Here is a 57,096-nt window from a genome sequence, read left to right on the forward strand (position 1 = left end):
CAAGGATTACGAGGACGGCTCGTGTGACGTAACGCACCAAACCTACAACGTCACCGTGTCGTGGTGTCACTTCATCAAAACCCAGAAGTCGTGCCTCGTAGGCCATTCGAACGGCCAGACGGCCGACACGAAGATCACTGTAACGTTCCACCACAATTTCTTCGACCTGTCGAGTTCGCGCCACCCGCGCGTACGCTTCGGCCGCGCCCACGTCTTTAACAACTACTTCAACCAGGTTACCACCTACGGCGTAGGCAGCGCTTACGGAGCGATGGTACTCGTCGAGGACAACTGTTTCGAAGGCGTAAAACTGCCTACCGATATTTGCACCTACCCCGCCAAACCGAGCGGCAGCAGTTGGGTTTCGAATCTGCAAGGCTCTGTGGCCGGCTATCTCTACGAACGCGGCAACGTCTTCAACAATAAACCCGCCGACGCCACGTCACCCTATCCCTTCACCAACGTGGAGTACAAGGCCTACAACGGCGAAAAACTCGCCGCGCCGCTGACCTACGACGACTTCAAGCCCTCGTATAACTACATCGTGGACCCCGCCGACCGGCTGGCCGAGATCGTTCCTTCGGCCGCAGGTACGGGCAAACTCTCCGGTTACGCCTCGGCGCCCAAAGAGGCGGACAACGGCGGTATTTCGGGCGGCGGAACCGACCCCGGAACCGATCCGGACCCGGGAACCGATCCCGATCAACCCGGCGGCAGCGACCTCGGCAACGGCTGGACACTGCTCTCCAACGGCACGACCCAAGCCACGGCAGTCTGCAAGGGCAGTCAACTGACCCTGACGGCCTGCGGCAAATTCGAAAGCGGTACACAGACTTTCGGATTCGTCTACAAGGAGGTTACAGGCAATTTCGTCGCGACCGCACAGGTCGACTCCTACACAGCCCTGAAAGAGACCAACCAGGCGTTGGCGGGCCTGCTGGTCACACCCGATGTGGCAACTGCCTCAAGCGGTGATTTCATTCACGCCATGGCAGCCAAGGGACTTGCGAAATTCTACTATTCCAACCGGGCAGAAGCCGCCGGAAAAGCCGGAAAGGGCGAGTTAAGCGCTCCGGAAGCAACGACCGGAAGCAGCCCCATCATCCGGCTCGAACGTTCGGGCGACACCTTCACAGCATCCTATTCGCTCGACGGAGGTGCAACGTTCGGCAAGGAAAAGTCCGTCACCATCAGCGGGCTGCCCGACAAGTTGCTGCTCGGCCTTGTAGCCAGCAGCGGCGACAGCAAGAAGACCTCGGAGGCCGTTTTCAGCAACCTGAAACTCAACGGACAGGCCGTCGCCTTCGAATAAGACGACCTCACAGACAGAAAAATCCCGGAGCCTGCAACGGCCCCGGGATTTTCGCTATTCGTAATAGGTGATTTTCCGAAACTCCAACTGATAGGCGTCCGGATCGTGAACGACCTCCGACCGCTCGTGTTCGGCCCCCTCAACCGGCTGCACGGAAGTACTTTTCACGGTTACCTTGCGCTCGGTCCAGTTGCCGTGTTCATCGAAACTCACGTATTCATAGACATGGATTCGCTCCGTATCTTCATCGTAATTATGGGCAGTTTCCCGACGGGTCGCAAGCCGTCCCTGCGCATCATACGTATAGACGGTTTCCACGCCGGTTTCCCATAGCGCCGCATAGGTCTGCGCCAACCGTCCGGCGTCATCGTATGAAAATTCGGTCGACTGCTCGCCGTCGCCCACCGCATCCCCCTGGTATTCGAGTTTCTGCGCAACGATCCTCCCTACGGCATCATAGGTCAGCGACGCCGACATCCCGGCCTGCGCATCCTCGCCATACAGAAAGACCGTATCCGCCCGATAGGTGTATTCGGCGCATCCGTCGAGTACCAGATATCCCCTGCGGTTGAATCCGTAATCCCGGCTCCACATCATGTCGGCCTCCTCGTATTCCCCTTCGGCGGTTCCGGTCTGCCAGTTCTCCACCCGGCAGTTTTCCACCGGCCCCGTGAGTTCGAATAGCGCCAGGCACGCTTCGTTATGCCGCACCGGGATTTCGCAACTGTCCGCAGGCGCCCCGCTGCCGAATGTCTCCGCCTGCGCCTGCGCCGCTGCATTCTGTTTCGGACGGCCGACGCATCCGGCCAATAAAAAAAGCACGGCCAGCACAGCCGCCGGCAAGACAAACCGATTCGATTTCTGCATAATTCTGAGATAGTGACGGCACAAAGGTATGAAAAAAATCCCGGCAGGCACAAAAAAGCCTCTCCCGAAAAGGAGAGGCTTTTTTCGATATACGGAGGACGGTCCGGCCGATGTCCGGCCCAACCGGCCCTTCAACTACTGTGCCTGCTGGAGGCTCTCCAGATCGGCTTTCGAACCGACTACGAGGTCGTCGTAATCGCGCAAGCCCGTACCGCCGGGGATCAGGTGACCGCAGATCACATTCTCCTTGAGGTTCTCCAGCGGATCGACCTTGGCCTGGATGGCCGCCTCGTTCAAGACCTTGGTCGTCTCCTGGAACGAAGCCGCCGAAATGAAGCTCGAAGTCTGCAATGCGGCGCGGGTGATACCCTGCAACACCTGGGTCGAGGTCGCGGGCACGATGTCACGCACCTGAACAGGCTGCTGGTCGCGGCGCTTGAGGCTCGAATTCTCGTCGCGCAGCTTACGCAGCGAAACGATCTGTCCGGGCTGCAGCGAAGTCGACTCGCCGGCGTCGGTAACAACCACCTTGTCGTAGAGTTCATCGTTCACATCCATGAACTCCCACTTGTCGACGATCTGATCCTCGAAGAAACGGGTGTCTCCCGGGTCCTCGATCTTCACCTTGTTCATCATCTGACGAACAATGACCTCGAAGTGCTTGTCGTTGATCTTCACACCCTGCATACGGTATACCTCCTGCACCTCGTTGACGATGTACTCCTGTACCTTCGTAGGACCGAGGATATTGAGGATGTCGCTCGGAGTGATCGCACCGTCCGACAGCGGGCTGCCGGCCTTCACGTAGTCGTTCTCCTGCACGATGATCTGGCGCGACAGGGGAACCAGGTAACGTTTCACGTCGCCCTGCTTCGAGGTGATGATGATCTCACGGTTACCGCGCTTGATCTTGCCGAACGTTACCTCGCCGTCGATCTCCGATACGATGGCGGGGTTCGACGGGTTACGGGCCTCGAAAAGCTCCGTAACACGCGGCAGACCACCGGTGATGTCGCCGCCCGACTTGCCGACGGCACGCGGAATCTTGATCAGGATATCGCCGGCCTTGATCCGGGCGTTGTCCTTGACCACCACGTGGGCGCCTACGGGCAGGTTGTACTGCTTAACCTCGAGACCCTCCTTGTCGACGATCTTGATAACGGGGTTCTTGGTCTTGTCTTTCGACTCGATCACGACCTTCTCCGAAAGGCCCGTCTGCTCGTCGCGTTCGTCGCGGTAGGTGATACCCTCGATAACGCTTTCATAGGCGGCACGTCCCTCGTACTCCGAAATGATAACGGCATTGTAGGGGTCCCACTCGCAGATCAGATCGCCTTTCTTGACCTCGGCCTCGTCGCCCATGAAGAGCGTCGAACCGTAGGGCAGGTTGTGCGTATAAAGTACGATTTCGGTCTTGGGATCGACGATGCGGAACTCCGACTGACGCGAAATCACGATGTCGATGGCCTCGCCGGCTGCGTTCTTGCCCTTGACGGTGCGCAGCTCGTCAATCTCCAGACGACCTTCGTATTTCGAAACGACATTGGTCTCGACGGCCGTACCACCGGCCACACCGCCGACGTGGAACGTACGCAGAGTAAGCTGCGTACCCGGCTCGCCGATGGACTGCGCGGCGATAACGCCGACTACTTCGCCCTTCTGGACCATGCGGGCCGTAGCCAGGTTGCGGCCGTAGCACTTCGCGCAAACACCGCGGCGCGACTCGCAGGTCAGCACCGAACGGATCTCCACCGACTCCAGCGGTGACTTTTCGATGGCCTCGGCAATCGACTCGGTGATCTCCTCGCCGGCCTCGCAAAGCACCTCGCCGGTCAGCGGGTGAATCACATCGTTCAGGGCCACACGGCCCAGGATGCGGTCGTAGAGGGTCTGTACCACGTCGTCGTTGCGCTTGATGGCCGTAGCCGTCAGTCCGCGCAGCGTGCCGCAGTCCTTCTCGTTGATGATCACGTCCTGTGCAACGTCCACCAGACGGCGCGTCAGGTAACCTGCGTCGGCCGTCTTCAGGGCGGTATCGGCAAGACCCTTACGGGCTCCGTGGGTCGAGATAAAGTACTCGAGCACCGAAAGTCCCTCCTTGAAGTTCGAAAGGATCGGGTTCTCGATGACCTGCTGGCCACCCTCGACACCCGACTTCTGCGGCTTGGCCATCAGACCACGCATACCGCTCAACTGGCGAATCTGCTCCTTCGAACCACGGGCTCCGGAGTCGAGCATCATGTATACCGGGTTGAAACCGTCGTTGTCCTTGATCAGCGTTTCGATCACGACCTTCGTCAGCTTCGTATTGATGTTCGTCCAAACGTCGATGATCTGGTTATATCGCTCGTTGTTGGTGATAAGACCCATGTTGTAGTCCTCCATGATGGCATCCGAACGTTCGTAACCCTCCTGCACGAGTTTCTCCTTCTCTTCGGGGATAATCACGGCATCGAGGTTGAACGACAGACCGCCGCGGAAGGCCATCCGGTAACCCATGTTCTTGATATCGTCGAGGAACGCGGCCACCTTGTCGGCGCCGGCCTTCTTCATCACCACGGCGATAATATCGCGCAGCGAACGTTTCGTCAGAATCTCGTTGATGTAACCTACCTCCTTGGGAACCATCTGGTTGAAGAGAATACGGCCGATGGTCGTCTCCTTCAGCACACGCACCTGGTTACCGTTTTCGTCCAGGTCGTCGACCATACACTTCACGATGGCGTGCAGGTCGGCCTGCCCCTCGTTGTAAGCGATGATCGCCTCCTCAGCGCCGTAGAATACGCGGCCTTCGCCCTTCACGCCCTTGCGGGGTTTGGTGATGTAGTAGAGACCGAGGACCATGTCCTGCGAAGGCACGGTAATAGGCGCGCCGTTCGCGGGATTGAGGACGTTGTGCGAACCCAGCATCAGCAACTGTGCCTCCAGGATGGCGGCATTGCCCAGCGGCAGGTGCACGGCCATCTGGTCGCCGTCGAAGTCGGCGTTGAACGCCGTACAGGCCAGCGGGTGCAACTGCATGGCCTTACCCTCGATCAGCTTGGGCTGGAACGCCTGGATACCCAGTCGGTGCAGCGTCGGGGCGCGGTTCATCAGCACGGGGTGACCCTTGATAACGTTCTCCAGGATGCCCCAGATCACGGGGTCTTTGCGGTCGATGATCTTCTTGGCCGACTTCACCGTCTTCACGATACCGCGCTCGATGAGCTTGCGGATCACGAACGGCTTGTAAAGCTCGGCGGCCATATCCTTGGGAATACCCATCTCGTGCATCTTCAGCTCGGGGCCGACGACGATGACCGAACGGGCCGAATAGTCGACACGCTTACCCAGCAGGTTCTGACGGAAACGGCCCTGCTTACCCTTGAGCGAATCCGACAGCGACTTGAGCGGACGGTTCGACTCGTTTTTCACGGCGTTCGACTTGCGCGAGTTGTCGAACAGCGAGTCGACAGCCTCCTGCAACATACGCTTCTCGTTACGCAGAATCACTTCCGGAGCCTTGATCTCGATCAGGCGCTTCAGACGGTTGTTGCGGATGATAACGCGGCGGTAAAGGTCGTTCAGGTCCGACGTGGCGAAACGGCCGCCGTCGAGCGGAACCAGCGGACGCAGCTCGGGCGGAATCACGGGAATCACGTTGAGCACCATCCACTCGGGCTTGTTCTTGCCCTCCGAAGCACGGAACGACTCGATGACGTTCAGGCACTTCAGGGCCTCGGACTTACGCTGCTGCGAAGTCTCGGTCGAAGCCTTGTGGCGCAGCGAGTAGGACATCGTATCGAGGTCCACCTGCTTCAGGAGCGTATACACTGCCTCGGCGCCCATCATGGCGACAAACTTGTTCGGGTCCGAATCGTCGAGCGACTGATTGCCCTTCGGCAGTGCAGCCACAACGTCGAGATACTCCTTCTCCGAAAGCGTGGCCAGGCGCTCGATGCCCTGCTCGGAAGCGGCGCCGGCGTTGATCACGACATAACGTTCGTAGTAGATGATCGCCTCCAGCTTCTTCGACGGAATACCCAGCAGGTAGCCGATTTTCGAAGGCAGCGAGCGGAAATACCAGATGTGCACGACCGGAACCACCAGCGAGATGTGTCCCATGCGTTCGCGGCGCACCTTCTTCTCGGTCACCTCCACGCCGCAACGGTCGCAGACGATGCCTTTGTAGCGGATGCGCTTGTACTTACCGCAGTGGCACTCGTAATCCTTCACCGGGCCGAAGATACGTTCGCAGAACAGACCGTCGCGCTCGGGCTTATAGGTACGATAGTTAATGGTTTCGGGCTTGAGCACCTCGCCGGCCGACTGGGCCAGGATCTCCTCGGGGGAGGCCAGGCCTATCGAAATCTGGCTGTAACCATTATTCGGTTTATTGTCTTTGGTAATTGACATATTTGTTCTCGTTTTTCTTTTCCTCTTAAATACACCTTACTCGAGTTTCACCGACAGGGCCAGACCGCGAAGCTCGTGCAGCAGCACGTTCATCGCCTCGGGAATACCCGGCTTGGGCAGGTTCTCGCCCTTGACAATGGCCTCGTACGCCTTGGCACGGCCCATCACGTCGTCGGACTTGATCGTCAGAATCTCCTGCAGGATGTTGGCGGCGCCGAAACCTTCGAGCGCCCAAACCTCCATCTCACCGAAACGCTGACCGCCGAACTGGGCTTTACCGCCGAGCGGCTGCTGCGTGATGAGCGAGTACGGACCGATCGAACGCGCGTGCATCTTGTCGTCGATCATGTGGCCCAGCTTGAGCATGTAAATCACGCCCACCGTAGCCGGCTGGTCGAACATCTCGCCCGTACCGCCGTCATAGAGGTACGTACGTCCGCTGTGCGGAATGCCGGCCTGTGCCGTGTATTCATTGATCTGGTCGAGCGAAGCGCCGTCGAAAATCGGCGTCGCGAACTTCATGCCCAGCTCACGGCCGGCCCATCCGAGCACGGTCTCGTAAATCTGGCCGAGGTTCATTCGCGAAGGCACGCCCAGCGGGTTCAGGCAGATGTCGACGATCGTTCCGTCCTCGAGGAACGGCATATCCTCGTCGCGCACGATACGGGCAACGATACCCTTGTTACCGTGACGGCCGGCCATCTTGTCACCCACCTTCAGCTTACGCTTCTTGGCGATGTAAACCTTGGCCATCTGGATAACGCCCGTCTGGGGAAGTTCGTCACCGTTGGTGATGTTGTACTTCTCGCGCTTGATGGCGGCATCGGCCTTCTTCCACTCGATGGTGTAATTATTAATGGTAGCTTCGATAAGTGCATCGGTATGGGCGTCGCCCGTCCAGTTGCACGAACCGAGGTTCAGGTAACCCATCACCACGCCGGTCTTCTCGTCCGACGATTTGCGGGCGATCTCTTCCAGCATCTTCTGCGAGAACTTCGTTCCTGCGGGATAGAGTTCCACCCCGAAGTAGTCGGTAACACCCGTAGAGGTCTTGCCCTGGAGCAGCGTCCACAGTTTCGAAACCAGGCGCTTTGTGAGCTCCGCGATTTCGGCTGCAAACTTCTCGTCGAGCTTGTCCAACTGGGCTTTCTCGGCGCTCTTGCTCTTCTTGCCTTCCTTGTTGGCACGGCTGTAAAGGCAGGTGTCGATCACCACGCCGTGCAGCGACGGCTGGGCTTTCAGCGAAGCGTCCTTCACGTCGCCGGCCTTGTCGCCGAAGATCGCGCGGAGCAGCTTCTCCTCGGGCGAAGGATCGCTCTCGCCCTTCGGGGTGATCTTACCGATCAGAATGTCGCCCGGGTGGATGTTGGCGCCGATACGTACGATACCGTTGGCGTCGAGGTCCTTCGTGGCCTCCTCCGAAACGTTGGGAATATCCGAGGTGAGCTCCTCGACACCGCGCTTGGTATCGCGAACCTCCATGATATACTCGTCGACGTGCACCGAGGTGAAAATATCCTCACGCTGGATACGCTCCGAGATCACGATAGCATCCTCGAAGTTGTAACCCTTCCAGGGCATGAACGCCACCTTGAGGTTGCGGCCCAGGGCCAGCTCGCCGTGCTGCGTCGAGTAGCCTTCGGTCAGAATCTGTCCCTTGGTCACCTTCTCGCCCGTCAGCACGATGGGCCTCAGCGTCACCGAGGTGTTCTGGTTGGTACGACGGTAGCGCGGCAGCGTATAGGTCGTCACCTCCGGAGCGAACGATGCGAGGATTTCATCCTCCGTGCGGTCGTATTTGATCTGAATCTTCGTCGCGTCGGAGAACGTTACTTCGCCGTCGCCCTCGGCCACGATCTGAATGCGGCTGTCGGAGATCATGTCCTTCTCGATACCCGTGCCGACGATCGGGGCTTCCGAAGTCACCAGGGGCACGGCCTGGCGCATCATGTTCGAACCCATCAGCGCACGGTTGGCGTCGTCGTGCTCGAGGAACGGGATAAGGCTCGCGGCGATCGAAGCGATCTGGTTCGGAGCCACGTCCATCAGGTCGACTTCGCTGGCCGTAACCACGGGGAAGTCAGCGCCTTCACGCGCCTTGATACGGTCGGGTTCCAGGAAGTTGCCCTCCCCGTCGATCGGGGTGTTCGCCTGTGCGGCGACCAGGTCTTCCTCCTCCTCGGCCGAATAATAGTGGATATGCGAATTATCCATGTCGACCTTGCCGTTCTCTACCCGGCGGTAGGGCGTCTCGATGAATCCCATCGGGGAGATCTTCGCATAAACGCACAGCGACGAGATAAGACCGATGTTCGGGCCTTCCGGCGACTCGATCGGGCAAAGGCGGCCGTAGTGCGTATAGTGTACGTCTCGCACCTCGAAACCGGCGCGGTCACGCGACAGACCGCCGGGGCCGAGAGCCGAAAGACGGCGTTTGTGCGTAATCTCGGCCAGCGGGTTGATCTGGTCCATGAACTGCGAGAGCTGCGAGGTTCCGAAGAACGAGTTGATCACCGAAGAGAGGGTCTTGGCGTTGATCAGGTCCACCGGGGTAAACACCTCGTTGTCACGCACGTTCATGCGCTCGCGGATCGTACGCGCCATGCGCACGAAACCGACCGAGAACTGATTCGACAACTGCTCGCCCACGGTGCGGACACGACGGTTCGACAGGTGGTCGATATCGTCGACATCGGCTTTCGAGTTGATCAGCTGGATCAGGTATTTGATAATGGCGATGATGTCCTCGCGCGTCAACGTGCGAATGGCCGGATCGGTATCCAAACCCAGCTTCTTGTTGATGCGGAAACGACCCACGTCACCCAGGTCATAGCGTTTGTCCGAGAAGAACAGCTTCTCGATAACGTCGCGCGCCGTCGCCTCATCGGGCGGCTCCGAAGCGCGCAGCTGCCTGTAGATGTAAACCACGGCCTCCTTCTCGGAGTTGCACGGGTCCTTCTGCAAGGTATTGTAGATGATCGAGAAATCGATGCCCGAGAGATTCTCCTTGTGCAGCAGAATCGTCTTGGCGCCGCTCTCGAGGATTTGATCGACATGCTCCTCCTCGAGAACCGTCTCGCGATCCACGATCACGTTGTTTCGTTCGATGGAGACAACCTCGCCCGTATCCTCGTCCACGAAGTCCTCGACCCACGTCGAGAGCACCCTCGCAGCCAACTTGCGGCCTACGGCTTTTTTGAGGTTGGCCTTGTTGACCTTCACCTCGTCCGCCAGGTCGAAGATTTCCAGAATCTGCTGGTCGGCCTCGTAACCGATGGCACGCAGCAGCGTCGTAACGGGCAGTTTCTTCTTACGGTCGATGTAAGCGTACATCACGTTGTTGATGTCCGTAGCGAACTCTATCCACGAACCCTTGAAAGGAATGATTCGCGCCGAATAGAGTTTCGTTCCGTTCGTGTGCATGCTCTGTCCGAAGAACACGCCGGGCGAACGGTGCAACTGGGATACGATGACACGCTCCGCACCGTTGATGACGAACGTACCGCGTTCGGTCATGTAGGGAATCGTCCCGAAGTACACGTCCTGAACGACAACACCGAAATCTTCGTGCTCGTCGTCCGTACAGTAAAGCTTCAGTTTGGCCTTCAGCGGAACGCTGTATGTCAAACCGCGCTCCAGGCACTCCTCGATCGAGTAACGGGGCGGGTCGATATAGTAGTCGATAAACTCCAGAACGAAATTGTTCCGGGTATCCGTGATGGGGAAATTCTCCTGAAACACCTTATACAGCCCCTCGTTCTTGCGATTCTCGGCCGTGGTATCCATCTGGAAAAAGTCCCGGAATGATTTAAGCTGTACCTCCAGCAAATCCGGATAAGGAACCCGGTTTTTTACTGTCGAAAAGCTAATTCTTTGTTGTGTTTTTGCTGCGGACATCGTAAAATCCAAATTAGTTGAAGTGTAATGGGTTACGCTCCCCAAAATGTGCGGGTCATTATCCCGGCAATGCCCCCGTATGAAGGCGTCTTACGCCCCGGGAGCATCCTATATTCCAAAAACCGGACACAGCTCCTGATCGGCACTTCCGGTCTTTAGACCAAGAAAAGGCATAGAGCTTACACGCGGTAAGCCCTATACCTGTTCGTCTTCTATTGACGCTTAAGCAGCAATGCTACTTGAGCTCAACTTCAGCACCTGCTTCCTCGAGCTGGCCCTTGATCTGCTCAGCCTCTTCCTTGGAAACACCCTCCTTAACGGCCTTGGGAGCACCGTCAACGAGCGCTTTAGCATCGCCCAGCGAAAGACCTGCAAGGTCCTTCACTACCTTGATAACCTGGAGCTTGGCCTGACCGGCGTTCTTCAGGATTACGTCGAACGTCGACTTCTCTGCAGCAGCAGCCTCGCCTGCGCCTGCAGCGGGAGCTGCAACGGCAACAGCGGCAGCAGCCGGCTCAATGCCATACTCCTCCTTGAGGATCTGTGCGAGTTCGTTTACCTCGGTAACCTTCAGGTTTACCAGTTCTTCAGCAAGTTTCTTTACGTCTGCCATAGTTGTAAGCTTATTAATTTGTTTTTAATTCTTTTGTGATTAGTTGTTTCTCGATTCGAGCGTCTTCACGATGCCCGCAATCTTTTGGCCTGCATTAGCCTGCAATGCAGAAATAACATTCTTGGCCGGGGACTGCAGCAGCGCGATGATGTCGCCGATGAGTTCCTCCTTGCTCTTGATGTTACACAGAGCGTCCAGCTGGTTGTCGCCCACGTAAACGCATCCTTCGGCGAAAGCCGCCTTCAGGACGGGCTTGTCCGATTTCTTGCGGAACTCCTTGATCAAAACAGCGGGAGCTTTCGCAACGTTCGTGAACATAACCGAGGTAGGACCCTCCAATACTTTTACCAGATCAGCATCGGCCTTTTCCACCTTTTCGAGGGCTTTGCCCAGGAGGGTGTTCTTAACGACCACCAATTTTACATCGCTCTCGAAGCACTTGCGGCGCAGGGCAGCGGTCTGCTCTGCATCCAGCGACTCGATGTCGGTGATGTAGAAGTGAGGATAAGCCTGGAGCTGCTCGGCGAGGTTGTTAATAACAACCAGTTTTTCTTCCTTAGTCATCTCTTCTCTCCTCCTTCTTATTTGGTTTCTACTGATTTGGAATCAATCTGCACGCCGGGGCTCATGGTGGTCGAGAGATAAATACTCTTCACATAAGAACCTTTGGCAGCAGCCGGTTTCAGCTTGATAATCATATTCAGCACCTCTTTCGCGTTTTCCACGATCTGATCTGCCGAGAACGAAACCTTGCCTACCGTCGTGTGGATGATACCGAATTTGTCGACCTTAAAGTCGATCTTACCGGCTTTCACCTCGCTTACGGCCTTGCCGACTTCCATAGTAACCGTACCGGTCTTGGGGTTCGGCATCAGTCCGCGGGGACCCAGAATACGGCCCAGCGCACCGACTTTACCCATTACGTTGGGAGTACAGATGATCACGTCAACGTCGGTCCAGCCGGCCTTGATCTTGTCAACATACTCGTCCAGACCTACATAGTCAGCGCCTGCAGCCGTCGCCTCGGCCTCCTTCTCGGGAGTACAAAGCACCAGCACACGCACCGTTTTACCGGTTCCGTGGGGAAGCGTCACCACGCCGCGGACCATCTGGTTCGCCTTGCGGGGGTCAACGCCCAGACGCACGTCGATATCCACCGAAGCGTCGAATTTCGTGAACGTAATTTCCTTCAGAAGAGCGGCAGCCTCCGGGAGCTTGTAAGCCTTAGCGGCTTCCACCTTAGCGTAGGCGATCTTTTGATTTTTTGTCAACTTACTCATCTTCTTCGCAATTACATATTAGGAAATTCTCCGACGACACTGATACCCATACTGCGGGCAGTACCGGCAACCATGCGCATAGCGGATTCCAGTGTAAAGCAGTTCATGTCAGGCATTTTGTCCTGAGCAATTTCGCGGACCTGATCCCACGTCACCTGACCGACCTTGTCGCGGTTAGGCTGAGCGGAACCCGTCTTCGCTTTGGCTGCTTCCTTGAGCTGGATGGCTACGGGCGGCTGTTTTACGACAAAGTCGAACGACTTGTCGCTGTAAACAGTGATGATGACCGGGAGAACCTTTCCCGCCTTGTCCTGCGTACGAGCATTGAATTGCTTGCAGAAGTCCATGATATTGACTCCCTTAGAACCCAATGCGGGACCAACCGGGGGCGAAGGATTGGCGGCACCACCTTTGATCTGCAATTTAATAAATGCAGCAATCTCTTTTGCCATAGTTTTCCTTGGTTAATTATTCTTTTTCTACTTGGGTGAAACTCAACTCCATAGGAGTTTTGCGCCCGAATATCTTCACCGATACCGTGAGTTTCTTGCGCTCGTTGTCGACGGCCTCGATAGTACCTTGGAAGCTCGAGAAAGGACCGTCCGTAACCTTGACGGTCTCGCCGACAAAGAAGGGTATTTCGTTCTCCTCCTCCTGTGCGCTCAGTTCGTCGACGCGGCCGAGGATGCGCGCAACCTCCTGCGGACGCAGGGGCGTAGCGTTCATCTTGCGGCTGTCCTCTTTGGTGTCGCCGAGGAAACCCAGCACATTGGGAGTATTGCGAATTATAATCGGAATCTGGCCGACGAAAGCGGCCTCCACCAACACGTAACCCGGATAAGAAACCTTCTCTTTCGAAACCTTCTTTCCGTTGCGGATGGTATAGACTTTTTCGGTAGGAATCAACACCTGGGAAATGTAGTCCTCCAGGTGGTTATGGCGGATTTCGGCCTCGATATACTCTTTGACCTTTCCCTCCTTACCACCGATAGCACGGACGACATACCACTGTTTCTTAATCTCGCTCATCGTTTCAGCAAACAATTAACGGCCAAGATTTCCCAGGGTCTTGTAAATGCCTGCCATCACGTTCTCGAACGTCACGTCCATTGCCAGAACGACCACGGCGAAGATGACCGAAGCCACCATCACGACGATCGTAGAACTCTGGAGCTGCGGAAACGTAGGCCACGTTACCTTGTTTACAAGCTCGTTGTAAGATTCTTTAACGTATTTGAACATATCTTTGTCTTTTACTCTTGGCAGGAGCAGAGAGATTCGAACTCCCATCAACGGTTTTGGAGACCGCTATTCTACCCTTGAACTATGCTCCTAAAAAGGGAGGCGATGCGGTTCACCGCCTCCCGGAATATCGATTGTGAATTACTTCAGAATCTTCAGGATCTGACCTGCACCTACCGTACGGCCACCCTCGCGGATTGCGAAACGAAGACCTTCGTTGATAGCTACCGGGTAGATCAGGTTTACGGAGATGGTTACGTGGTCGCCCGGCATAACCATGTCTACGCCTGCGGGCAGGTGAACCTCACCCGTTACGTCCATCGTACGCAGGTAGAACTGGGGACGATAGTTGTTGTGGAACGGCGTGTGACGGCCACCCTCTTCTTTCTTCAGGATGTAGACCTCAGCCTCGAACTCGGTGTGCGGGGTGATCGAGCCGGGTTTAGCGACTACCATACCGCGCTTAACATCCTTCTTGTCGATACCGCGGAGCAGCAGACCTACGTTGTCGCCGGCCTCGCCCTGATCGAGCAGCTTGCGGAACATCTCGACGCCCGTACAGGTCGACGTGAGGGTCTTCTCCTCGAGACCTACGATCTCAACGGGATCACCTACGTGAATGATACCGGTTTCGATACGGCCCGTTACAACGGTTCCACGGCCGGTGATCGAGAACACGTCCTCAACAGGCATCAGGAACGGCTTCTCGTTCTCACGCGGGGGAATCGGAATATATTCGTCGACAGCAGCCATCAGCTCCATGATCTTCTCTTCCCACTTAGCCTCGCCGTTCAGGCCGCCGAGTGCGGAACCACGGATGATGGGAGCGTTGTCGCCATCGTACTCATACTTCGAAAGCAGGTCGCGAACCTCCATCTCGACGAGGTCGAGCATTTCGGGATCGTCAACCATGTCGCACTTGTTCAGGAAAACAACGATGCGCGGTACGTTCACCTGACGGGCGAGCAGCACGTGCTCGTTGGTCTGGGGCATCGGACCGTCCGTAGCGGCAACGACCAGGATAGCACCGTCCATCTGAGCGGCACCGGTAACCATGTTCTTCACATAGTCGGCGTGGCCCGGGCAGTCTACGTGAGCGTAGTGACGGTTGGCCGTCTGGTACTCAACGTGCGAGGTGTTGATCGTGATACCACGCTCTTTCTCCTCGGGAGCGTTGTCGATCGAGTCGAACGAACGGAGCTCCGACAGACCGTTCTTAGCCAAAACGGTCGTGATAGCAGCGGTAAGAGTGGTCTTACCGTGGTCAACGTGACCGATGGTACCGATGTTTACGTGCGGTTTCGACCGGTCGAATTTTTCTTTTGCCATAGTATTAAGTATTTAAAGTATTGTTAAAAATTGTCCTAAAGTTTTAAAATTCATTTCGCAGAACGAGCGAGCGACACAAACTCCCCATTTCATTCAACGGAGGCGTTCGCATCACACGCTGCTGCGTACTGGAGCGGAAGACGAGGCTCAAACTCGCGACCCTCAGCTTGGAAGGCTGATGCTCTATCAACTGAGCTACTTCCGCAAAAATATACCGCATCAGAGTCATCCCTCCCCTCGCACCGTCTTCCGACGGCGTCCGGGTCTTGCAACTCCAACCGGCACTCTCTTTTAGTGGGAAGTGATGGATTCGAACCACCGAAGGCGTAAGCCAGCAGATTTACAGTCTGCCCCATTTGGCCACTCTGGTAACTTCCCAATTTTTGTGCTCCCTGTTCCGGTTTTGTTTTCCGTTTCCGAAGAAACCCGACCTGGCTTCGAGCCATGCGCCGTCTCTTTCGGAGGGGGCTTTCGTCTGCCGCTGCTCGTTTGTTCGACCGGATCCTTCGATCCGCTTCTCGCATCGGCTCTCCGAGCCGATGGAGGGATTCGAACCCCCGACCAGCTGATTACAAATCAGCTGCTCTGGCCAACTGAGCTACATCGGCGTATTCACCGTTTTGGATTGCAAAAGTAGGCATAAAAAATTTACCTCGCAAATTATTCGGGATAAATTTTCTACTTTTTCACTCTTCTCAAAGAACGGCGCCCGATCGTCCTGACTTCAGGGGCGAAATCGGGTGCAAAGATAGGAAAAGTTTTGAATAACACAACAGCTTCTGCGAAAAATATCGCCCTTCCGGGCCAACTATATTACGCGCCGGCCCGACCGGCATCGCGACGATTCTCCCAAGGAATATTTCCGCGGCTGCAATACCTATTTTATATAAGAAATCCGAATTCGCTTATTTTTCGTATCTTTAAACCTGAGAATTTATGCATTATGGAAACGATACCCCTTTTCGGCCCTTACAGCCTCCGGGCTCTTCGCGCGGAAGACGCCCCGGATATCTTCGCTTCGATCGACACGCAGCGCCTCCATTTGGGGCGCTGGCTTCCGTTTGTAGCCGACACGCACCAGATCGAACAAACCCGGCAGGTAGTGGCCGGCATGCTTGCCGACACCGCCAACCCGGTCTTCACGCTCCGCGACGGCTGCACCTTTGCCGGGCTGATCGGGTTCAAATCGGCCGACGGCCGCAAGCGCAGTATCGAGATCGGCTACTGGCTGCGCGAGGAGCAGCAGGGCAAGGGGATCATGACGGCAGCCGTGCAGGCGCTCTGCGACCTCGCATTCGGAGAAATGGGGATGCAGCGCGTGGAAATCCGCTGCGGAGTGGGCAACCTCCCGAGCAACCGCATCCCGCAGCGCCTCGGCTTCCTGCGCAGCCACATCGAAATGCAGGGCGAGCAACTTTCCGACGGGACGTGGATCGACCTGAACGTCTACGTGCTGACACACTGAAAAAGGAGGCTCCGAAGAACCTCCTCTTATCCGGACCGGCCGGCCGCCCTATTTCTTTTTGATCGAACTGATCAACTGCGCGGGCGTCGCCTGCAGGTAATTCTTGCAAAACCGGCTGAACTGCGTGTAGTGGCGGAATCCGTACTTGTTCATCAGCGCCTTGGTGCTGTCCTCGCCGTCGCGGATGTCCGTAAAGACCTTCAGTGCCTTCTGGCGCATCATCCAGTGATAAACGCTGTCGTTGAAATGCTCGGCAAAACGGCGCTTGAACACCGAAAGGCTCATACCTGCGAGCGAAGCCAGTTCGGCGACACCCTGTGCCTTGTCGTAATTGTTGCAGACGAAGACGCGGAAATTGTCCTGCGGCTGAATCATCGACTGGAAGAAGTAAGCGTGTTCCGTCGGCGTGTAGAGCACCTTGATCATCATGAAAAGCTCGGTGGCCTTCATCCGGTGGTAGCGCACGCAGTTGAACATCTGGCGAATTGTGAAGAATGTACCCAAAAGGCGCTCTATCGCCGGGTGCATCGAAAGCGTGGGAACCGATTCGGTCGGGACAACCGAGTCGTAGGGCATTACTTTGTCGAAAATATCCTGCTCACAGAACTCGATACGGTGAATGAGCGACAACACGACCACATGGGTCTCGTCATCCTGGGCCGTAACGACGAAGCGTTCGCTGCGGGCGAGACACACGCACTGTTTCGACGTAACCAGACGTACCGTATCGTTGCCGTGTTCCAGCTTCAGCGATCCCGACATGACGAAAAGGATGCGCACCATGCGGTCGGCAGGGAACGTTACCCCTTCACCGGCCGCAAACGTAAGCTGCGAAAACCGGCAATAGGTCGAATCGCCGATGCGGCGAAACGGTGCTGGGAATGTAGGACAACTACTACAATCCGCAGTGCAACTCTCCTTCAGCGACGACTCCTCAAACTGCGGTTGGGGTTGATAATCCATAAATTATAAATCTGTGTGATGTGATTTTTATGGACAAAATTACAAAAAAAATCAGAATAGCAAGCAAATAGGCGTCCGCAAGGCTAAAAAAAGTCCCTGCCGCAACCGGCAGGGACTCTGCAAAACATCGCAAAGGCGGCAAAATGCCTATTTATAACTAATGATCAAAATTTTCGAAGACTCCCAGAAACGCACGGGATCGGTGATGATCAGTTTCTCGACGACCTTGTTCGCGTCGGTCACCAGTTCGTACGACCCCTCGGGGTGCGACGTGACGAGCGAGGCTTTCTTCTGTCCTATGGGAATTTCCGACAGCAGCCGCGAATCGGCCATCGTGAAACTGTCCAAATTGCTGTTCTTCCCGACGGTCAGCGTGCGGCCGATGAAACCCTGCTTGTTGATGATCTGTGCATCGCGCAACTCCTTCTCGGCCCCCACGATATAGTAAACCGTATTGAGCTGGTTCTGCAATTCAACCTTCTCGCCGCTCAGGTTCTCGACCTGGACGCTCCGGGCAGCCACCTCCTGTGTGAGGTTCTCCACTTCGGCTCCCATTCGGGTCAGGTTCTCACGGAGCTGTTCCACTTCGGCATTCTTCTCTGCCAATTGTTTGTTTATGCCGGCAATCATCTTTTCCAACCCGTCGATACGCAGATTCGCCTTGCGCAGCAGGGCCGCCGAACGTTGCAGCGATTCGATCTTCGATCGGTTCTCCTGCAGCAGGCGGTCGATGGCTTTGATGTCGTTGTTGATCTCCTCGACGGGACGGCGGCCGCTCTCGGCCTCCCCGGCCACGGTAATGAGGTTCTCACGCGACTTGATCAGCGCGAGGTTCTCCGATATGGCATTGATGTCCGCAAACACGGCATTGATCAGCGAATCTTTCGCGCTGACGACCGTCGCCAGCGAATCGCGCTGGCTCTCCGCCTGAACTGCGACCTGCTTGCTCACGCAGGAGGTAAAGACCGCAACGACGCCCAGCGCCGCGGCGATCAAACTATTTTTCATCTTGTTTTTCATGGCTCCAACACTCTATGTTTTACAATCTTGTTCGCCTTCGGGCGCAAATATATATATAAAAACAAGACCTTGTTCAGAATTTTTCACAAAGCCTGAAAATTCCGTGCCGGAGCCAAAAATAACGGGCCGCAACTTTCGTTGCAGCCCGTTTTTGCAAATGCGGAAGCGTGATTACTTCGCACCTTTCTTATCGTAGCGTTTTGCGTAACGGCTCATAAACTTATCGACGCGACCAGCGGTGTCAACCAACTTCATCTTACCGGTGTAGAACGGGTGCGACGTGTTGGAAATTTCCATCTTATACACGGGATAGGTTTCGCCGTTCACTTCGATGGTCTCTTTTGTCGAAACGGCGGACCGACACAAAAACACGATGTCGTTGGACATGTCCTTGAACGCCACCAAACGATAATTCTCCGGATGAATACCCTTTTTCATTTCGTTGTTTTTGTTTTTAATTATTGCTTAAGCGGGACAAAGGTACGAATTAATTTGCAACAAACAACATCCGCCGCACTTTTTTTCACACTCCGAAGGCCGGAGGGTTGCGCAATCTGAATACTTTTTTTATCTTTGCGCCACAAAAGCGCTCCACAGGCGCAGGACCGGGCCCATAGCTCAGTTGGTCAGAGCAGCGGACTCATAATCCGAAGGTCGTGGGATCATGCCCCTCTGGGCCCACTCAGAAGCGGCTTACAGCAATGTAAGTCGTTTTTCTTTTGTCTTCTCACCGCGGTTTACGCAGGTTTACGGCAGGTTGTGTAAACCGCTGTGTAAACCATGAGCGCAACAGTCGAAGTCGTTTGCTACAAGTCCAAAGTGTTGGCAAACAACGAATCCCCGTTAATGTTACGGGTTACAAAAGACCGAAAACGCAAGTATTCCAGCATCGGAATCTCAGTAAACCCCGTCTATTGGGACTTTGAAAAGAACAAACCCCGCAGGAATTGCCCCGACAAACCCCGCATTGAACAGATCATAGCCGAGCTGATCAGATTTGTTTTTGTCTGCCGAATATTAAAAAAGGAGGATTGCCGCGTCCGGCAATCCTCCTTTTCGTCTCCCCGGGAAAGGGATTACTTCAGCTTCGCGGCATCGGAAGACATCTTTTCGTAGATGGCTACCATCTCGCCGAACGATCCCTCGCCGCGTTTGAGTTCGTACATGAACACGCCTTTGTAACCGGCCTTCATCAGCGCCTTGTACAGCACCGGCCAGTCGATCTTGCCCTTGCCGGGAAGCCAGTGACGCTCATCGACCATGTCGTAATCGGAGACGTGGACGGTCCCGATCCGGTCGCCGCACGCCTCGACGAAATCCAGCAGGTCCTCCGAAAGCAGGTGGTTCGTATCGAAGCAGATTTTCACGTCGGGATAAGGCGCGATGATGCGCAGCAATTCGGCGGAGTTTCGTCCGAGACACGTGCGCGGCAGGTCCTCGATGCAGAGCTCCGCACCGATCCGTGCAGCCACCCGGCGCAGCACGCCGATCGAGGCGATGCTGTTCAGGATGCGCTGTTCGCGGTCGGCGTCCGCAATCGGTTCCGAACTGGGATGCAACACCAGTTTCTTCGGTCCGAGTTCGCCGCAGATGGCGATCATCTCCGTCAGGAATTCGACGTTGGCCATCCGGGCGCTGTCGCTGAGCACCGAAATATCCATCGTGCGCGAAAACGGGAGGTGACACGACCACACCTTCAGCCCGGCTTCGTCGGCCTTCTGCCTGGCATGAAGCGCCTTTTCGCGAATCTCGGCCACGGTTCCGCGGCCGCTGATGCCGATCTCGACATACCCGATACCCGCCTGCGCGGCCTGTGCCATCTCTTCGGGGCTCATGCTGCTGGTCGAACTGCCGATGCCGAGACACTGCGCCGTCAGCTTCGCGGCGCACAGCAGCACGGCTGCCGTAAACAAAATCTTTTCCATCTTTCCCGGTTATTTGGTGTAATTTTTCACGCAACGGACACTCAGGTAAAGATCCTTGGCCGCTTCGCTGTTGGTTTTGGCCTGGAGGTTCAGGCTCGTGCCGCTGATGACCAGCGAACGGGCCGTCGTCGCATTGGTCTGCCCGATGAACCACATGTATCCCCACTTGCCCAGCGCACTGCTGTTAAAACTGTTGTCCGCCTTCTGGTAACCCAGCGGATACCAGCCGAAACCGATACTTTCGGCCCCTTCGACGAATTGCAGGAGGGCTTCCCCGGCGTCGGTAAGCGTCAGGCTCGACTGAATCCAGATGCCGCCGTCGACAACGCGCCCGTTACCGCCGCGCAGCCACGCGCCGACGTTGCCCATGTTCTTGACCGTGCAGCCCGACATGTAGAACTTGGATTTCGTCGCCGCATTCGCCGGATTCTTGTCATGTCCGCCGGAGAAGGTATAACCGCCCAGCGCGAAATCGTCGGGAATCGCATATTCGCTCTTGATAGCCATCAGCATGTCCCACCAGTCGTTGGCGTTGGCCACATGCCAGCCTTCGGGGCAGCAGCCGCGAATCTGGACGCCGTATTCGCCCTCTTCCGTACCGTCGAGTTTGAACGCGTTGCCCACGTCGTCCACCCCTTCATACCCCTGCACATAGGGACACTGCGCCGACGTACAGCCCGAAATTCCGGTCATCGCTTCGTACCAGGTGTAGAAACGGCCCTTGGCAGCGTCCAGGCGTGCCAGGTGCGAAGCTTCCAGCCCCGAGACCGAGAAGGCCGTCAGGTCGGGCGCGACGCCCAACCGGCCGTCTTCGCCCGCCTCGTGGCAGTTTTCGGTCATCCACCAGCGTTTGCCGTATTTGCGGATCGAGTAACCCGGCAGTTCGATGGGAACCGAAACGGTGATCGCCGCGAAATACTCGCGCACCTTGCTCGTCCCCAGTTCGTTTTTCGCAACCACCGAAACCGACTGCGCGGGAATCACCACGTCGTCGTTGACCACCTTGACGGTGATGACGTTGGTTCCCTGCCCGTCGACGATCGAGATTTTCGACTTCTCCTGTTCGGCAATCGTCCATTCGTAGGTATCGGCCCACTGGACCTTGGTCACCGAGAAGGTAAACTCTTCGCCGCCGTTGCAGGTCAGCGTGGCGGGGACCTTCGTGATTGGCCCGGGTTTCTTGGGAACGGTCATCTCCTGCATCTCCTCCTCGGTGTCGCGCTTCACGGCCTCGGTACAGGCGACCAGTGCCGACGTTGCGGCCATACACGCCGCGGCCACTATATATTTTCGGATATTTTTCATGGTTTTAACGTTTTAGGTTTTACAAAGTGTGAACCTCGGGGTATCCGAACGGATTCTCCACATACCAACGGGCCTTGTAAATCTGGTAACCCGCACGGTTGAACAGGCGGTTGCCGCTCAGGTCGGACACCTCGGCCGACCACCAGTTGGAGCCGCCCGACGTGGGACGCATGACGATCGTCGAATAACCCTCCGGACCCGTCGAGATGCTCTTGATGTCCTTCTGCTGGAAAATCTGCACATCGGAGAATTTCTCCGTCTTGCAGTCGAACTTGTAAACGTGCTCGACCGTGGTGACATACATCGCCTCCTCGCCGTAAACCGGAGCGAGGTCGTGCGCCATGGTGTTACCCGTCCCCATGTCGTAGGACCTGACCTGCGAAAGTTCGGGGGCCGTGCGGTTGCCGTTGTAGGAGAGTTTCAGCAACTGGGCGCCCGTCGCCGTCCACAGGCAGTTGCGCCTCAGGTCCCAGGCCACGTTGTGGGCCGAATAGACCGACATGGTGAAAGCGGGCTTCGCGACATATGCCGCGGCTTCATTCTCATTATTATAAACATAGACGCTCAGCAGGTTGCCCGTACTCGACGCCACCACGATATTTTTATCGGGAAGCACCTCGGCCGAGTGGGGATTTCCGCCCGGCTTGGCATAGAACAACAACTTCTTGTCCGCGATACGGATCAGCCCCACGCCGCCGCCCGAAGCCGTAACGAGCACGCACGTACGGTTATAGACCGGCTTGGCCTCGTCGGGGGTATTGAACCACGCCTGCTCGCTGGCCGAAAGTCCGCTGTCGGCAGCCTTCCACTCCCAGGCGATCTTTCCCGTCGGCTGGTCGATCATCACGATGCGGTTCTTGCTCTGCTCGGGCAGGATCATCACCTTCGTGGCCTTGTCCAGGTCGATCGTCTCTTCCTTCTGGTCCCCGGGTCTCCAGGGCACATAAGGCCCCTCCTCCTCGTCCTTGCTACAAGCCTGGAGGAAAAATACGGCAGCCAGAATCCACAGATACTTTTTCATAGTTATAATTTGCAGTTTGTCGGATTAATAATTGGGGTTCTGTTCGAGTTTCTTGTTCAGCAGGATCTGATCCGCCGGAACAGGCCACCAGTAATCGCGGTCGGGGTCGAACGCACGTACGGCGATGTCCGTTCCCGCATAGTCCTGAATCACGGCGTTCATATCCAGTTCGGCGGTCATCCAGCGGCGGATATCGTTGTAATAAAGGCCTTCGCCGGCAAACTCGATACGGCGTTCGTGGCGGATGATTTCGCGCATCTGGGCCTGGGTCTTCGAACCGTAGGTATAGGTCGGCATGCCGACACGTCCGCGTACCCGGTTCACCGCATCGTAAACAGCGTCCGACGGCCTCGCATCGACCTCGTTCTGCGCCTCGGCAAACATCAGCAGCACGTCGGCGTAACGGATGAACATGTAGTTGGTCTCGCCGTTCGAGTCGTCCGAATCGCGCTTCTGCTCGTCGTAGATCGTGAGTTTCTTGTGCGCGAAGCCCGTGAACTGGCACACCTCCGAAGCCGGGCAGTTGGCCTTGCCGAGGAACGTGCTGCCGGGATAGAAGTTCGTCGCCGCGAAACGGGGATCGAGGTTGTCGTACTTGCCCATCGTCCCCGGTCCGCCGGTTTTCGTCTCATAGGCGTTCACCAGGTCGAGCAGCGGCGCATTATTGCGGTACTGGATGCTGTACACGTTGAACGAATTGACAGCCGTGTTCTTGGTCTTCGAGAACTCGATGTTGAAGACACACTCGCAACTGTGCTCGTTGGCCGGCAGGAACAGTTTCCGGTAGTCGCCGTAGAGGTCGTAACCCGCCTGCGCCTCCTTTTCGATCAGGTCGCCTGCCGCTTTGGCCGCAGCCCGCCATTTTTCGACATCGTTCGAGGGGTTGACCAGCTTGCTGGCCTCGAAGAGCAGCACGCGGGCCTTGAGGGCCATCGCCGCGCCGCGCGTGGCACGCCCCTGGTCGGCAGCCTTCGACCACTTCCAGTCGAGCAGTTCACGGTCGATAATATCGTTCAGGTCGTCGAGGATGGCCCGGACCACCTCTTCGCGCGAAGCGCGGGGCAACGAGCCGTGCGCATAAACGGGCTCTTCGAGAATCAGCGGCACACCGTTGTAATAGGTCACCAGCATATAGTAATAAAGTGCGCGGAGGAATTTGGCCTCGCCCTCCATCTGAACCCGGCGGTCGTCGGCCACCACAGCGCCGGGCAGGCGGTTGAGGTGGGTATTGCAGCGCCCGATACCTTCGTAGCACTTTTTCCAGCGGTTGGCGATGATGCCCGAACTGTTGGCCGTGTGCGTACCCTGCGCAATCACGTTGAAACCGCCCGAGTTGTTGTAATTATAGGCGTTCGGGGAGCACGTTTCCTCCATCAGCGGCGCCGAATCACCGAACAGTGCACTGTTGGTCAGGATGTTGTAACACCCGGACATAGCGGCCTCGGTTCCCTCTTCGGTTTCCCAGAACGTCTCGACCGTATATTTGTCGGTAGGAATGGTGTCGAGGTTGCAGGCGCCCAGCGTCACCGCACCGCAAAGCATCAATCCGAATACTATCTTTTTCATAATTTTCCGTATTTGAAGCGATTAGAAAGTAATATTGAAACCGAAGTTGATCGTCCTGAGCGAGGGATATTGCATCAGGTTGGTCGACGAAAGGTCGATCTCGGGGTCGAACATCTTCAGCGGGGAGATCGTGAAGAGGTTCTCGCCGTTAACAAAAATCTGGCACTGGCTCATGCCGAGTTTCGAAATCCACTTCTTGGGCAGGGTGTACGAGAGCTGCAACTGTTTGCAGCGCAGGTACGACGCGTCGTAAAGCCACTGCGTATTCTTGTAGTCGTGCATCTCGGGAGCGCCCGTCGCGGTGTGGAGAATCGGCAGGCGGGAGTTGTGGTTCTCGGGCGTCCATGCGTCGGTGGCCCACTCCTTCAACACGCCGGCTCCGTTCCAGAACGGCGCGGCCAGGTTGCCCGAAAGATAGGTCTTCACGTCGGCAACGCCCTGGAACTGCGCCGAAAGTTCGAGCCCCTTCCAGCCCAGCGAACAGTTGAAGGCATAGGTGATGCTCGGGGTCAGGTTTCCGCTGACAGCACGGTCGTTGTCGTCGATCTTGTCGTCGTTATTGAGGTTCTTGTAACGGATGTAGCCCGGTTTCACGCCGCTGCCGACAGTCACCGAGTTGGCGATCTCGTCGTAGCTGTTGTAGAATCCGTCGGCCTGGTAGAGATACCACGCATCGATAGGCTCGCCCTCGCGGATGATGTTGAAGGTCTTGATATACTCCTGGCCGTCGAGGTCCACGACGATGTTTTTGTTGTAACAGAAGTTACCGCCGACGCTGTAATGGAAATTCTTGATCGTGCTCCGCCACTGGAGGTTCAGCTCGACGCCGTCGTTGGCCACCACGCCGATATTCTGCTTCGGGCCGTTCAGGTTGCCGATCTGCGCCGGAATCTTCACGTCGCGCAGGATACCTTCGGTGCGTTTCTTATAGAGGTCGACGCTGAACAACAGGCGGTGGTCGAAGGCCTCGAAGTCCAGTCCGAGGTTGTAGGTGCGGGTGGTCTCCCACGAAATATTCTCGTCGACGAAGTCCTTGATCGCCGCGCCGCCCGCAAGCACGTCGCTGAAACTGTAATTATAATCCTTGCTCGCCAGCACGGCCATCAGGTATTCGTAGTTGCCGATGGCCTGGTTACCCATTTCGCCGACCGAACCGCGAAGTTTGAGGACGTTGATCTGCCGGACGTTCTGCAGGAAATTCTCCTTGTCGATACGCCAGCCGACCGACACGGCGGGGAAGAAGGCCCAGCGGTTGCCCTTGGCGAACTTCGACGAGCCGTCGTAACGTGCCGTCACGTCGATCAGGTATTTCTCCTTGTAGTCGTAGGTGATACGCCCGAAGTAGGAGAAGAGCAGTTCGAGCGACGAACCGCCCGAAATCTCATCCATCGTAGCCCCTACCGACAGGGCCGTCAACTGGTTGTTGAAGTAGTCGCGTTTCTTGGCCTGGAAATTCTTGCTGTCGTAGCGCTTGTACTCCGTGCCGGCCATGATGTTGAGATTGTGGCTGCCGCCGAAGCTCTTGCCCCACGAAAGGGTATTGTAGAAGGTGTAGTTGATCGAGTTGTTGTCCCAGTCCTTGGCCGACACGTAGGCGCTGAAATCCTTGCGCTCCATGGTCTTGGGATTGTAGGTGTACATCGCATGCTTGAAGTCCTTCGAATAGTGGTCGATCTTCACATAGCCCAGGTTGGCGTTGTACTTGATCCCCCACGGCAGGTCGTAACCGATGTTGATCTGGCCCAGGATGCGGTGATACTGGCGCCGGGTGTTACCCTCGTTGAGCTCCATGAGCGGGTTCTCGGGATTGTTGCGCCCGGGGGTCGAAAGCCACGTCGAGAGCCACTTGCCGTCGGGCAGTTGCGTGCCGAAGATCGGCAGGGCGCGGTTGATGACGTTGACCGTCGTCGAAACGCCGTAGATCGGGTCGGTGTTGTAACGCAGGTTGCCCAGCAGGCTGACGCCCACCTTCAGGCGCTTGGTCACCTGCGCGTTGATCTTCATGTCCCACGAGAAACGCTCGGCATCGTCGTTGGCGATCATGATACCGCGCTGGTTCATGTAACCGCCGCCCAGCGAGTAGGAAATCTTGTCCGTGCCGCCCGAAACGCGGGCGTTGTACTGCTGGAGGAAGCCGTTCTGGTAGCAGAGGTCATACCAGTCCGAAGCGGGATAGATGTACCGGTCGTGTTTCATTCCCTCCTCGTATTCGAGGATGTCGTCTTCGTTGTAGGTCACCGTCAACTTGCCCTCGTTCAGCTCGGCCTGGTTGCGCATGCGCATGTACTGGATCGGGTTGGTCACCACGTCGGGAACATACGTCGCCGACTGGATACCGAAGTTGGCGCTGAGCTTCACCACGGGCGTACCTTTGCGGGCCTGCTTCGTGGTGATCAGGATGACGCCGTTCGCCGCCTTCGAGCCGTAGATCGAAGCCGAAGCGTCCTTCAGTACCGAGATCGTCTCGATGTCGCCGGGATTCAGTTCGCTGAGCGAATACTCCATGCCGTCGACCAGCACCATCGGGCTGGAACTGCTCATCGTCCCGACGCCGCGGATGCGGATCGTGGCGCCGTCGCTGCCGGGCTTCGCCGAAGCCTGGTTGATATAGACGCCGGGCATCGAATAGAGTGCCTGCGAAGCGTGGGTCATCGGCTGGTTCTCGATCTCCGACATCTGGCGTACGGCGATCGAACCGGTCAGGTTGACCTTCTTCTGCACGCCGTAACCGATCACCACCACGTCGTCGAGCATCTGGGTATTCTCTTTCAGCACCACGGTCAGGCGCGTCCGGTTGCCCACCGCCACCTGCTCGGGATTGTAGCCGATGAACGAGACGCTGAGCTGTGCGCCGGGCGTCACGTTCAGGGCGAATTCGCCCTTCGAGTTGGTCACCATGCCGTTGGTCGTGCCGTCGACCAGCACGTTCGCACCCACGATCGGATCGCCGGACTCGGTCTCGACACGGCCCGTCAGTTGGTATTCGGCCCCCGAACGCCCCTGCTCGGGCTTGTAAAGCACGATGTGACGCCCCTCGATCTTCGCCAGAATCCCCTGGTCGGCCAACACGCCGTCGAGCAGTTTTATGACGTTCTGCTCCCGGGCATCGACCGACACGCGTTTTTCAAAGTCGATTTCGGTTTCCCGATACCAGAACGAGTAGCCGCTCTGCGCCTTGACCGCCTCGATCACCTCGCGCACGGTAGCGTCCTTCAGCGTCAACGAAATCACAGGATTCTGCGCATAAAGAGCCTGCGCTGCGACCGTAAACCAACACAGAACGAGCAATCCGCTCAGTCTGCCCAGTGTCCGCCGTCCGAAAAGGTCCCGGAAGGACCTCCTGCTGGTAGAATTTTTACTCATAAGGATTAAAATTTAGGTTGTAGTGAAATAGTTGGGTGAATATTTATCGGTTTCTGTAAAGTTCGAAATGGTTTTTGCGGCTCCGGAAGAGGATACGGCTGTCGGCCGAGATGATTTGCATAATCTCCTGGATGTTCTCGCCGTCGACGAACTCGCCCGTGAAGCAGATTTTACGCAGCCGTTCGTCCGCAATCGCAATGTCGACGTTGAACTGCCTTTCGAGGCTCCGGGCGATCGACGCCAGCGGTTCGGCCCTGAAATAGAGTTTATCCTCCTGCCACGAGAGCACCTGCCCGACGTTCACCCGGCGCAGCGACAGCATCCCGGAGGTCCGTTCGAAAAATCCCTGTTCGCCGGGCCGCAGCCGCACGCTCCGCGAATCGGGACCGCCGTCCACCAGCAGGCTGCCCGTCGCAAGCGTGATCTGGTAGTTCTCGTCCTCGGAATAGGCGTGTACGTTGAAGGTCGTGCCGAGGACCGTCGAAGCAACCTCGCCCGTGACGACGACGAAAGGCCTTCGGGCATCGTGCTCGACCTCGAAATAGGCTTCTCCGTCGACCTCTACGCGGCGTTGGTCGCCAAACAGGGTCGGATAGACGATGCGCGTGCCGCCGTTGAGCCGCACCCGCGAACCGTCGGGCAGCACCACATCGGACTTCACACCCTTCGGCGTCGAGATAATCACGGGATGCGCCTCGGCGACCAGGCGGCTCTCGACCCGGCGTCCGCCCAGAAACCAACTGCCGCAGACGACACCCGCCATCACGGCCGCAGCCGCGGCATAGCGCACAATCCGCATCCGGAGTCCCCGGCGGCGGATACGCGTACGGACATCGGTCCACACCGCTTCCCGCATCTCATCGGCCATGGCGTCGACTCCGGGTCCCACCCGGATGCCGTCCAGCAATTCGGACAGCCTGCGGCGGTCGCGTTCCGAACCTTCGATCATTTCGGCCATCTCCGGCTCTTTCTCCCTATTTTTTATCTGCATGATTTCTCTTTTTTAGTCGTGTATACAGTTATAGAGTACGAAAGCCGCGGTTCCGTTTAAGGGAACCGCGGCTTTTTTCGTATTTTTTCGATTTTTCCGTCCGGAAGGCGTCAGAAACGCGATGAGAACAGGAACATAAGCAGGGAGATCAGTTTCAGGTCGGGATAATGTTTGCGAATGCCCGTCACGATCCGGTCGACGGCGATCTTGATCTGGACGCGCACCGTACTTTCGGAGAGCGACAGCGCCCGGGCGATTTCGCGCGACGACAGCCCCTCCTGCCGGTTGAGCAGGAACACCGTGCGGCAGCGTTCGGGAAGGTCGTTGATCAGGCGGCGTACCAACTCCTCGACTTCGGATTCCAGCAGGCGGCTATCGGGAGCCTCTCCGTCGTGGGGGGGGGAATTGAGGTCGAGCACCGAAATCGGAATATCTTCGAGCGACAGGCAGCGCCGTTGCGCCTGGCACTCCCTCAGGTAACGGTTCGATTCGTTGCGGGCGACGACATAGAGATAGGCGTCGATATTGCTGATCCGCCGGAGCGAGACGCGGGATTTCCACACGGCAACGAACACGTTGCTGACGACTTCGCCGCAGGCCTCCTTGTTCCGCAGGAAATAATAGGTAAACCGGAAAACGCTCCGGTAATAGAGATCATAGAAAACCCGGAAAGCGTAATCATCGTTCTCGCTTACGGAAACAAGCAAATCTTCGAGTTTCTTTTTCTTCTCCACGTTCGCTGGGTTCAGGCTTTCTGAGAACAAAAATAGGAAACTTTTTCAGAACCGCAATACGCAGCTTCGTTAAAATCCGGTAACGAGGCCCGCCTGCACCCGCATTCCGACATCCGCAAAAAGACCGGAGCCGCTCTGCGTGAACGGCCCCGGTCCTTTTCGATCGGTCGGTTTACGATCCGGAAATTACTTTCCTTCGTCGCTGTTGCGAATCTCCTTGCGGCGGATCTTACCGCTGATGGTCTTGGGCAGCGAATCCACGAACTCGATCACGCGCGGATATTTATAAGGAGCCGTAATGCGTTTTACATGGTTTTGCAGCTCCTTGATCAACGCCTCCCCGGCACGTTCGCGGTACGTTGCTGCAAGGACGATCGTCGCCTTCACGACCTGCCCGCGAATCTCGTCGGGAACGCCCGTAATGGCGCATTCCACCACCGCCGGATGGGTCATCAGAGCGCTTTCCACCTCGAACGGCCCGATGCGGTAACCCGAACTCTTGATCACGTCGTCGGCACGGCCCACAAACCAGTAGTAACCGTCTTCGTCCCGCCAGGCCACGTCGCCCGTGTAGTAAACCCCGTCGTGCCAGACCTCGCGGGTCAGCTCTTCGTTCAGGTAGTACCCCTTGAAAAGTCCGAGGGGCTTGCCTGCGTCGGTGCGGATCACGATCTGCCCCTGTTCGCCGTCTTCGGCCGAACGGCCGTCGGGCGTAATCAGGTCGATCCGGTACTGGGGATTGGGCACGCCCATGCTTCCGGGCTTGGACTCCATCCAGGGGAACGTGGCGAGCGTCAGCGTCGTCTCCGTCTGCCCGAATCCCTCCATCAGGCGAATGCCCGTCAACTTCCGGAACGCATCGTAAACCGCGCCGTTCAGTGCCTCGCCCGCCGTCGTGCAGTACTCCAGCGACGAGAGGTCGTATTTGCTCATATCCTCGCGGATCAGGAAGCGGTACACCGTGGGAGGCGCACACAGCGAGGTAATCCGGTATTGTTCGATCTTGCGCAGCATGTCCGCGGGCGTAAACTTCTCGTGGTCGTACACGAAGATGTTGGCCCCGGCCAGCCACTGCCCATAGAGTTTACCCCATGCGGCCTTCGCCCAACCCGTGTCGGCAATGGTCAGGTGCAGGCTGCCGTCGTGGAGTTTGTGCCACAGGAGGCCCGTGGTGATATGTCCCAGCGGATAGGTGAAATCATGGGCCACCATCTTCGGTTCCCCGGTCGTTCCCGAAGTGAAATACATCATCATGATGTCATCGTTGGTGTTCACCTGCTCGGGGCGCACGAACGGAGGCGCCGTCTCTACGCCGGCGTGAAAATCGAGAAACCCTTCGGGAACCTCGGGACCCACGCTGATCAGCAGCTTGGTCGTGGGGCTTTCGGGCATGGCCGCCGCGATATGGTCGGTGATCACCGGCTCGCCCGCCGCCACGATCGCCTTGATGCCGGCCATGTTACACCGGTAGACGACATCTTTTTTCGTCAGCAGGTGGGTCGCGGGAATCACCACCGCCCCCAGCTTATGCAGGGCCACGATCGAAAACCAGAACTCGTAGCGGCGCTTGAGGATCAGCATCACCACGTCGCCCTTCCCGATGCCGAGGCTCCGGAACCACGAGGCCGTCCGGTCGCTTTCGCGCTTGATGTCCGCAAAGGTGAACTGCGCTTCGTCGCCCTGGTCGTTGGTCCAGAGCAGTGCCTTTTTGTCGGGCTGTTCGGCGGCATAGACATCTACCACGTCGTAGCCGAAATTGAAATTTTCCGGAACCCGGATGTGCAGGTTCTTCCGGTAATCCTCCTGCGAGGAGAATGTCGTCTGGGATAAAAATCGTTCTACCATACCTTACATTATTATGGCCAGGAACCGGACCGTTTTCCCGTCGAGCGCTTTCATTCCGTGCGGCTGGCTCGAATCGAAATAGAGGCTGTCGCCCGTTTCCAGCACGATCTCCTTGCCGTTCAGGCCGATCAGCAGGCGGCCTTCCAGCACGTAGTTCATCTCCTGCCCGGCATGGCTGTTCAGGTGCATCGGGGCGTCGTCCGCCGAGGGCTCGACCGTCACGATAAAGGGATCGATCTTCCGGTCGCGGAATCCTGCCGCCAGCGCCTCGTATTTATAAGCCTTCTGCCGCTCGACCGATACGCCCTTCCCGGCACGGGTAATGAAATAGGCGTTCATCTTGGGCTCTTCGCCGAACATCAGCACATCGAGGCTGATTCCGTAATGGCGGGAGATCGTTTGCAGCACATTCACCGAAAAATCGGTCTTGCCGCTCTCCATCGCCCGGTACTGCTCGACCGGGAGGTTGCAGCTTTCAGCCACCTCCTGCTCCGTCAATTCGAGCGCTTCGCGCAGCCCGCGCAAACGGGTCGCGATCGACTGAATAGGGTCACACATTATTTTTTCGTTTTAAATAATAAGGTCTGCACACGGGCCCCGGACAGCAAGTAACAATCCGGAAGGCCGGCCACACGGCCCCTGTACATTGCACGGGCCGTTTTCCAGTAAGTAGGCCGTAAATATACTAAAAACTCTTAAAAACTGCAATTTCATTTTCTTTTTCCTCTTCCCGCGCCGTGAATATTCGGGTTCCGGATTTTTCTTTTCGCCGTTTTGGCGTATATTTGCAACGATGAAACGACTGATCTGCCTACTCCTGCTGCTGGCCGCATCGTGTAGCCGCAGCGCCCTGCCGCCCGATGTCACCGAGCAGCAGCCCAAGCGCGAAACCCCGGTCGACGAAGCGACCTACACCAAAATCTTCCTGGCCGGAACGATCGACATGGGCAACAGCGTCGACTGGCAGGCCGAAACGATCCGCCGGTTCCGCGAACGGAACGACGGCCGCTACCTGTTCTTCAACCCGCGGCGCGCCACCGGACTGGACGGCACGACCGGTGACATGCACTACCAGATACGCTGGGAACTGGAACACCTCGAAAAGGCCGACCTGATCGTGATGAACATCCTCGGGACGAGCAAATCGCCCATCACGCTGCTCGAAATGGGCATTCACATCCGCTCGGGAAAACTGCACGTTGCCTGTGAGCCAAGTTTTTACCGCTACGACAACGTAAAAGTCACCTGCGAACAATACGGCGTCCCGCTCTACGCATCGCTCGACGAACTGCTCGCCGGCGTATTCGGCAAATAAAAAATTTCCTCCCCGGATTTTGTTTTTTCGAACAGAAGCCCTATATTTGTCCCCAACGACAGAACAAATGACGAATTTCAACCATATCCATCATCACCATCACCGCTTTACCAAGGGGTAGGTCGATTATGTATATGTAAACGAATATTTATACATGAAGCTCACCCCCTGCGGGTGGGCTTTTTCATGTGCCGTACCGCAGGTGGGTGTCCAGAAAACAGAAAAACAATCAAACACACACCGAATATGCTGAGAATTGCCATCCAGGCCAAAGGCCGACTGAACGAACAGAGCATCGAACTGCTTTCCGAAGCAGGCATCCGCGTTGCCGAGAGCAAACGCAAACTCATCTCCCGCGCGGAAGGGTTTCCGCTCGAAGTCCTCTACCTGCGCGACGACGATATCCCGCAGGCCGTAGCCATGGGCGTCGCCGACCTGGGCATCGTGGGACTGAACGAAGTTTCCGAAAAGGGATTCCCCGTCGAGCAGGTCATGGACCTCGGGTTCGGCGGCTGCCGCCTCTCGCTGGCCGTGCCCAAAACGGCGGCTTACGAAGGGCTCGGGTTCTTCCGCGGCAAACGTGTCGCCACCTCCTACCCCAACATCCTGGGCCGCTACTTCGCCGAACAGAACATCGACGCCGAAATCCACACCATCGAAGGTTCCGTCGAAATCGCCCCCGCCGTGGGCATGGCCGACGGCATCTTCGACATCGTCTCCTCGGGCGGCACGCTCATTTCGAACGGCCTGGTCGAGGTCGAGAAGGTTCTCTTCTCCGAAGCGGTGCTCATCGCCAACCCCGAGCTCGACAGCGACAAACGCCGCGAGACGGAGCAGCTCACGTTCCGCTTCAACTCGATCCTCGACAGCCGGGGCATGAAATACGTGCTGATGAACCTCCCGAAAGAGCGGCTCGACGACGCCATCCAGATACTCCCCGGCATGCGCAGCCCGACGGTACTGCCGCTGGCGCAGGAGGGCTGGTGCTCGATCCACGCCGTCATCTCCCAGGAACAGCTCTGGGAGCGCATCGAACGCCTCAAGGAGATCGGCGCCGAAGGCATCCTGATCCTGGCACTCGAAAACATGATCCGCTAAACCGGAACCCGCTATGGAAATCCTGAAAATCTACAACAACCCCGAACGCGCGGAGTGGCCCTCCCTCACCGAACGCTTCACCCGCGAAGAGGAGGAGATCACGCGCCAGGTAGCCGAAATCCTCGCCGAGGTAAAATCCGGCGGCGACCGTTCGCTGCGCGAAATCACCCGCCGCATCGAAGGGCGCGAACCCCGGACATTCGAAGTGTCCGCCGAAACCCGCGCCGCGGCCGAAACCCTTATTCCCGCCGCACTCAAGGAGGCCCTCGCCACCGCAAAATCCAATATCGAAACCTTCCACCGCGCCCAGCTCGCCCCCGAAGTCGATTCCGAACCGATGCCGGGCGTGAGGTGCGTACAGCGCGCCCTGCCGATCGGCCGCGTAGGGTTGTACATCCCCGGCGGCAAGGCCCCGCTCTTCTCCACCGTGCTGATGCTGGCCGTTCCGGCGCGCGTCGCCGGCTGCAAAGAGGTGATCCTCTGCACCCCGGCCCGGCCCGACGGCACAATAGCCCCCGAGATACTCTATGCCGCCGACCTGTGCGGCGTCGACCGCATCTTCGCCGTCGGCGGAGCGCAGGCCGTGGCCGCCATGGCCTACGGCACGGAGAGCATCCCGCGCGTCGACAAGATTTTCGGTCCGGGCAACCGCTATGTCACCAAAGCCAAACAACTCGTCGGCGCCAACGACGTAGCCGTCGACCTGCCCGCCGGCCCTTCGGAAGTGCTGGTACTGGCCGACGACGAAGCCTCGCCCGCTTTCGCCGCCGCCGACCTGCTCTCACAGGCCGAACACGGAGGCGACAGCCAGGCCGTACTGGTCTGCCCGTCGATAGAGTTCGCCCGCGACGCCCAGCGGGCCGTCGGCGAACAACTGCTCCAGCTGCGCCGCGGCGACACCATTCGCGAAGCGCTCCGCCAGAGCCGCATCGTGGTCCTCGACAGCCGCGAAAAGATGATCGACTTCGCCAACGCCTACGCCCCCGAACACCTGATCATCTCGATGCGCGACGCATGGGAGGCCGCGGCGCAGATCACCGCCGCAGGCAGCGTCTTCATCGGCCCCTGGTCGCCCGAAAGCGCCGGGGACTACGCCTCGGGAACCAACCACACGCTTCCCACGGGCGGCTGGGCACGCTCGTACAGCGGCGTGAACACCGATTCGTTCCTGCGCAAGATCACCTACCAGGAACTCTCCCGCGACGGACTTGCGCTCCTCTCCCCGACGATCATCGCCATGGCCGAAGCCGAAGGCCTCGGGGCACACGCCGCCGCCGTGCGCGTCCGCATGAAAGGGGGTGTGTTATGAGACCGCTCGACGAACTCGTTCGCCCCAACATCCGGGCGCTGAAACCCTACTCCACGGCCCGCGACGAATATGCCGGCGGGGAAATTTCGACCTGGCTCGACGCCAACGAAAACCCCTACGACAATGGCGTCAACCGCTACCCCGACCCGCACCAGAAGGTCCTCAAACAGAAAATCGCCGCCCTGAAAGGCGTGCGCGAAACACAAATCTTCATCGGTAACGGCAGCGACGAGGCCATCGACCTCGCCTACCGCATCTTCTGCCGCCCCGGTGTCGACAACGCCGTCTCGATCGCCCCGACCTACGGCATGTACCGCGTCGCAGCCGATGTCAACGATGTCGAGATGCGCGAAGTCCCGCTCGGCGAAGACTTCTCGCTCCCGGTCGACGAACTGCTCGCCGCAGCCGACGAGCGCACCAAATTGCTGTGGCTCTGCTCCCCGAACAACCCGACGGGCAACGCCTTCCCCGAGGCCGAAATCGAGCGGCTTCTCCGCCGGTTCGACGGCATGGTCCTGCTCGACGAAGCCTATATCGACTTCTCCGATATGCCGGGCTTCCTCGCACGGCTCGACGAATTTCCCAACCTGATCATCCTGCAAACCCTCTCCAAGGCGTGGGGCATGGCGGGCCTCCGCTTCGGACTGGCCTTCGCTTCGGACGCCGTCGCTGCGCTTTTCGCACGGGTGAAATACCCCTACAACATCAACTGCCTGGCGCAGCAGGCTGTCGCCGAACGGCTCTCGGACGACATTGCGCCGCAGGTGGCCGAGCTCTGCGCCGAGCGCAACGCCCTCACATGGGCGCTCGCCGACTGCCCGGCCGTCGTGCAGGTTTACCCTTCCGACGCAAACTTCATCCTGATCCGCACGCCCGAACCCGACCGGCTCTACGACGCGCTGATCTCGGCCGGTGTCATCGTCCGCAACCGCTCGCGCATCCCGGGCTGCGCCGGATGCCTGCGCATCACTGTCGGAACCCCTTCGGAGAACGCCCGGATGCTCGAAACCGTCAAAAATTTCCGTTTATGAAAAAAGCCCTCTTCATCGACCGCGACGGCACGATCATCGCCGAACCCGCCGACGAACAGATCGACAGCCTCGAAAAACTCACGTTCGTCCCCGGGGCTATCTCGGGCCTGAAAACCCTCACGGGCCTCGGGTTCGACCTCGTACTGGCTACCAACCAGGATGGCCTCGGGACAGATTCCTTTCCCGAAAACACCTTCTGGCCCGCCCACGAAAAGATGCTCGCGACGCTCGGCGGCGAGGGCGTTGCGTTCGACGACCAACTGATCGACCGCACCTTCGAAGCGGACAACGCCCCCACGCGCAAACCCCGCACCGGCATGTTCGGCAACTACCTCGGCGGCGAATACGATCTCGCCGCCAGCTATGTCATCGGCGACCGCGTGACCGATATCCTGCTGGCCCGCAACCTCGGGGCGCGGGGCATCCTGCTCTCTCCCGCCGCCGAAGGGGCGCAAATGCTCGCAAAGGCAGGCATCGCCGACGCCTGCGCACTGGTCACCGACTCGTGGGCCGAAATCGCCGATTTTATCCGCCGCGGCGAACGGCGGGTCGAAATCCGGCGCGAGACCCGCGAAACGCAGATCGCGGTGCGCCTCGACCTCGACGGCCGCGGGGATTTCAACGGACAGATTTCCACCGGTCTGCGCTTCCTCGACCACATGCTCGCCCAGATTGCCCACCACGGCGGCGTCGCGCTCGCCGTCGATGCGCAGGGTGACCTCGACATCGACGAACACCACACCATGGAAGACGTGGCCATCACCCTGGGCGAGGCCATCGACCGCGCGCTGGGATCGAAGGCCGGCATCGCCCGCTACGGGTTCGCCCTGCCGATGGACGACTGCCGGGCGCTGGTGCTCCTCGACTTCGGGGGACGCATCGACTTCGAATGGGACGCTTCGTTCCACCGCGAACGGGTCGGCGACGTACCCACCGAAATGTTCCGCCACTTCTTCCACGCGCTCTGCTGCGCCGCGCGCTGCAACCTGCAAATCTCGGCCCGCGGCGAGAACGACCACCACAAGGCCGAAGCCATCTTCAAAGCCTTCGCCCGCGCCCTGCGCATGGCCGTGGCCCGGCAGGGTTTCGGATACGACATTCCCAGCAGCAAAGGAGTCCTATGATAGCCGTCGTCGATTACGCCACAGGCAACCTGCGGTCGGTTGCCGACGCCCTGCGCCGCGCAGGAGCCGAATTCACGCTCACGGCCGATCCCGCCGTCCTGCGCCGCGCCGACAGGGTGATCCTGCCGGGAGTCGGCGAAGCCTCCTCGGCCATGTCGAAACTCCGCGAACGGGGCCTCGACACCGTGATCCCCACCCTCACACAGCCCGTACTGGGCATCTGCATCGGCATGCAGTTGATGTGCCTTTCGAGCGAAGAGGGCGACGCCCGCTGCATGGGCATCTTCCCCGCCCGGGTCCTGCGGCTGCCGTCCGTCACACCCTGCGGCGCACAGCTCAAAGTCCCCCACGTGGGCTGGGACACGATCTCCGGCCTCAGCACCCCGCTGTTCCGCGACCTCGCCGAAGATACTTATATCTATTATGTCCACTCCTTCGCCGCAGAGCCCTGCGCCGCAACAATCGCGACGACCGACTACGGCCGGCCGTTCAGCGCGGCTCTCGCCCGCAACAACTTTTTCGGCACGCAGTTTCACCCCGAAAAAAGCGGTTCGGCCGGAGCCCGGATTTTACAAAATTTCCTAACCCTTTGACACCATGATCGAAATCATACCCGCAACGGACATCATCGGCGGCGAGTGCGTACGCCTGACACAGGGCGACTACGCCAGCCGGAAGACCTATTACCGCGACCCGCTCGAAGCGGCGCTCCGCTTCGAAGAGGCAGGCATCCGCCGCCTGCACATGGTCGACCTCGACGGCGCCAAAGCTTCCGAACCCCGCAACCTCGCCGTGTTGGAACGTATCGCCGCGAAGACCTCGCTCGAAGTGCAGTACGGCGGCGGCATCAAGAGCCGCCAGGCGCTTTTCGACGTTTTCGCCGCCGGAGCCCGCCGGGCCATCTGCGGCAGCCTCGCGGTCCGCGAACCCGAACGCTTCGCCGAGTGGCTCACGGAGTTCGGCCCCGAACGGCTGATCCTCGGCGCCGACATCCGCGACGGCTCAGTAGCCATTCAGGGCTGGCTCGAAAGTTCGGCCCTCACGGCGCCCCAGCTCATCGAACGATTTATCCCGCAGTCTCTTACACAGGTTATCTGCACCGACATTTCACGTGACGGCATGCTGTGCGGCCCCTCGGCTGCCTTTTACGCCGACCTGCAAGGCCGTTTCCCCGCCGTCGAAATCACCGTCAGCGGCGGCATCTCGTCGATGGACGACATCGAAGAACTCGACCGGCAGGGCCTACGGAGCGTCATCGTCGGCAAAGCCTTCTACGAAGGACGCATCACCCTCAAAGACCTCGAACGATGCTTGCGAAACGGATAATCCCCTGCCTCGACATCCGCGAAGGCCAGACCGTCAAGGGCATCAACTTCGTGGGGCTGCGAGAAGTCGGCGACCCCGTGGAACTCGGTGCTAAATATGCCGCCGAAGGAGCCGACGAACTGGTCTACCTCGACATCAGCGCCTCCGAGGAGGGACGCCGGACCTTCACGGAACTGGTCTCGCGCATCGCCGCACGCATCGACATTCCGTTCACCGTCGGCGGTGGCATCTCGTCGGTCGACGACGCCGGACGGCTGCTCGACGCCGGAGCCGACAAGATCACGCTCAACAGCGCCGCCGTGGCAAATCCGGCGCTGATCGACGCCATTGCCGCCAAATACGGTTCACAGTTCGTCGTAGCGGCGATCGACGCCCGGACGGTCGACGGCCGATGGATCGTCACGACCCACGGAGGCAAACGCCCCACCGAGCGCGAACTCTTCGCCTGGGCCCGCGAGGCCGCCGACCGCGGTGCGGGCGAAATCCTCTTCACCTCGATGGACCACGACGGCACGAAAAACGGCTATCCGTGCGAGACCTTCGCACGGCTCTCGGAACTGCCCCTCCCGATCATCGCCTCGGGCGGCGCAGGCACGGTGGACCACATCGCCGACGTACTGACGCTCGGCCGCGCCGATGCGGCTTTGGCGGCCAGCATCTTCCACTACAATGAAATTCCGATCCCCGTATTAAAGCAAGCCTTGAACAAACGCAATATAAACGTCAGATTATAAACCACTATGAAAATCGAAGCAAAACCGTTTTCGGCGCTCAACGCCGAGAAACTCCCCGGCGGACTCGTTCCCGCCGTCATCCAGGACGACCGCACCCTGCAGGTACTGATGCTGGGCTACATGAACCGGGAGGCGTATGAAAAGAGCCTCGCCGAAGGCCGCGTCACCTTTTACAGCCGTTCGCGCCAATGCCTCTGGACCAAGGGCGAGACGAGCGGCAACTTCCTCGACATCGTATCGGTAGCCGCCGACTGCGACAACGACACGCTGCTCATCCGCGCCATCCCCCACGGCCCGACCTGCCACACGGGGTCGAAAACCTGCTTCGGGGAGGCAACGCCCGAGAACGAAGGATTTATCCGCTACCTGCAGAGCGTCATCCAGGGCCGTCACGCCGAGATGCCCGAAGGTTCCTACACCACGAAACTTTTCAACCGCGGCGTAAACAAGATCGCACAGAAGGTCGGCGAGGAGGCGGTGGAAACCGTCATCGAAGCCGTGGCCCAGAACCGCGATGCCATGATCTACGAGGCATCGGACCTGGTCTACCACCTGCTCGTGCTGTTGGAAGCCACCGGATGCTCGATCGCCGACCTCGAAAAAGAGTTGGCCCGCAGGCACTCCTGACCCCTCCGGGAGGCATTTTTACGCTGAAAACAGGCGCTTCGGACGAAAGAATGTAACAAATCGTTTGCATTTTTCATCCGAAGCGCTTATTTTTGCAACGGAACGCCGTATGCATCAGCGGTAAAGTCCTCATGAAAACTGTAATCAAATCCGAATACGAAACGTTATTCCGCCAGCATTTCCGGCTGGCGACGCTCTATGCGGAACGCATCGTCGGCTCGGCCCACGAAGCCGAAGACATCGTACAGGAGGTTTTCATCACGCTGCTCGACACCGACTTCAGCCAGATTCGCCAAAAGGAGAACTACCTCTACCGCTGTGTCCGCAACGCAGCCCTCGACCACCTGCACACCCGCATGAAAAACCGCTTCTACGACATCAACTCCAACGAGATGGTGCGGCTGGCGGCCGAAGAGGGCAGTCACATCGACGAACAGGCACTCATCGAGCAGGTTGCGAGCCTCTACCGCCGCATCGAAGCGCTGCCCGAACAGGGACGCCGCATCTTCAGGATGATCTGCATCGAGCACAAAAGCTACGTCGAAACAGCCCGCCTGCTGTCGCTGTCGCTCCACACCGTAAAGACCCACATGTCGCGCTCGTTCAAAGCCCTGCGCAAAATGTCGCTGTTCTTCTTCTCGTTTTTCTAACAGCGCCGCCTGAGGAATAAGCCCGGTTTCAATCCGATGCGATCCACTCCGAAGGGCCGAAAGAAGAAAAACAAAAACAAGACTTTGCCTTACAATTCGTAACCACCCTGCAATTTTTAAAGAAAAATACGCCGGCATTGTATGTCCGGCGCACTCTTTTTCGGTCTATTCCATAGGAAGCGTCTGTTTCCAACCGACCAAAACCGACCTAAAAGCACAAAATACGAAATGAGTTTCGAAAACCAGATCAAAGAGATCCTCAAAGCCCGCCTCGAAGGGACAGCGACCGAAGAGGAACTGGCGATCCTCCGGGAGTGGCTCGAGCGTTCGCCGCAGAACCGCGAACTGCTGGACCTGCTGGAAGAATCGACGGACAGCCTTCCGTTACTGGGCCGCATCTACGGCTACGACGAGCAGCGCGTATGGGGCAATATCCGCAAAGCGGCCCGCAAACGCCGGATGCAGGCGCTGGCCGGCACTGTCCGGAAATACGCAGCGGCGGCAGCAGCGCTGGCCCTGCTGGCCGGAGGCAGTTGGTGGGCGCTCGACCGCCGTGCCGGACAGCTCGCACAACAGGCCTACATCGAGCAGGTGGTCCCCGGAGTACGGGGCGCCGTGCTGACCCTCTCGTCGGGCGAGAATGTAGCGCTCGAAGAGGGCGGCCAGCGGATGCTGGTCGAACAGGACGGCACGCGCATCGAAATCGGCGGCGACGAGCTCGCCTACCACAAGGAGGAAGCCGAAGAGGAGATCGCAATGACAAACACCGTCACCGTACCGCGCGGCAAAGAGTTCTCGCTCCGCCTCTCGGACGGCACACAGGTCTGGCTCAATTCGGAATCGAGCCTCGTCTTCCCGGTCCGCTTCGGCGACGGTCCGCGCGAGGTGACCGTCACGGGCGAAGCCTATTTCGACGTGGCGCACGACGCGGCACGGCAATTCGTGGTACATGCCGACACGGTCAGCGTAAGCGTTTACGGCACGGCATTCAACCTCTCGGCCTATGCCGACGAAGGCGTGATCGAAACGACGCTCGTGCGGGGCAGCGTCGAGGTCCGGAGCGGCCGCCGGCATGCGATGCTCGAACCAGGGCAACAGGCCCGCGTAGGACGTGAAGGCGCCGTCTTCGACGTGCGTCCGGTCGCCGCCGAGGATTATGCGGCCTGGACCCGGGGACTTTTCACCTTCAACGAAGAACCGCTCGCCTCGATCTGCCGCAAACTCTCGCGCTGGTATGGCGTCGAGATCGTTCCGCAGGGCGCCGAGGCCGGGCAGATGCGCTACACGGGCATCGTGAAACGCTACGAAACCTTTGCCGAAATGGCCCGCCTGCTGGAACGGACCAACCAGATACGCGCGGAGGTCCGGGACGAAAAGATCGTACTTTGCATCGACCGTGACGACAGTTGATGCCGGTTAGTCAGGGAGCCGCCCGACGGGGCGGCAATTATGTCACTTAAAACAATGCTACTATGAGGAAACTTTACCTATCAGTATCACACCGGAAACCGTGGCTGATCATGTGCGCGTGGTTGCTGGCGATCTCCGTCTGGGGTATCCCCGGGCAGGCGGCCGCAGCCGACGCTTTGCAGCAACGCAGGGAGCGCATCTCCGTATCGTTCCGCAATGCATCGCTGACCGAGGTTATCCGGCAGATCAAACAACAGACGGGATATTACATCCTTTATAATAGCGATGTCGTGCAGGAGGTCAAAGGCATCTCTTTCAGCAAGGCCAACGCACCGGTAAGCGAAGTGCTCGACGAAGCGCTGCGCGGCACGCGGCTCGAATATTCGATCGACGACGATACCATCGTAATCCGCCCCCGGAGCGGGGGGGGGAATGACCCTGCTCCCCGGAAAGTTCCGGACAAGGTCGTCAGCGGACGCGTGACCGACACGGCGGGCGCACCGCTCGTCGGCGTGAACATCCTGATCCAGGGGACCAGCACGGGCGTCGTTTCGGGCTCCGACGGCGGATTTTCGATCCGGATGCCCGAAGGACGCGACAACCTGATCTTCTCCTACATCGGCTACATATCGCAGACGCTCCCTTCGGCACAGGCCAAACTGGTCAAACTCGTGCAGGACGAACAGGAGATCGAAAACGTCGTGGTGACCGGTATCTTCACGCGCAAGAAGGAGAGCTACACGGGTTCGGCCACGACCATCACGTCGAGCCAGTTGGCCCGTGCAAGCAACCGCAATGTGTTCGAGAGCCTGAAAAACATCGAACCGTCGCTCTACATCCTGGACAACACGCTGATGGGTTCCGATCCCAACACGCTGCCCGACATGCAGTTGCGAGGCATCACCACATTCCCGTCGGAATCGACGACGGGCGTGAACATCAAGGGCAACTACCAGAACCGGCCCAACCAGCCGCTGTTCATCCTCGACGGCTTCGAGACCACGGCCGAAAAGGTGATGGACATGGACATGACCCGCATCGAAAGCATCACCATCCTCAAGGACGCCGCGGCCAAGGCGCTCTACGGTTCGAAGGCCGCCAACGGCGTCATCGTCATCGAAACCAAGCGCCTCGCCGGCAACCAGGAACTGGTGACCTACACCGGAAGCATCGAACTGTCGATGCCCGACCTGTCGAGCTACAACCTCTGCAACGCCTGGGAGAAACTCGAAGCCGAACGCATCGAAGGCGTCTTCACCTCGACGAACCCCAATACGCAGGTCGACCTCACGAAACGTTACAACGACCTGAAAGCACAGGTACTCGGCGGACTGGACACCTACTGGCTTGCAAAACCCCTGCGCACGGGCGTCGGCCACAAACACACCCTTTCGCTCGAACTGGGCGACAGCCGCAAGTTGCGGGCGATGGTGGACTTCTCGTACAACAACGTGGCAGGCGTGATGAAGGGTTCGGAACGCACGGTGATCTCGGGCGACGTGAACCTCTCGTACCGCAAGAAGGATTTCCTGTTCCGCAACATCCTGAGCGTAAGCAACACCAAGAGTGAGAATTCACCGTGGGGCGATTTCGAAAGCTATGCGCTGATGAATCCCTACTGGAGTGCCATCGACCCCCAGACGGGCCAGACCGCACGCTGGGCCTACGACAAAGTCGCCAACCCGATGTACGACGCCACGCTCGGCACGCTCGACAAGGAGACCTACACCAGCGTAACGGACAACTTCTACGCCGAATGGCAGGCCACCGAGGCGCTGAAACTCACCGCCCGCTTCGGCATCGCGGTGAAACGCAGCGACGCCGACGAATTCTATCCCGCCAAGCACTCGAAATTTGCCGGCGCGACCTACGAAAGCACGAGCATGCAGATGCGCAAAGGTTCCTACCAGCTCGACAACGGCAAAAGCAGCGACATTTCGGGCGAAATCTATGCCAACTACGCCAAACAATGGGGCAAACATTTCCTTTACGTCAACGCCGGCGGCAAGATCGCCGAGAATACGTACAGCGCCTACCAGCACTACGCCGAAGGCTTCCCCAACAGCCAGACGGCCGACATTACGTTCGCCCGGCAATACGCCCAGGACAAAAAACCGGTCGGCGTCTCATCGATCGTCCGCGAAATCAGCTTCCTGGGAACGGCGTCGTACAGCTACGACGACCGCTACAACGTCGACCTCACCTTCCGCGAAAGCGCCTCGTCGCTCTACGGCGCGGACAACCGCTGGTCGTCGGCATGGAGCGCCGGCGTGGCATGGAACCTCCACAACGAACCTTTCCTGCGCAACCAGGACCTTCTCAAGGAGTTTAAAATCCGCGCCTCGGCCGGCCTGACGGGCAACCAGAACTACGACACCAACGAAGTGCTGGCCACCTACCTCTATTACACCGAGGCCTCCTACCACGGACAGACGGGCGCCTACCTCTCGAAAATGCCCAACCCCGCCCTCAAATGGGAGCAGCGCATGGATTACAACGTGGGCGCCGACATCATGATCCACCGCGCCACGATCGCCTTCGACTACTACAATTCGGTGACCGAGAACATGCTTACCAACGTGGCGATCCCCACCTCTTCGGGCTTCGACACCGTGAAGGACAACCTGGGCAAGGTCCGCAACCGCGGCATCGAGGCCAAGCTGAGCTACACGCTCTGGCAGGGCAAGCAGGGCTTCTTCAGCGTCTTCGGCTCGATCGCCTACAACAAGAACACCATCATCAGCCTCTCGGAGAGCCTGAAGGCCTACAACGACAAGATGATGGCCCTGGCACAGGACAAGAGCAATTCGACGCCCGTGCTGATCTACCAGGACGGCATGCCGATGAACGCCATCTGGGCCGTTCCGTCGCTGGGCATCGACCCCACGACGGGTATGGAAATCTACGTCAAGAAGGACGGCACGCTGACCTACGAATACGACGCGCAGGACCAGGTAGTGGCCGGCATCAGCGATCCCAAATACCGCGGCAACTTCGGGTTTGCTGCCGAATACAAAGGATTCGGCCTCAGCGCTACCTGCACGTTCCTCGGCGGCGGACAGAAGTACAACACCACGCTGGTCAACAAGGTCGAGAACGTCGACATCCACTACAACGTCGACCGCCGCGTGCTCTACGGACGCTGGCAGACCCCGGGCCAGAACGCCATGTTCAAGAAACTGGGCTCCTACACCGACGAAAACGGCGACCAGCACGACGAAAAGACCCGCGCCACGACCCGCTTCGTGCAGAACAACGACGAACTGACCTTCTCGTCGCTGAGCGTCTACTACGAATTCAACCCGCGGCTGATCAGCAAAATCCGCCTCAAACGGCTCAAGCTGGCGTTCTACATGAACAACATCGGCACGCTTTCGACGATCCGCCTCGAACGCGGTACGACCTATCCCTTTGCGCGGAGCATGTCGTTCCAGTTGACCGGAACCTTTTAACACCAAATTTTCGAAGCCATGAATAACAGCATAAAATACCTTCTCCTGTCCGCCGCCCTCGCAACCGTTTCGTGCGAAAAATGGCTCGACGTGACGCCTCCGTCGGAAATCCGAGCCGAGGACCACTACTCTTCGGCCGAAGGCTTCCAGCAGACGCTCGTCGGCTGCTACCTGGCCATGGGAGCCACCGAACTCTACGGCGAAAACTTGACGTGGCACATGGTCGAAATGCTGGGCCGCCAGTACGACGCCCGAAAAAACTCGACGGCGGACGACTACGCCCTCGACCGTTACAACTATACGGCCGACAAATCGGTAAAGGTGATCGAACCTGTCTGGGAAAAGGCCTACTCGGTAATCGCCAACGCCAACGAGGCCCTCGACTATATCGACCGCAAGAAGGACGAACTCGACTCGGTCAACTACCGCATCATCAAAGGCGAACTGCTCGCCGTCAGGGCCTATGTCCATTTCGACCTGATGCGCCTGTTCGGATGCAGCAACCTCGCCGGGCGCACCGACCTGGAGAGCCGTTATACGATTCCTTACGCCACGGTCGTCAGCAAGGACCCGGCGCCGCAGTTGACCTATGCAGAGACGATCAACCGCATGATCGCCGACCTGACCGAGGCCGCCCGGCTGCTGGAGATCGACCCGATTCGGGCCAGATATCCCGACAATATCTACGCAGAGGCCAATGTCGACAAATTCTACGACTTCCGCCACATGCACCTGAACTATTTCGCCGTCAAAGCGCTGTTGGCGCGCATCTGCCTGTGGGAAGGCAGCGCGGAGAACAAGCGCACCGCGCTGCAGGCCGCCCTCGAAGTGATCAAGGACCCGGCGGCAGTCTTCCTCGCCAGCGGACTGCAACTGCGCACGTTCACCGATGCGGCAAAGGCCCCCACGACCGAAATGTGTTTCCCGAGCGAGCACATCTTCGCACTCGACGTGACAGACCTGTCCAAGAAGATCGCAACCAATCTCAACCGCGAATACTCCGCCGAAGACCGCCAGTACCGCACGCTGTGCATCAGCAATTCGATCGCCGACAACCTCTTCGAGATCAAGGGCGACGGAGTCTCCGACTGCCGTTACAAGCAGCTCTACCACAACGTGGATTATTGGCCCGAGGGAACCAAGACTCCCTCGAAACTCTACCAGCAGACCTCGACGGGCGCCGAATACAGCTACAAGAACCTGATGCCGCTGATCCGCCTGCCGGAGATGTATTACATCGCCGCGGAGTGTTACATCACCGGCCCGGACAAGGACCTGGGCGAAGCGCGCCGCCTGCTGCAGGCCGTACGCACGGCCCGCGCGGTTTACAACGAACTGGATGAAAACCTCGACGCAGAGGGCCTGATGGCCGCACTCGAAAAAGAGTACCGCAAAGAGTTCATCTGCGAGGGCGTGGTCTTCTATTTCTACAAGCGGCTGGGCTACGAGAAACTGCCCCGCCAGAGCGACGTGATGAGCGGCACGGCCGTCGTCGGCGACGCGGTCTACATGCTACCCTATCCCGATTTCGAGAAACAGTCGGGACGCGTACAGTAAGTCGAACGATTAATTGTTGAGAAGAATGAAAAAACTGATCTATATCCTGCTGGCCGCAGCGACAATAGCCGGCTGCGAAAAGGACGACCCCAAGCGCTACGACATGTCGCAGGGACGGGTTTGTTTCCCGGGGGCCGCGCCTAACGAAACGACCGAATATCCCGGATACTCGAAAACCGACAGCACGTTCTACGCCTCGATAACCTTCAAACAGCAGCCCGAAGGAGCCACCAAAGCGGTGATCGAGGTTCCGGTGAAACTCATCGGCTCCGCCACCGGCTCCGACCGGCAGATCGGAGTCCGCATCCTCGACGAGGGAACCACGGCGCAGCCCGGGCAATACAGCCTCCTCGGTGCGACGATCCCGGCTGGGGAGACTTACGGCGCCATCCGCATCGAAGTCGAGAAATCGGACGAACTCGACACGCAGCAGCGCGTGCTGATGCTCCGCCTGACCGATTCGCCCGACCTCCTGGTAGGACTGCACAACTACCTGAAGGCCAACATCTCGTGGCACAACATGCTGCCGCGCCCGGTCACGAACAAGCAATGGTCGACCTACAACGCCTTTATCAATTCGGAACTCACCTCCGCCAGCACGTCGCCCGACACATACAGCCAGGCGGGACACCAGTTGCTGATGGACATTTTCGGCTGGGAGGTTCTGCCCGACTGGGGAACCGATTACAGCTACTACATCGACGCATGGCGCGCCAAGGCGCAAGCCTGGTACGACGAATGGAAGGCCGCCAACCCCGGCCAGAAACGCGTCCACGAATCGGGTTCCATGAAGGGCCAGGAAGTAACGATCCGCACCAAGTAAACAACCAGCGATTATGAGAAAATACAGCTTATATCTGTTGCTGGCGGGCTGGAGCCTGCTCGCCGCATCGTGTTACGAAGACAAAAGCACGTTGCAGACCGTCGAAATTCCACCCGTCGAAATCGAGGTTCCGGCGTCCATCGCCTCACAACTCTCGGTGGTGCACAACTCCCGGCTCGATGTCGAGGGCATCCGCATTACGAAAAACGGAAAGGAGAACCCCGAAGACCTCGCCTACGAATGGTCGGTAAGCAAGACCGAAAACGACTCGGAACTGATTTCGCTCGCCACGACGCAGGAGTTCCACGAAGTGATCGACCTGCCGATCTCCTCGGCGGGCTACCTGTTCCTGCTGACGGTCACCGACACCACGAACGAACTCAAATACCAGTACCGCTGGAAACTGTTCGTAACGGCCCAGTACAACGAAGGGCTCGTGGTAGCCTACACCAAGGACGGAACCACCTCCGACCTGGCACTGGTCATGCACCGACAGTTGACCGAAACCTATGCAGGCCCCGGGCAGGGCACAATCGAAAAGGACCTGATCGACGGACACAACGGCAGTCCGTTCGCATCGCCGGTCACTCATTTGCTCTACACTTACGACAAAACCAGCAAGCGTAACATGCTGTGGGTGTCGACCCCCGACGACCTGATGCGCGTGGAGACCGAGTACTACGAAATCCTGGGGCACAAGGAGGAGGCATTCGTCTACCTGCCGGGGACGCTACATGTCGAAGCGCTGCTGAATACCTATCAATGCACGATGATCGTCAACGACGGAGATATTTACGAAACGCTGCTCAGCCGCGACCGGATTTCGATGCCCGTCAACGGAACCGAGGAGATGACCGTCGACAACAACGTCGTTTCGGCCCACTCGGCCCCGGCAAGCACCCGGCGCCCGAGCACGATCTTCTACGACAAGGTGCGGGGTAAGTTCTGCTACGGATACAACCAGTCGTTCTACTCCTGCAGCAGTGTGCCGTCGGGCGCCTTCGATCCGGGCAACGCTCCCGGACTGCACAGCATCGCAGGCGGCATCAGCGTCGACAACGCCACGCACACCCTGCTGATGCAGAAGGCAGACGGCAACTACGCGCTCTACACCTTCGGCAACTACTCGGCTTCGGCCGGCGCTCCCACCGCCAAGCTGATCTACGAAATCCCCGCCGAGGCAAACAGCGTCCTGGGCGAGGCCGTGTCGGTTTTCTTCTCGCGGTTCGATCCGGTTCTCTACATCGCCACCCGCAGCGGCATCTACAAGACAGTCTTCACGGCGGGCAGCGTCGTTTTCGATCCGACACCCGTCTTCACCGCTCCGGCAGGCGAGCACATCACCCTGGCGCGCCTCTACGTGCAGGGATACTACGCCATGGAGAATTACGACGGTTCGGCGTCCTACCCGAGCAACGCCTCGCTGGCGTGGAGCAGCCGCGCCGTGGTGGTCGTCACCTCGAAGGACGACATGAACGACAAGCTGCACGTCGTACCGCAGATCAACTTCGGCAGCGGCCAGCTCGACCAGCCGAACGCCCTGGTGTTCGACGGGTTCGGCAAAATCCTCGATTACACCGTCGCAGGGCTTTACAAGTAGCCCGGCCGTTCTCCGAGACGGAAACGCCGCAGATGCTTTTCATGGGGCATCTGCGGCATTTTTTTCATTTTTTGTTATATTTGCCATTACATTTCGGCCGGAAGGCTGCCCAAACCGCAAAAAAAAGAAAACGCCCCGAAAGATGCACGGCAAATCCATACGGTCCGATTTCGAAAAACTGTATATCGACTACCAGCCCCGGCTGCTGGCCTATGCCCGGCGTTTCATCAACGACCCCGCCGAAGCGCAGGACCTGGTACACGATTGCTTTGCGACCCTTTGGGACCGGCATGCGTCGCTCGACGCCCGGGAGGCTTCGATGATGCTGTTCGTCATGACCCGCAACCGGTGTCTCAACTACCTCAAGCACAAAAGCATCGTCAACAAATACATGCTCAGCTACCTGGCCAGGGCCAAAGCGGGGGAAGAGCGCCTCTACAACTACGACTTCTCCTTCAGCGAGAACGAACACCCCTATCTGTATCAGGAACTGGAACAGCAGATACAGCGCATCATGGGGTCGCTGCCCGAGCGCTGCCGCGAAGTGTTTATTCTCAGTCGTTTCCAGGGACTGAAAAACCGCGAAATCGCCGAACGGCTCCACATCTCGCTCAATACGGTCGAACGGCATATTCAGCGGGCCCTGCGAATCTTCGCCGAAGCCCTCGAACACGAAAAATCGATCTACCTCCAGATTCTGATCCTCGCCTGGCTGACCGGCCCGAACTGCTGAGTCCGCCGGCAAAATCCAGCCGCCCGCCGCCTGACATCCAGTCCGGCGTTTTTTTCGTCCTCAGACCGGCGTAAAACAGCTTTTTCTCACAGAAAATCTCATTTTTCCGGAACAGGGGGGGGGTAAAATCCGCCTGAATTGTTGTATTAATGTATGCATACCCCAAACAGCCCTATGAACGAAAAACTGAAAAGACTCGCCGTCCGCTATTTCGAAGGACCGATCTCCCCGGACGAGGAGCGCGAACTCTTCGCATTCATCGCCGCCGCCCCGGAAAACGCCGCCCGGATGCGCGAATGGGAAGAGGAGTGGAAACGCGAACACATACCGCCGCTCAGCGTGCTCGACTCGCTCGGCCTGCTGAAGGCGAAAATCCGCAAACGCGACGGCGCAATGCTAAACCGCCGCCGCTGGCTTCGGTTTACGGCGGCCGCAGCCGTACTGATCCTGATCTCCGCCTTCACAACCCGGTATATCATGCGCCTGGAGACGCCCGAACAACTCTTCTCCGTACAGGCCCCTCAAGGAACCAACAGCCGCATATCCCTGCCCGACGGCACGCAGGTATGGCTCAACGCCGGATCGACCCTCAGCTACAAATCGGATTTCAACCGCTCGTCGCGCGATATCGACCTCTCGGGAGAAGCCTACTTCGAGGTGGCCCGCAATGCCGACCTTCCGTTCCGCGTCGAGGCCCGGGGCTGCCGGTTCACCGTCCTGGGAACCAAATTCAACATCTCGGCCTACGACAGCGAACCGGAGGTCCTCGCCGCGCTGATGGAAGGCTCGCTGCGGTTCGAATCGGCCCGCGACAGGGAGAAGATGATGCCGGGCGACCTGGTAACCTACGACTGCGCGACGAAGCAAGCACGCCGCGAGCAGGTCGATGCCGACCAGTACCGAAGCTGGATCGACGGCGTCATCCGCTACGACGCGATCACGCTGCCGGCACTGCTGAGAAGGCTGGCGCGTGAATACGACGTTGAAATCGACCTCCGCACCGCGGCCTTCGACAACAAGACCTTCCGCATATCGCTCACCGAAGCGCAGGACATCCATTCGATCATGGTCGCGCTCGGCGACATCCTGCCGATCACGGTCAACCACTGCGGCCGCCGATACTGCGTCGGCAGCAAAACCGAATAGCAAGACTCAACCAATCGACATACTAACCTAAACCTTAATTTTATGCATGTAAATCTACGATTCAAGAGGATCGTCGCATCGACGCTCTGCCTGCTGCTGGCGGGACTGGTCCATGCGCAGACCGTCACCAAAACCTTCCGGGATGTCCCGCTGAAAACGGTGCTGGAAGAAGTGGAACGGCAAACCGGCTACTCGTTCCTCTTCGAGAACGAAGAGGTCGATGTCAACAGGCCCGTAACGGCTACATTCAGTGACGCGACGATTCAGACCGTACTCGACCGGGTGCTCGACAAGTCGCTACGCTACTCCGTGAACGGGGGGGGGAAATTGGTGACTATCTCCCGGCGTTCGCAGACACAAACACCGGCCCAGTCGGATAAGGCGCTGACACTCTCCGGAACGGTCATTTCCTCGGCCGACAACCAACCCATCGTGGGCGCGAACATCTTCGTCGAAGGCACGACCATCGGAACGACCTCCGACATCCACGGCAATTACACGCTGAGCGTCCCGCCCGCGACCAAAACCGTCACCGTTTCATTCCTCGGGTACGACACCAAGAAAATAGCTGTCAAGGACATCCATCTTTTCAAGCTCGTCACGCTGGCCGACGCTTCGAACAAACTCGAAGACGTGGTAGTGGTCGGATTCGGCGTACAGAAAAAAGAGTCGCTCGTAGGCGCCGTGCAGTCAGTCAAGCCCAGCGACCTGCAAACCTCGTCGAGCAACCTTTCGACTTCGTTCAGCGGCAAGATCGCCGGCGTGATCGCCGTGCAGAAATCGGGCGAGCCGGGCGCCGACGGCGCGAGTTTCTGGATTCGCGGCATCTCGACCTTCGGTTCGGGACAATCGCCGCTGCTGATTCTCGACGGCGTGGAAATCACCAACCAGATGCTCAACAACATCCCGCCCGAGACCATCGAATCGTTCTCCGTGCTGAAAGACGCCACCGCCACGGCGCTCTACGGTTCACGCGGCGCCAACGGCGTGATGATTATCACGACCAAGAGCGGCCGCGACTCGGAAAAGATGACCATCAACCTCCGCGCCGAATTCGGCGCTTCGGCCCCGACGCGCGTTCCGGAGGTCGCCGACGGCATCACCTATATGGAGACCTTCAACAAGGCCCGCACGACCCGCGGCGAACAGCCCTATTACAGCAAGGAAAAGATTATGGGAACCAAACTGGGCCTCGACCCCTACGTCTACCCCAACGTCGACTGGTACGACATGCTGTTCAAGGACTGCACCTTCAACCAGAATTTCAACTTCAACATGACGGGCGGCGCCAAAAAGATCGACTACTTCCTCAATGCCTCGGTATATAACGAAAACGGCATCATGCGCAAGCCCGAGGCGTCGAAATTCGACACCAACATCAACGCGCAGAAATACCTGTTCCAGGCCAACGTCTCGGCAGACGCCACCAAGACGACCCGCGTGTCGCTGAAGATGAACACCCAACTGCACTACCGTCACGCCCCGATCCAGAGCGTTTCAGACCTCTTCGCATACGCCATGACGGGCATGCCCTGTGAATTCCCCGCAACACTGCCCGGCGAAAGCTCCGACACCTTCGTACGCTTCGGTACGAACAACGCCTGGAACAGCGGATTCTTCACCAACCCCTACGCCCAGTTGTGCCGCGGTTACGGCGACCAGTTCCGCGGGCATTTCACCTCGGCGCTGACCGTTAACCAGAACCTCGACTTCATCACCAAGGGGCTGAGCGCAACCGGAATGGCGACCTTCTACAACCGCGTCTACTCGGCCGTCTACCGCTCGTTCACGCCGTTCATGTACCAGCTTACCGACTACAATATCGACGAGGCGGGCAATTACAGCTACACCAGCAACTCGACCAATACCGGAACCACCTACCTGGGCACAACGCGCGGCAAGGACGGTTACCGCGAGCTGGCGTTCCAGGCCAAGATCGACTACTCCCGCACGTTCGGCAAACACGATGTCGGAGCGACGATCGTCTACCTGCAGAAGGAGCGCAACATGAACATCTCGGACGAGCAGGAGTACGCCGCGCTGCCCTACCGCCAGCAGGGACTCGCCGGCCGCGTCACCTACGGATTCGACAAACGCTACCTGTTCGAGGCCAACTTCGGCTACAACGGCTCCGAGAATTTCGCCGCAGGCAAGCGTTTCGGGTTTTTCCCGTCGGTCGCGCTGGGTTGGGTGATCTCGAACGAACCCTTCTGGAAAGGAATCAAGGAGAAGGTCAACCTGTTCAAGATCCGCGCCTCCTACGGACTGGTCGGCAACGACGTGATTTCGAAAGAGTATGCCGACCGCTTCCCCTACCTCACGACCGTCGACATGGGACAGGGTTACGATGTCTATATCGGCAACAACTTCGAGCGTAAGAAAGGTCCCATCCTCTCCGTTTACGGCAACCCCAACGCCACATGGGAGGAGAGCCGCAAACTCGACATCGGCGTGGAGATCGGCCTGTTCGACAGCCTGAACATCATCTTCGACTGGTTCAAGGAGAAGCGCTCGGGCATCTTCATGCAGCGCACGTCGCTGCCCTCGTCCTTCGGCATGTCGGGCATCACGCCGTGGGCCAACATCGGCAAGGTCGACAACAGCGGCGTCGACATCTCGGTCGACTACAACAAGGCCTTCTCGAAGGACCTGATCCTCTCGCTGCGCGGCACGTTCACCTACGCCCACAACGAAATCGTCGAAATGGACGAACCCAACTACAAATGGGCCTACCAGTACAAGGCCGGACACCCGATCAACTCGATCCAATGCCTGATCGCCGACGGGCTGTTCCGCGACGAGGAGGATATCGCCAACTCCCCCTCGCAGGACATCTATGCCACGACCTACCCCATCCGGCCGGGCGACGTGAAATACCGCGATCTGAACGGTGACAAGATCATCGACGACAACGATATGTGCTGGACGGGCAACCCGACCGTCCCGGAGATCATCTACGGATTCGGGTTCTCGCTCAAATACAAAGGATTCGACTGCTCGGCCTTCTTCCAGGGACAGGGCAAGGTGTCGATCATCATGTACAACTACCACCCCTTCGCGACAGCCGCGACGCCCGGTTCGGGACTGATGCAGTGGATCGCCGACGAACACTGGAGCGAGGACGACCCCAATCCCAAGGCCCTCTACCCGCGCCTGTCGCCGCTGTGGAATAACAACAACACCAAGGCCAGCACGCTCTACGTGCGCAACGGCAAGATGCTGCGCCTGAAGACCGCCGAGATCGGTTACACCTACAAGACAATGCGCGTCTACGTCTCGGGAACCAACCTGCTGACCTTCGCCCCGTTCAAGTACTGGGACCCCGAGAAGGGTTCGGGCAACGGCCTGGGATACCCGCTCCAGCGGACGTACAACCTCGGATTCCAGTTCAATTTCTAATCCAAACACAGCAAAAGACCATGAAAAAGATAATCTTCGCACTTTCACTGCTGCTGCTATGCTCTTGCTCCTACCTCGACGTCGTGCCCGAAGGCAAAGCGACCGAAGAGGACATCTGGAAAACGGAGGAGCAGGCCGAGAATTACCGCTACTACATGCAGACCTACATGCCCAACCTGATCGGGTACGACTGGTCGCCCGACCAGTTCGCCGGCGACGATTTCATCACCGGAGCCCGCGGCACGACCTATTATTTTTCAAGCAAGAGCCTGCTCTACGGCGAGGAGAACGCCAACCTGACCTATTTCGGCCGCTGGGCCCCGAACTGCACCTCGGGCGGTACGAACTACGACATCTACCGCGGAATACGCTACTGTTTCTACCTGCTGGACAACATCTACAAAGTTCCCGCAGTCTCGCAGGAAAACGCCGACCGTTACGCGGGCGAGGCGTGGTTCCTCGTGGGATATTACCACCAGTGCCTGCTCGAATACTACGGACCGATCGTACTGGTCAAGAAGTTCATCCCCATCGACGCACCCGAATCGGAAATTTTCACCCCGCGTACGCCGTACGACGAGTGCGTGAACTATATCGCCGAATGTTACGACAACGCGGCCAGACTGCTGCCCGACGTAGTGGGCGAATCCGAACTCGGCCTGCCCACGAAAATGGCCGCGCTCAGCTACAAGGCCCGTCTGCTGCTCTACGCCGCCTCGCCGCTGGTCAACGGCAATCCCGACTACATAGGGTTCAACAACCCCGACGGAACGCCGCTGATGAACACGACTTACGACCCGGAAAAATGGAAACGGGCGCTGGACGCGGCAGCGGCGGCAATCGCCCTCGCGGACGAGATCAATACCGACACAAAAAAACCGAATTACGACCTCTACACCTCGGCCGATTCGAGCCTGCCCGACGACCAGCGCGGTCGCAAGAACTACCACGACACCTTCGTCGAAGAGCCCTGGAACGGAGCCGAATTCATCCTGGCCAAGGGCGCGCAGAGCGGCATTCAGGCTTTGCAGCGCTACGGCGGACCGCGTTCGATCAAAAACAACATGTCGAAAGGCTGGAAAACGACTCTCGTGCCGACGATGGAGGCCGTCGAGATGTACTACACCAAGAACGGGCTGCCGCTCGACGTCGACCCGCTGACCAAGGACGAGGACCTGTACAGCGTCGCCCCGGGTGACAACACTGCCCGCCTGCACCGCAACCGCGAACCCCGCTTCTACGCCTCGATCGGTTTCGACCGCGGCACGTTCGAAATCGACGACAAGATTCTGACCCTCCAGCTCCGCGGCGGCGAACTGCATGGCTCGACGCTCAAGGAGACCGACGAATACCAGAGCTGCACGGGTTACCTCTGCCAGAAATGGATTCACAAATCGAGTTCCTACAATCAGTCGAAAAACTCGTACAATTACCGCAAATACGCCTATCCGTACCTGCGGCTCCCGGAATTGTTCTACAACTACGCCGAGGCCGACTTCGAATACAACGGATCGCTGAGCAACACCAGTCTGGAGTATCTCAACCGGGTGCGCAAGCGCTGCGGACTGCCCCGCTTCCAGGATTCGTGGGCCCTGGTGGGCGGTATTCCCTCAGGAGCAAGGCTGCGCAAGGTCCTGCATCAGGAGCGTTCGATCGAATTCCTGTTCGAAGGGCGCCGCTTCCACGACCTGCGCCGCTGGAAGGAGGCTCCCGAGGTGATGAACAAGGAACCCCGTTCGTGGAACCGCGACGGAAAGACCCAGGACGATTTCTACAAGGTCATTCCGGCCAATCAGGGCGGCCGCGTGCGCGTTTTCGAATCGCCGAAGAGTTACTGGCTGGCAATTCCCATGAGCCAGATCAACAAAAACCCCAACCTGGTCCAAAATCCCGGTTATTGACCGACCGTTTCACCATAAAACAGAAAAACATGAAAAAACTGGTATATTCGATCTTTATCGCCCTTGTCGCGCTGGCCGCATCCGCCTGCGACGACGATACACCCACCGCTCCGGATTTTGCCGTATCGACCGCGGCATGGTCGTTCGGCCAAACGGAGGGCATGCAGCGGATGATTATCTCGGCGCCGGATGCCTGGACCATCACGGGCATTCCCGAATGGATGTCTGTAACTCCGGCCGAAGCGGACGCAACCCGGGAAATCACCATCCGCTATACAGACAACGAAACTTCAGCCCTCCGTACGGCGACGCTGAGCGTTACCTGCAACGGGGAGACCCTCACGATCAGCATCGAACAGCAAGGAAAAACGCTCCCGGACCTGTAACCAGCCGGAACCGATACGCCTGGAAAACGCCGCAGATGCTTTTTATCGGGCATCTGCGGTATTTTTTTACATTTCCAGAAGGGATTAATCGTAAAAATAATTAATTTTGTAAAGATTCATTCACATAGTGAATATTTTTAGAATATACAAATACCCAAAAAACCTACAATCTGACAAAAACCACAAGCCCAATGAAACCTCAATCATGCCGAAACCTGTTCCGCACCCTGCTCGGAACGGGACTCATCGCAGCCAGCCTCTGCGCCTGCGGTCCCCGCCACAACACACTCAGCGAATCGGAGATCGCCTCGGGCTGGGAATTGCTTTTCGACGGGAATAGCC

At 58.3% G+C, this 57,096-nt stretch carries 45 protein-coding genes and 5 tRNA genes (1 of these 50 only partly in view); 24 read left to right on the top strand and 26 right to left on the bottom strand.

Annotated elements, in window-relative coordinates; all coding sequences use genetic code 11:
• Positions 1–1,312, top strand: partial view of a pectate lyase family protein gene (locus KG007_RS11535; protein WP_213348996.1) — the 3' portion only. 968 nt of this gene lie to the left of the window's left edge; 1,312 of the gene's 2,280 nt are visible here — the last part of the coding sequence; the start codon falls outside the window, past its left edge; the stop codon is at positions 1,310–1,312.
• Positions 1,313–1,366: 54 nt separating this feature from the next.
• Here the strand turns inward: KG007_RS11535 and KG007_RS11540 are convergent, their stop codons facing one another.
• The 14 genes from KG007_RS11540 to KG007_RS11605 all read right to left on the bottom strand — a co-directional run bounded on the left by KG007_RS11540 (position 1,367) and on the right by KG007_RS11605 (position 15,543).
• On the bottom strand, positions 1,367–2,179 hold the full coding sequence (locus KG007_RS11540; RefSeq protein WP_213348998.1) for an RHS repeat domain-containing protein: 813 nt from the start codon (positions 2,177–2,179) through the stop codon (positions 1,367–1,369).
• A 135-nt stretch (positions 2,180–2,314) separates the two neighbouring features.
• On the bottom strand, positions 2,315–6,574 hold the full coding sequence (gene rpoC, locus KG007_RS11545; RefSeq protein ID WP_213349000.1) for a DNA-directed RNA polymerase subunit beta': 4,260 nt from the start codon (positions 6,572–6,574) through the stop codon (positions 2,315–2,317).
• Positions 6,575–6,610: 36 nt separating this feature from the next.
• Entirely contained in the window at positions 6,611–10,471 is a 3,861-nt protein-coding gene (rpoB, locus tag KG007_RS11550) for a DNA-directed RNA polymerase subunit beta (RefSeq protein WP_195458701.1), read from the bottom strand.
• A gap of 235 nt (positions 10,472–10,706) precedes the next feature.
• Positions 10,707–11,084: a 50S ribosomal protein L7/L12 gene (rplL, locus tag KG007_RS11555; RefSeq protein ID WP_195458702.1), complete on the bottom strand. Its 378-nt coding sequence runs from the start codon at positions 11,082–11,084 to the stop codon at positions 10,707–10,709.
• Between the two features lie 39 nt (positions 11,085–11,123).
• Complete coding sequence (rplJ, locus tag KG007_RS11560) at positions 11,124–11,648, bottom strand: 50S ribosomal protein L10 (RefSeq protein ID WP_213349002.1); 525 nt, start codon at positions 11,646–11,648, stop codon at positions 11,124–11,126.
• Positions 11,649–11,665: 17 nt separating this feature from the next.
• Positions 11,666–12,364 (bottom strand): 50S ribosomal protein L1, encoded by a 699-nt coding sequence (gene rplA, locus KG007_RS11565; RefSeq protein WP_195458704.1) that lies wholly within the window; start codon positions 12,362–12,364, stop codon positions 11,666–11,668.
• Positions 12,365–12,375: 11 nt separating this feature from the next.
• Positions 12,376–12,816, bottom strand: a complete 441-nt coding sequence (gene rplK / locus KG007_RS11570) for a 50S ribosomal protein L11 (RefSeq protein WP_195458705.1) — start codon at positions 12,814–12,816, stop codon at positions 12,376–12,378.
• A 16-nt stretch (positions 12,817–12,832) separates the two neighbouring features.
• The gene (nusG, locus tag KG007_RS11575; protein WP_195458706.1) at positions 12,833–13,393 is read right to left on the bottom strand and encodes a transcription termination/antitermination protein NusG; all 561 of its coding nucleotides are present in this window, start codon (positions 13,391–13,393) and stop codon (positions 12,833–12,835) included.
• Between the two features lie 15 nt (positions 13,394–13,408).
• Complete coding sequence (secE, locus tag KG007_RS11580) at positions 13,409–13,606, bottom strand: preprotein translocase subunit SecE (protein ID WP_195458707.1); 198 nt, start codon at positions 13,604–13,606, stop codon at positions 13,409–13,411.
• A gap of 18 nt (positions 13,607–13,624) precedes the next feature.
• Positions 13,625–13,698, bottom strand: a tRNA-Trp gene (locus KG007_RS11585).
• A 49-nt stretch (positions 13,699–13,747) separates the two neighbouring features.
• Positions 13,748–14,935, bottom strand: a complete 1,188-nt coding sequence (gene tuf, locus KG007_RS11590; RefSeq protein ID WP_195458708.1) for an elongation factor Tu — start codon at positions 14,933–14,935, stop codon at positions 13,748–13,750.
• A 129-nt stretch (positions 14,936–15,064) separates the two neighbouring features.
• Positions 15,065–15,140: transfer RNA gene (locus KG007_RS11595), tRNA-Gly, on the bottom strand.
• A gap of 90 nt (positions 15,141–15,230) precedes the next feature.
• A tRNA-Tyr gene (locus tag KG007_RS11600) sits at positions 15,231–15,313 on the bottom strand.
• A gap of 156 nt (positions 15,314–15,469) precedes the next feature.
• A tRNA-Thr gene (locus KG007_RS11605) sits at positions 15,470–15,543 on the bottom strand.
• A 335-nt stretch (positions 15,544–15,878) separates the two neighbouring features.
• Here KG007_RS11605 and KG007_RS11610 point away from each other — a divergent pair.
• On the top strand, positions 15,879–16,400 hold the full coding sequence (locus KG007_RS11610; protein ID WP_213349004.1) for a GNAT family N-acetyltransferase: 522 nt from the start codon (positions 15,879–15,881) through the stop codon (positions 16,398–16,400).
• 48 nt (positions 16,401–16,448) lie between these two features.
• Here KG007_RS11610 and KG007_RS11615 read toward each other — a convergent pair whose 3' ends face one another.
• From KG007_RS11615 to KG007_RS11625, 3 genes are all read right to left on the bottom strand, one after another.
• Positions 16,449–17,363, bottom strand: coding sequence for a helix-turn-helix domain-containing protein (locus KG007_RS11615; RefSeq protein WP_229095344.1), 915 nt, complete (start codon positions 17,361–17,363; stop codon positions 16,449–16,451).
• 147 nt (positions 17,364–17,510) lie between these two features.
• On the bottom strand, positions 17,511–18,371 hold the full coding sequence (locus tag KG007_RS11620) for a Cbp1 family collagen-binding glycoprotein adhesin (RefSeq protein ID WP_213349006.1): 861 nt from the start codon (positions 18,369–18,371) through the stop codon (positions 17,511–17,513).
• 183 nt (positions 18,372–18,554) lie between these two features.
• Positions 18,555–18,821 (bottom strand): type B 50S ribosomal protein L31, encoded by a 267-nt coding sequence (locus tag KG007_RS11625; RefSeq protein ID WP_195458711.1) that lies wholly within the window; start codon positions 18,819–18,821, stop codon positions 18,555–18,557.
• 169 nt (positions 18,822–18,990) lie between these two features.
• Between KG007_RS11625 and KG007_RS11630 the strand changes: the two genes are divergently transcribed.
• Together KG007_RS11630 and KG007_RS11635 are read left to right on the top strand one after the other, a co-directional pair.
• A tRNA-Ile gene (locus KG007_RS11630) sits at positions 18,991–19,064 on the top strand.
• Between the two features lie 99 nt (positions 19,065–19,163).
• A complete protein-coding gene (locus KG007_RS11635) occupies positions 19,164–19,499 on the top strand; it encodes an Arm DNA-binding domain-containing protein (RefSeq protein WP_213349008.1) in 336 nt (111 codons plus the stop codon).
• On the opposite strand, the gene KG007_RS11640 is transcribed toward KG007_RS11635, so the two are convergent.
• The 9 genes from KG007_RS11640 to KG007_RS11680 all read right to left on the bottom strand — a co-directional run bounded on the left by KG007_RS11640 (position 19,460) and on the right by KG007_RS11680 (position 31,691).
• The gene (locus tag KG007_RS11640; protein ID WP_213349010.1) at positions 19,460–20,308 is read right to left on the bottom strand and encodes a sugar phosphate isomerase/epimerase family protein; all 849 of its coding nucleotides are present in this window, start codon (positions 20,306–20,308) and stop codon (positions 19,460–19,462) included. The genes KG007_RS11635 and KG007_RS11640 overlap by 40 nt on opposite strands.
• Before the next feature lie 9 nt (positions 20,309–20,317).
• Positions 20,318–21,613, bottom strand: coding sequence for a fibrobacter succinogenes major paralogous domain-containing protein (locus KG007_RS11645; RefSeq protein ID WP_213349012.1), 1,296 nt, complete (start codon positions 21,611–21,613; stop codon positions 20,318–20,320).
• Positions 21,614–21,632: 19 nt separating this feature from the next.
• Entirely contained in the window at positions 21,633–22,634 is a 1,002-nt protein-coding gene (locus KG007_RS11650) for a DUF6528 family protein (protein WP_213349014.1), read from the bottom strand.
• A gap of 24 nt (positions 22,635–22,658) precedes the next feature.
• Positions 22,659–24,200, bottom strand: a complete 1,542-nt coding sequence (locus KG007_RS11655) for a RagB/SusD family nutrient uptake outer membrane protein (protein ID WP_213349016.1) — start codon at positions 24,198–24,200, stop codon at positions 22,659–22,661.
• Between the two features lie 21 nt (positions 24,201–24,221).
• Positions 24,222–27,563: a SusC/RagA family TonB-linked outer membrane protein gene (locus tag KG007_RS11660; protein ID WP_249413330.1), complete on the bottom strand. Its 3,342-nt coding sequence runs from the start codon at positions 27,561–27,563 to the stop codon at positions 24,222–24,224.
• 43 nt (positions 27,564–27,606) lie between these two features.
• Positions 27,607–28,554, bottom strand: coding sequence for a FecR family protein (locus KG007_RS11665; RefSeq protein WP_213349018.1), 948 nt, complete (start codon positions 28,552–28,554; stop codon positions 27,607–27,609).
• Positions 28,555–28,664: 110 nt separating this feature from the next.
• Positions 28,665–29,288: an RNA polymerase sigma-70 factor gene (locus tag KG007_RS11670; protein ID WP_195458724.1), complete on the bottom strand. Its 624-nt coding sequence runs from the start codon at positions 29,286–29,288 to the stop codon at positions 28,665–28,667.
• Between the two features lie 186 nt (positions 29,289–29,474).
• On the bottom strand, positions 29,475–31,133 hold the full coding sequence (locus KG007_RS11675) for an AMP-binding protein (protein WP_213349020.1): 1,659 nt from the start codon (positions 31,131–31,133) through the stop codon (positions 29,475–29,477).
• 3 nt (positions 31,134–31,136) lie between these two features.
• Complete coding sequence (locus tag KG007_RS11680) at positions 31,137–31,691, bottom strand: helix-turn-helix domain-containing protein (RefSeq protein ID WP_195458726.1); 555 nt, start codon at positions 31,689–31,691, stop codon at positions 31,137–31,139.
• Positions 31,692–31,926: 235 nt separating this feature from the next.
• Between KG007_RS11680 and KG007_RS11685 the strand changes: the two genes are divergently transcribed.
• From KG007_RS11685 to KG007_RS11780, 20 genes are all read left to right on the top strand, one after another.
• Positions 31,927–32,448 (top strand): nucleoside 2-deoxyribosyltransferase domain-containing protein, encoded by a 522-nt coding sequence (locus KG007_RS11685; protein WP_213349022.1) that lies wholly within the window; start codon positions 31,927–31,929, stop codon positions 32,446–32,448.
• Positions 32,449–32,694: 246 nt separating this feature from the next.
• Positions 32,695–33,546, top strand: a complete 852-nt coding sequence (hisG, locus tag KG007_RS11690) for an ATP phosphoribosyltransferase (RefSeq protein WP_195458728.1) — start codon at positions 32,695–32,697, stop codon at positions 33,544–33,546.
• A gap of 13 nt (positions 33,547–33,559) precedes the next feature.
• Positions 33,560–34,855 carry a histidinol dehydrogenase gene (gene hisD / locus KG007_RS11695; RefSeq protein ID WP_213349024.1) on the top strand — a complete coding sequence of 432 codons (1,296 nt, stop codon included), beginning with the start codon at positions 33,560–33,562 and terminating at the stop codon, positions 34,853–34,855.
• Positions 34,852–35,886, top strand: a complete 1,035-nt coding sequence (gene hisC / locus KG007_RS11700; protein WP_213349026.1) for a histidinol-phosphate transaminase — start codon at positions 34,852–34,854, stop codon at positions 35,884–35,886. The genes hisD and hisC overlap by 4 nt, the downstream gene beginning before the upstream one ends.
• The gene (hisB, locus tag KG007_RS11705; protein ID WP_213349027.1) at positions 35,883–37,010 is read left to right on the top strand and encodes a bifunctional histidinol-phosphatase/imidazoleglycerol-phosphate dehydratase HisB; all 1,128 of its coding nucleotides are present in this window, start codon (positions 35,883–35,885) and stop codon (positions 37,008–37,010) included. The genes hisC and hisB overlap by 4 nt, the downstream gene beginning before the upstream one ends.
• Positions 37,007–37,603, top strand: a complete 597-nt coding sequence (hisH, locus tag KG007_RS11710; RefSeq protein WP_213349029.1) for an imidazole glycerol phosphate synthase subunit HisH — start codon at positions 37,007–37,009, stop codon at positions 37,601–37,603. The genes hisB and hisH overlap by 4 nt, the downstream gene beginning before the upstream one ends.
• Before the next feature lie 4 nt (positions 37,604–37,607).
• A complete protein-coding gene (gene hisA, locus KG007_RS11715) occupies positions 37,608–38,336 on the top strand; it encodes a 1-(5-phosphoribosyl)-5-[(5-phosphoribosylamino)methylideneamino]imidazole-4-carboxamide isomerase (protein WP_213349031.1) in 729 nt (242 codons plus the stop codon).
• Positions 38,318–39,070, top strand: a complete 753-nt coding sequence (gene hisF, locus KG007_RS11720; protein ID WP_213349033.1) for an imidazole glycerol phosphate synthase subunit HisF — start codon at positions 38,318–38,320, stop codon at positions 39,068–39,070. The genes hisA and hisF overlap by 19 nt, the downstream gene beginning before the upstream one ends.
• A 6-nt stretch (positions 39,071–39,076) precedes the next feature.
• On the top strand, positions 39,077–39,697 hold the full coding sequence (hisIE, locus tag KG007_RS11725; protein WP_195458735.1) for a bifunctional phosphoribosyl-AMP cyclohydrolase/phosphoribosyl-ATP diphosphatase HisIE: 621 nt from the start codon (positions 39,077–39,079) through the stop codon (positions 39,695–39,697).
• 131 nt (positions 39,698–39,828) lie between these two features.
• A complete protein-coding gene (locus KG007_RS11730; RefSeq protein ID WP_213349035.1) occupies positions 39,829–40,347 on the top strand; it encodes a sigma-70 family RNA polymerase sigma factor in 519 nt (172 codons plus the stop codon).
• A gap of 228 nt (positions 40,348–40,575) precedes the next feature.
• A complete protein-coding gene (locus tag KG007_RS11735) occupies positions 40,576–41,757 on the top strand; it encodes a FecR family protein (protein ID WP_195458737.1) in 1,182 nt (393 codons plus the stop codon).
• Positions 41,758–41,819: 62 nt separating this feature from the next.
• A complete protein-coding gene (locus KG007_RS11740) occupies positions 41,820–45,209 on the top strand; it encodes a SusC/RagA family TonB-linked outer membrane protein (protein ID WP_249413331.1) in 3,390 nt (1,129 codons plus the stop codon).
• Positions 45,210–45,227: 18 nt separating this feature from the next.
• The gene (locus tag KG007_RS11745; protein WP_213349037.1) at positions 45,228–46,766 is read left to right on the top strand and encodes a RagB/SusD family nutrient uptake outer membrane protein; all 1,539 of its coding nucleotides are present in this window, start codon (positions 45,228–45,230) and stop codon (positions 46,764–46,766) included.
• Between the two features lie 25 nt (positions 46,767–46,791).
• On the top strand, positions 46,792–47,589 hold the full coding sequence (locus tag KG007_RS11750; protein ID WP_213349039.1) for a DUF4843 domain-containing protein: 798 nt from the start codon (positions 46,792–46,794) through the stop codon (positions 47,587–47,589).
• Between the two features lie 13 nt (positions 47,590–47,602).
• Positions 47,603–49,189, top strand: coding sequence for a PKD-like family lipoprotein (locus KG007_RS11755; RefSeq protein WP_213349041.1), 1,587 nt, complete (start codon positions 47,603–47,605; stop codon positions 49,187–49,189).
• 142 nt (positions 49,190–49,331) lie between these two features.
• Positions 49,332–49,922, top strand: a complete 591-nt coding sequence (locus tag KG007_RS11760; RefSeq protein WP_213349043.1) for an RNA polymerase sigma-70 factor — start codon at positions 49,332–49,334, stop codon at positions 49,920–49,922.
• A gap of 174 nt (positions 49,923–50,096) precedes the next feature.
• On the top strand, positions 50,097–51,068 hold the full coding sequence (locus tag KG007_RS11765; protein WP_213349045.1) for a FecR family protein: 972 nt from the start codon (positions 50,097–50,099) through the stop codon (positions 51,066–51,068).
• 42 nt (positions 51,069–51,110) lie between these two features.
• The gene (locus KG007_RS11770) at positions 51,111–54,467 is read left to right on the top strand and encodes a SusC/RagA family TonB-linked outer membrane protein (RefSeq protein ID WP_213349047.1); all 3,357 of its coding nucleotides are present in this window, start codon (positions 51,111–51,113) and stop codon (positions 54,465–54,467) included.
• 20 nt (positions 54,468–54,487) lie between these two features.
• The gene (locus KG007_RS11775) at positions 54,488–56,368 is read left to right on the top strand and encodes a RagB/SusD family nutrient uptake outer membrane protein (RefSeq protein ID WP_213349049.1); all 1,881 of its coding nucleotides are present in this window, start codon (positions 54,488–54,490) and stop codon (positions 56,366–56,368) included.
• 29 nt (positions 56,369–56,397) lie between these two features.
• Positions 56,398–56,754: a BACON domain-containing protein gene (locus tag KG007_RS11780; protein ID WP_195458746.1), complete on the top strand. Its 357-nt coding sequence runs from the start codon at positions 56,398–56,400 to the stop codon at positions 56,752–56,754.
• Positions 56,755–57,096: the final 342 nt, after the last annotated feature.

The organism is Alistipes montrealensis, assembly GCF_018362775.1.
GTDB classification, from domain to species: domain Bacteria; phylum Bacteroidota; class Bacteroidia; order Bacteroidales; family Rikenellaceae; genus Alistipes; species Alistipes montrealensis.

Excerpts from the sequence above, each read along its gene's own strand:
- KG007_RS11540 (WP_213348998.1), bottom strand. The coding sequence starts at position 2,179 with ATGCAGAAATCGAATCGGTTTGTCTTGCCGGCGGCTGTGCTGGCCGTG.
- rpoC (WP_213349000.1), bottom strand. The coding sequence starts at position 6,574 with ATGTCAATTACCAAAGACAATAAACCGAATAATGGTTACAGCCAGATT.
- rpoB (WP_195458701.1), bottom strand. The coding sequence starts at position 10,471 with ATGTCCGCAGCAAAAACACAACAAAGAATTAGCTTTTCGACAGTAAAA.
- rplL (WP_195458702.1), bottom strand. The coding sequence starts at position 11,084 with ATGGCAGACGTAAAGAAACTTGCTGAAGAACTGGTAAACCTGAAGGTT.
- rplJ (WP_213349002.1), bottom strand. The coding sequence starts at position 11,648 with ATGACTAAGGAAGAAAAACTGGTTGTTATTAACAACCTCGCCGAGCAG.
- rplA (WP_195458704.1), bottom strand. The coding sequence starts at position 12,364 with ATGAGTAAGTTGACAAAAAATCAAAAGATCGCCTACGCTAAGGTGGAA.
- rplK (WP_195458705.1), bottom strand. The coding sequence starts at position 12,816 with ATGGCAAAAGAGATTGCTGCATTTATTAAATTGCAGATCAAAGGTGGT.
- nusG (WP_195458706.1), bottom strand. The coding sequence starts at position 13,393 with ATGAGCGAGATTAAGAAACAGTGGTATGTCGTCCGTGCTATCGGTGGT.
- secE (WP_195458707.1), bottom strand. The coding sequence starts at position 13,606 with ATGTTCAAATACGTTAAAGAATCTTACAACGAGCTTGTAAACAAGGTA.
- tuf (WP_195458708.1), bottom strand. The coding sequence starts at position 14,935 with ATGGCAAAAGAAAAATTCGACCGGTCGAAACCGCACGTAAACATCGGT.
- KG007_RS11610 (WP_213349004.1), top strand. The coding sequence starts at position 15,879 with ATGGAAACGATACCCCTTTTCGGCCCTTACAGCCTCCGGGCTCTTCGC.
- KG007_RS11615 (WP_229095344.1), bottom strand. The coding sequence starts at position 17,363 with ATGGATTATCAACCCCAACCGCAGTTTGAGGAGTCGTCGCTGAAGGAG.
- KG007_RS11620 (WP_213349006.1), bottom strand. The coding sequence starts at position 18,371 with ATGAAAAATAGTTTGATCGCCGCGGCGCTGGGCGTCGTTGCGGTCTTT.
- KG007_RS11625 (WP_195458711.1), bottom strand. The coding sequence starts at position 18,821 with ATGAAAAAGGGTATTCATCCGGAGAATTATCGTTTGGTGGCGTTCAAG.
- KG007_RS11635 (WP_213349008.1), top strand. The coding sequence starts at position 19,164 with ATGAGCGCAACAGTCGAAGTCGTTTGCTACAAGTCCAAAGTGTTGGCA.
- KG007_RS11640 (WP_213349010.1), bottom strand. The coding sequence starts at position 20,308 with ATGGAAAAGATTTTGTTTACGGCAGCCGTGCTGCTGTGCGCCGCGAAG.
- KG007_RS11645 (WP_213349012.1), bottom strand. The coding sequence starts at position 21,613 with ATGAAAAATATCCGAAAATATATAGTGGCCGCGGCGTGTATGGCCGCA.
- KG007_RS11650 (WP_213349014.1), bottom strand. The coding sequence starts at position 22,634 with ATGAAAAAGTATCTGTGGATTCTGGCTGCCGTATTTTTCCTCCAGGCT.
- KG007_RS11655 (WP_213349016.1), bottom strand. The coding sequence starts at position 24,200 with ATGAAAAAGATAGTATTCGGATTGATGCTTTGCGGTGCGGTGACGCTG.
- KG007_RS11660 (WP_249413330.1), bottom strand. The coding sequence starts at position 27,563 with ATGAGTAAAAATTCTACCAGCAGGAGGTCCTTCCGGGACCTTTTCGGA.
- KG007_RS11665 (WP_213349018.1), bottom strand. The coding sequence starts at position 28,554 with ATGCAGATAAAAAATAGGGAGAAAGAGCCGGAGATGGCCGAAATGATC.
- KG007_RS11675 (WP_213349020.1), bottom strand. The coding sequence starts at position 31,133 with ATGGTAGAACGATTTTTATCCCAGACGACATTCTCCTCGCAGGAGGAT.
- KG007_RS11680 (WP_195458726.1), bottom strand. The coding sequence starts at position 31,691 with ATGTGTGACCCTATTCAGTCGATCGCGACCCGTTTGCGCGGGCTGCGC.
- KG007_RS11685 (WP_213349022.1), top strand. The coding sequence starts at position 31,927 with ATGAAACGACTGATCTGCCTACTCCTGCTGCTGGCCGCATCGTGTAGC.
- hisG (WP_195458728.1), top strand. The coding sequence starts at position 32,695 with ATGCTGAGAATTGCCATCCAGGCCAAAGGCCGACTGAACGAACAGAGC.
- hisD (WP_213349024.1), top strand. The coding sequence starts at position 33,560 with ATGGAAATCCTGAAAATCTACAACAACCCCGAACGCGCGGAGTGGCCC.
- hisC (WP_213349026.1), top strand. The coding sequence starts at position 34,852 with ATGAGACCGCTCGACGAACTCGTTCGCCCCAACATCCGGGCGCTGAAA.
- hisB (WP_213349027.1), top strand. The coding sequence starts at position 35,883 with ATGAAAAAAGCCCTCTTCATCGACCGCGACGGCACGATCATCGCCGAA.
- hisH (WP_213349029.1), top strand. The coding sequence starts at position 37,007 with ATGATAGCCGTCGTCGATTACGCCACAGGCAACCTGCGGTCGGTTGCC.
- hisA (WP_213349031.1), top strand. The coding sequence starts at position 37,608 with ATGATCGAAATCATACCCGCAACGGACATCATCGGCGGCGAGTGCGTA.
- hisF (WP_213349033.1), top strand. The coding sequence starts at position 38,318 with ATGCTTGCGAAACGGATAATCCCCTGCCTCGACATCCGCGAAGGCCAG.
- hisIE (WP_195458735.1), top strand. The coding sequence starts at position 39,077 with ATGAAAATCGAAGCAAAACCGTTTTCGGCGCTCAACGCCGAGAAACTC.
- KG007_RS11730 (WP_213349035.1), top strand. The coding sequence starts at position 39,829 with ATGAAAACTGTAATCAAATCCGAATACGAAACGTTATTCCGCCAGCAT.
- KG007_RS11735 (WP_195458737.1), top strand. The coding sequence starts at position 40,576 with ATGAGTTTCGAAAACCAGATCAAAGAGATCCTCAAAGCCCGCCTCGAA.
- KG007_RS11740 (WP_249413331.1), top strand. The coding sequence starts at position 41,820 with ATGAGGAAACTTTACCTATCAGTATCACACCGGAAACCGTGGCTGATC.
- KG007_RS11745 (WP_213349037.1), top strand. The coding sequence starts at position 45,228 with ATGAATAACAGCATAAAATACCTTCTCCTGTCCGCCGCCCTCGCAACC.
- KG007_RS11750 (WP_213349039.1), top strand. The coding sequence starts at position 46,792 with ATGAAAAAACTGATCTATATCCTGCTGGCCGCAGCGACAATAGCCGGC.
- KG007_RS11755 (WP_213349041.1), top strand. The coding sequence starts at position 47,603 with ATGAGAAAATACAGCTTATATCTGTTGCTGGCGGGCTGGAGCCTGCTC.
- KG007_RS11760 (WP_213349043.1), top strand. The coding sequence starts at position 49,332 with ATGCACGGCAAATCCATACGGTCCGATTTCGAAAAACTGTATATCGAC.
- KG007_RS11765 (WP_213349045.1), top strand. The coding sequence starts at position 50,097 with ATGAACGAAAAACTGAAAAGACTCGCCGTCCGCTATTTCGAAGGACCG.
- KG007_RS11770 (WP_213349047.1), top strand. The coding sequence starts at position 51,111 with ATGCATGTAAATCTACGATTCAAGAGGATCGTCGCATCGACGCTCTGC.
- KG007_RS11775 (WP_213349049.1), top strand. The coding sequence starts at position 54,488 with ATGAAAAAGATAATCTTCGCACTTTCACTGCTGCTGCTATGCTCTTGC.
- KG007_RS11780 (WP_195458746.1), top strand. The coding sequence starts at position 56,398 with ATGAAAAAACTGGTATATTCGATCTTTATCGCCCTTGTCGCGCTGGCC.